This window comes from Lactobacillus sp. UMNPBX17 (assembly GCF_002553735.1).
GTDB lineage: Bacteria > Bacillota > Bacilli > Lactobacillales > Lactobacillaceae > Lactobacillus > Lactobacillus gallinarum.
The window spans coordinates 1-52727 of record NZ_PCYT01000005.1 but is presented as its reverse complement, the minus strand read 5'-3'; the positions used below and the strand labels follow the sequence as shown (position 1 = coordinate 52727).

Annotated in this window: 42 protein-coding genes, 8 tRNA genes and 2 pseudogenes; 8 read left to right on the top strand and 44 right to left on the bottom strand. The window is 37.8% G+C overall.

All coding sequences use genetic code 11. The features are described from left to right. Positions 1-187: 187 nt before the first annotated feature. Positions 188-1810, bottom strand: coding sequence for an ABC-F family ATP-binding cassette domain-containing protein (locus CP368_RS01930; RefSeq protein ID WP_098036890.1), 1623 nt, complete (start codon positions 1808-1810; stop codon positions 188-190). Positions 1811-1915: 105 nt separating this feature from the next. Further along, positions 1916-2998 (bottom strand): M42 family metallopeptidase, encoded by a 1083-nt coding sequence (locus tag CP368_RS01925; RefSeq protein WP_098036889.1) that lies wholly within the window; start codon positions 2996-2998, stop codon positions 1916-1918. Between the two features lie 91 nt (positions 2999-3089). On the opposite strand from CP368_RS01925, the gene CP368_RS01920 reads away from it, so the two are divergent. Then, a complete protein-coding gene (locus tag CP368_RS01920) occupies positions 3090-4289 on the top strand; it encodes an MFS transporter (RefSeq protein WP_087235680.1) in 1200 nt (399 codons plus the stop codon). A 32-nt stretch (positions 4290-4321) separates the two neighbouring features. Here the strand turns inward: CP368_RS01920 and CP368_RS01915 are convergent, their stop codons facing one another. Further along, a complete protein-coding gene (locus CP368_RS01915) occupies positions 4322-5791 on the bottom strand; it encodes an MFS transporter (protein ID WP_098045703.1) in 1470 nt (489 codons plus the stop codon). Between the two features lie 128 nt (positions 5792-5919). On the opposite strand from CP368_RS01915, the gene CP368_RS01910 reads away from it, so the two are divergent. From CP368_RS01910 to CP368_RS01900, 3 genes are all read left to right on the top strand, one after another. After that, entirely contained in the window at positions 5920-6711 is a 792-nt protein-coding gene (locus CP368_RS01910) for a Cof-type HAD-IIB family hydrolase (RefSeq protein WP_191335480.1), read from the top strand. A gap of 198 nt (positions 6712-6909) precedes the next feature. Next, a complete protein-coding gene (gene pyrR / locus CP368_RS01905; protein ID WP_098045702.1) occupies positions 6910-7440 on the top strand; it encodes a bifunctional pyr operon transcriptional regulator/uracil phosphoribosyltransferase PyrR in 531 nt (176 codons plus the stop codon). 10 nt (positions 7441-7450) lie between these two features. After that, positions 7451-8779, top strand: a complete 1329-nt coding sequence (locus tag CP368_RS01900) for a solute carrier family 23 protein (protein ID WP_098045701.1) — start codon at positions 7451-7453, stop codon at positions 8777-8779. A 57-nt stretch (positions 8780-8836) separates the two neighbouring features. Here the strand turns inward: CP368_RS01900 and CP368_RS01895 are convergent, their stop codons facing one another. The 3 genes from CP368_RS01895 to CP368_RS01885 all read right to left on the bottom strand — a co-directional run bounded on the left by CP368_RS01895 (position 8837) and on the right by CP368_RS01885 (position 12146). After that, on the bottom strand, positions 8837-9673 hold the full coding sequence (locus CP368_RS01895) for an aldo/keto reductase (RefSeq protein ID WP_098045700.1): 837 nt from the start codon (positions 9671-9673) through the stop codon (positions 8837-8839). A 55-nt stretch (positions 9674-9728) separates the two neighbouring features. Continuing rightward, the gene (locus tag CP368_RS01890) at positions 9729-10262 is read right to left on the bottom strand and encodes a GNAT family N-acetyltransferase (RefSeq protein WP_255404982.1); all 534 of its coding nucleotides are present in this window, start codon (positions 10260-10262) and stop codon (positions 9729-9731) included. 111 nt (positions 10263-10373) lie between these two features. Beyond that, entirely contained in the window at positions 10374-12146 is a 1773-nt protein-coding gene (locus CP368_RS01885) for an oleate hydratase (RefSeq protein WP_098045699.1), read from the bottom strand. Between the two features lie 109 nt (positions 12147-12255). Here CP368_RS01885 and CP368_RS01880 point away from each other — a divergent pair, with 109 nt between their 5' ends. Further along, positions 12256-12768: a TetR/AcrR family transcriptional regulator gene (locus CP368_RS01880; RefSeq protein WP_025005418.1), complete on the top strand. Its 513-nt coding sequence runs from the start codon at positions 12256-12258 to the stop codon at positions 12766-12768. A 7-nt stretch (positions 12769-12775) separates the two neighbouring features. On the opposite strand, the gene CP368_RS01875 is transcribed toward CP368_RS01880, so the two are convergent. The 7 genes from CP368_RS01875 to rlmD form a co-directional block, all read right to left on the bottom strand. Further along, positions 12776-14242, bottom strand: a complete 1467-nt coding sequence (locus tag CP368_RS01875; protein WP_087235687.1) for an MFS transporter — start codon at positions 14240-14242, stop codon at positions 12776-12778. Positions 14243-14304: 62 nt separating this feature from the next. Then, positions 14305-14377, bottom strand: a tRNA-Val gene (locus CP368_RS01870). A gap of 4 nt (positions 14378-14381) precedes the next feature. After that, positions 14382-14457: transfer RNA gene (locus CP368_RS01865), tRNA-His, on the bottom strand. A gap of 7 nt (positions 14458-14464) precedes the next feature. Further along, positions 14465-14538 (bottom strand) — tRNA-Asp (locus CP368_RS01860). Positions 14539-14544: 6 nt separating this feature from the next. Then, positions 14545-14631: transfer RNA gene (locus CP368_RS01855), tRNA-Ser, on the bottom strand. 110 nt (positions 14632-14741) lie between these two features. Further along, positions 14742-15242: a GNAT family N-acetyltransferase gene (locus CP368_RS01850; protein WP_025005416.1), complete on the bottom strand. Its 501-nt coding sequence runs from the start codon at positions 15240-15242 to the stop codon at positions 14742-14744. A gap of 3 nt (positions 15243-15245) precedes the next feature. Beyond that, positions 15246-16592, bottom strand: a complete 1347-nt coding sequence (gene rlmD / locus CP368_RS01845) for a 23S rRNA (uracil(1939)-C(5))-methyltransferase RlmD (RefSeq protein ID WP_087235689.1) — start codon at positions 16590-16592, stop codon at positions 15246-15248. 366 nt (positions 16593-16958) lie between these two features. Between rlmD and nhaC the strand changes: the two genes are divergently transcribed. Beyond that, positions 16959-18335 (top strand): Na+/H+ antiporter NhaC, encoded by a 1377-nt coding sequence (gene nhaC, locus CP368_RS01840; protein WP_098045698.1) that lies wholly within the window; start codon positions 16959-16961, stop codon positions 18333-18335. A 35-nt stretch (positions 18336-18370) separates the two neighbouring features. Here nhaC and CP368_RS01835 read toward each other — a convergent pair whose 3' ends face one another. Further along, the gene (locus CP368_RS01835) at positions 18371-18712 is read right to left on the bottom strand and encodes a hypothetical protein (protein WP_087175894.1); all 342 of its coding nucleotides are present in this window, start codon (positions 18710-18712) and stop codon (positions 18371-18373) included. Positions 18713-18893: 181 nt separating this feature from the next. On the opposite strand from CP368_RS01835, the gene CP368_RS01830 reads away from it, so the two are divergent. Then, positions 18894-19598 carry a Bax inhibitor-1/YccA family protein gene (locus CP368_RS01830; protein ID WP_025005413.1) on the top strand — a complete coding sequence of 235 codons (705 nt, stop codon included), beginning with the start codon at positions 18894-18896 and terminating at the stop codon, positions 19596-19598. A 40-nt stretch (positions 19599-19638) separates the two neighbouring features. On the opposite strand, the pseudogene CP368_RS01825 reads toward CP368_RS01830, so the two are convergent. From CP368_RS01825 to CP368_RS01735, 19 genes and pseudogenes are all read right to left on the bottom strand, one after another. After that, positions 19639-20240 (bottom strand): annotated as a pseudogene (locus CP368_RS01825) (TMEM175 family protein). A gap of 145 nt (positions 20241-20385) precedes the next feature. Next, positions 20386-21306 (bottom strand): diacylglycerol kinase family lipid kinase, encoded by a 921-nt coding sequence (locus CP368_RS01820; protein WP_098036668.1) that lies wholly within the window; start codon positions 21304-21306, stop codon positions 20386-20388. Positions 21307-21331: 25 nt separating this feature from the next. Next, complete coding sequence (gene gatB, locus CP368_RS01815; RefSeq protein ID WP_098045697.1) at positions 21332-22762, bottom strand: Asp-tRNA(Asn)/Glu-tRNA(Gln) amidotransferase subunit GatB; 1431 nt, start codon at positions 22760-22762, stop codon at positions 21332-21334. A gap of 4 nt (positions 22763-22766) precedes the next feature. Further along, positions 22767-24206: an Asp-tRNA(Asn)/Glu-tRNA(Gln) amidotransferase subunit GatA gene (gene gatA, locus CP368_RS01810; RefSeq protein WP_098045696.1), complete on the bottom strand. Its 1440-nt coding sequence runs from the start codon at positions 24204-24206 to the stop codon at positions 22767-22769. Beyond that, entirely contained in the window at positions 24206-24514 is a 309-nt protein-coding gene (gene gatC / locus CP368_RS01805) for an Asp-tRNA(Asn)/Glu-tRNA(Gln) amidotransferase subunit GatC (protein WP_025005411.1), read from the bottom strand. The genes gatA and gatC overlap by 1 nt, the downstream gene beginning before the upstream one ends. Positions 24515-24525: 11 nt before the next feature. Continuing rightward, positions 24526-25674, bottom strand: coding sequence for a CamS family sex pheromone protein (locus tag CP368_RS01800; RefSeq protein ID WP_098043719.1), 1149 nt, complete (start codon positions 25672-25674; stop codon positions 24526-24528). Between the two features lie 12 nt (positions 25675-25686). Next, the gene (ligA, locus tag CP368_RS01795) at positions 25687-27693 is read right to left on the bottom strand and encodes an NAD-dependent DNA ligase LigA (RefSeq protein ID WP_098043718.1); all 2007 of its coding nucleotides are present in this window, start codon (positions 27691-27693) and stop codon (positions 25687-25689) included. Between the two features lie 40 nt (positions 27694-27733). Beyond that, positions 27734-29980, bottom strand: coding sequence for a DNA helicase PcrA (pcrA, locus tag CP368_RS01790; protein WP_098043717.1), 2247 nt, complete (start codon positions 29978-29980; stop codon positions 27734-27736). 86 nt (positions 29981-30066) lie between these two features. Beyond that, on the bottom strand, positions 30067-30714 hold the full coding sequence (locus CP368_RS01785; RefSeq protein WP_025005407.1) for a glycoside hydrolase family 73 protein: 648 nt from the start codon (positions 30712-30714) through the stop codon (positions 30067-30069). An 84-nt stretch (positions 30715-30798) separates the two neighbouring features. Next, a tRNA-Leu gene (locus CP368_RS01780) sits at positions 30799-30886 on the bottom strand. A gap of 65 nt (positions 30887-30951) precedes the next feature. Beyond that, positions 30952-31422, bottom strand: a complete 471-nt coding sequence (locus CP368_RS01775; protein WP_087235693.1) for a SprT family protein — start codon at positions 31420-31422, stop codon at positions 30952-30954. Further along, on the bottom strand, positions 31410-32108 hold the full coding sequence (locus CP368_RS01770) for a glycosyltransferase family 32 protein (protein WP_025005405.1): 699 nt from the start codon (positions 32106-32108) through the stop codon (positions 31410-31412). Before CP368_RS01770 ends, CP368_RS01775 begins: the two co-directional genes overlap by 13 nt. 2 nt (positions 32109-32110) lie before the next feature. Continuing rightward, on the bottom strand, positions 32111-33541 hold the full coding sequence (locus CP368_RS01765; protein WP_087363290.1) for an oligosaccharide flippase family protein: 1431 nt from the start codon (positions 33539-33541) through the stop codon (positions 32111-32113). A 4-nt stretch (positions 33542-33545) separates the two neighbouring features. Beyond that, entirely contained in the window at positions 33546-34700 is a 1155-nt protein-coding gene (locus CP368_RS01760; protein ID WP_098045695.1) for a CDP-glycerol glycerophosphotransferase family protein, read from the bottom strand. An 86-nt stretch (positions 34701-34786) separates the two neighbouring features. After that, entirely contained in the window at positions 34787-37456 is a 2670-nt protein-coding gene (locus tag CP368_RS01755; protein WP_098045694.1) for a calcium-translocating P-type ATPase, PMCA-type, read from the bottom strand. 189 nt (positions 37457-37645) lie between these two features. Beyond that, complete coding sequence (gene nadE, locus CP368_RS01750) at positions 37646-38476, bottom strand: ammonia-dependent NAD(+) synthetase (protein ID WP_087175884.1); 831 nt, start codon at positions 38474-38476, stop codon at positions 37646-37648. After that, complete coding sequence (locus CP368_RS01745) at positions 38473-39951, bottom strand: nicotinate phosphoribosyltransferase (protein ID WP_025005400.1); 1479 nt, start codon at positions 39949-39951, stop codon at positions 38473-38475. The genes nadE and CP368_RS01745 overlap by 4 nt, the downstream gene beginning before the upstream one ends. Positions 39952-40035: 84 nt before the next feature. Then, positions 40036-41136: a glycosyltransferase family 4 protein gene (locus CP368_RS01740; protein WP_025005399.1), complete on the bottom strand. Its 1101-nt coding sequence runs from the start codon at positions 41134-41136 to the stop codon at positions 40036-40038. 7 nt (positions 41137-41143) lie between these two features. After that, complete coding sequence (locus CP368_RS01735) at positions 41144-41872, bottom strand: WecB/TagA/CpsF family glycosyltransferase (protein ID WP_025005398.1); 729 nt, start codon at positions 41870-41872, stop codon at positions 41144-41146. 129 nt (positions 41873-42001) lie between these two features. Between CP368_RS01735 and tagD the strand changes: the two genes are divergently transcribed. Then, a complete protein-coding gene (gene tagD, locus CP368_RS01730) occupies positions 42002-42388 on the top strand; it encodes a glycerol-3-phosphate cytidylyltransferase (protein ID WP_025005397.1) in 387 nt (128 codons plus the stop codon). Between the two features lie 64 nt (positions 42389-42452). Here tagD and CP368_RS01725 read toward each other — a convergent pair whose 3' ends face one another. The 11 genes and pseudogenes from CP368_RS01725 to CP368_RS01675 form a co-directional block, all read right to left on the bottom strand. Beyond that, positions 42453-43154, bottom strand: a complete 702-nt coding sequence (locus CP368_RS01725; protein WP_087175881.1) for a GntR family transcriptional regulator — start codon at positions 43152-43154, stop codon at positions 42453-42455. A gap of 88 nt (positions 43155-43242) precedes the next feature. Beyond that, a complete protein-coding gene (locus CP368_RS01720; protein ID WP_025006042.1) occupies positions 43243-44358 on the bottom strand; it encodes a hypothetical protein in 1116 nt (371 codons plus the stop codon). Between the two features lie 117 nt (positions 44359-44475). Next, positions 44476-46062, bottom strand: a complete 1587-nt coding sequence (locus tag CP368_RS01715) for a peptide ABC transporter substrate-binding protein (protein WP_098045704.1) — start codon at positions 46060-46062, stop codon at positions 44476-44478. A 188-nt stretch (positions 46063-46250) separates the two neighbouring features. Next, positions 46251-46322: transfer RNA gene (locus CP368_RS01710), tRNA-Gln, on the bottom strand. A 34-nt stretch (positions 46323-46356) separates the two neighbouring features. Further along, positions 46357-46438, bottom strand: a tRNA-Tyr gene (locus tag CP368_RS01705). A 73-nt stretch (positions 46439-46511) separates the two neighbouring features. Next, positions 46512-47036, bottom strand: a complete 525-nt coding sequence (locus CP368_RS01700) for a hypothetical protein (protein ID WP_233185785.1) — start codon at positions 47034-47036, stop codon at positions 46512-46514. A gap of 125 nt (positions 47037-47161) precedes the next feature. Beyond that, entirely contained in the window at positions 47162-48685 is a 1524-nt protein-coding gene (locus CP368_RS01695) for an SLAP domain-containing protein (RefSeq protein ID WP_098045693.1), read from the bottom strand. Between the two features lie 282 nt (positions 48686-48967). Continuing rightward, entirely contained in the window at positions 48968-50008 is a 1041-nt protein-coding gene (locus tag CP368_RS01690; protein ID WP_098045692.1) for a PTS transporter subunit IIC, read from the bottom strand. 246 nt (positions 50009-50254) lie between these two features. Further along, positions 50255-50326, bottom strand: a tRNA-Gln gene (locus CP368_RS01685). A 203-nt stretch (positions 50327-50529) separates the two neighbouring features. Continuing rightward, positions 50530-51911: pseudogene (gtfA, locus tag CP368_RS01680) on the bottom strand (sucrose phosphorylase); the annotation flags it as partial. Between the two features lie 180 nt (positions 51912-52091). After that, on the bottom strand, positions 52092-52727 hold a 636-nt coding region (locus tag CP368_RS01675; RefSeq protein ID WP_143468296.1), incomplete at its 5' end, for an RNA-guided endonuclease TnpB family protein.

The following is a 52727-nucleotide window of genomic DNA, read 5'->3' as shown; positions in this document are numbered from 1 at the left end:
ATATACAGAATTTAATTTTCAAAAGTGTTCAATTTGAAATTGCAATTTTCGAATATAATATTTTTCTTATATTAATATAATAAATAAAGAACAACTCTTATAAAGCTAACTTTTTTAATTTTATTTTACTTTTCTACTTGTATTTTTAACACAAAAAAGGATTCTTTTCATCTGAATCCTCTTAATTTTAATATATTTTTTTAACTTGTTCCTGAATACTGTCTTTATCCAAGAATTCATCATAAGTAGTATCTTGTCTGCTGACGATTCCTTTAGGGCCAACTTCGATGATATGATTGGCAATTGTTTGAATAAATTCGTGATCGTGAGAAGTAAATAATATTGAACCAGGATATGCTACCAAAGCGTCGTTCAAAGCAGTAATTGATTCCAAATCAAGGTGATTAGTTGGATCATCCATAATTAATACGTTAGCCGGCTCAAGCATCATTCTAGACAATTGACAGCGAACTTTTTCACCACCAGATAATACTTTAATTTTCTTCTCAATTTCTTCCCCACTGAAAAGCATTCTTCCTAAGAAACCACGAAGGAATGTATTATCATCTTGTTCCTTAGTCGCATATTGTCTTAACCAATCTAAGATAGTTAAATCATCGTTATTAAAGTTTGCATTTAAATCACGAGACATGTAGTTAAAGGCTGTAGTCTGACCCCAGGTAACAGTGCCTGTATCTGGCTTAATTTTGCCAGCAATAATATCAAGCAAAGCGGTTGTTGCTAAAGCGTTACGTGATAAAAATGCAACCTTGTCACCGGGACGAACTATAAATGAAACATTATCTAAGATCTTTTCACCATCAACTGAGTATGAAACGTTTTCTACCTTAACCAAATCATTTCCAAGATCACGATGCATTTCAAATTTAACAAATGGATACTTTCTTGATGATGGTTTAATATCATCCAAAGTAATTTTATCAAGTTGCTTCTTACGAGAAGTGGCTTGACGTGACTTAGACGCATTAGCTGAGAAGCGGGCAATAAATTCTTGCAGCTGCTTAATCTTTTCTTCTTTTTTGGCATTCTGATTAGCTGCTAATTCATTAGCCAACTTACTTGATTCATACCAGAAATCATAGTTACCAACATAAAGTTGAATCTTGCCACGATCAACATCACACATTTCAGTACATACCTGATTTAAAAAGTGACGGTCGTGTGAAACTACGATCACAATATTTGGATAATCAGCCAAAAAGTTTTCTAGCCATTCCACTGTGTGAACATCAAGACCGTTAGTTGGTTCGTCAAGTAAAAGAATATCTGGATTACCAAATAAAGCTTGAGCTAAAAGCACCTTAACCTTTTCTGATTCAGGCAATTCCTTCATTAACATCTGGTGTTCACTTTCAGGAATATCTAATGACTGTAACAATTTAGAAACATCAGCTTCAGCATTCCAGCCATCAAGCTCTGCAAACTTACTTTCAAGTTCTGCCGCCTTAACACCATCTTCATCACCAAAATCAGGCTTAGCATAAAGCGCATCTTTTTCCTTCATTACTTGATAAAGTTCTTTGTGCCCTTGAATAACCGTATCCATAACGGTGAAATCTTCAAAAGCAAAGTGATCCTGGTTAAGACTAGACATTCTTTCATTCGGATCAATGCTGATTGAGCCTGTCGTTGGTTCAAGCTTACCTTCTAGCAATTTAAGAAAAGTAGATTTACCAGCGCCATTTGCACCAATCACACCGTAACAATTACCTGGGGTAAATTTTAAGTTAACATCTTCATAAAGTGTACGGCCGCCAAATTTAAGACTTAAGTCGGATACTGTAATCAATCGTTATACCTCACTATTATTAATTTAAAAAAGTTAAAATTATGTATCAGTATATCAAAAAAAGCAGATCCAAATGAAGTACGAATCTGCTTTTTTTACTTTTAATTAAAATTTCTTGAAGCTATCCAATTTTTCCTGGGTAATATCACGAATAATTGCAGTAGCTAAATCAACGGATGCCTTAAAGTCTTTGTAACTGCTGAAGCAATATGGGGAGTGCTCGTAACGCACTGGAATACCGATGACAATTGTTGGAGCACCATTTTCGTAGTAAATTGCGGCACCGTCTTGGCCACCACCAGTTCTAACTGAACGAGTGTATGGAATGTTGATCTTGTCAGCCAAGTCGCAAGCATACTGTTGAAACTTAGGATTTGGCAAGAATGTAGTATCCATATCACGAAGCATTGGTCCACGCTTTAAACCGGTTTGTGAAAGCCAATCAGGAGTGAAGGTGTCATCTGCTGGACAGCTTTCAAGTACAATACATAGATCTGGCTTAACTTTTCTAGCAGTTACGTAAGCTCCGCGAAGACCTACTTCTTCTTGGCTAGACAAAGCGGCAACAACATCAAAGTTAGTTTCTTCACCCTTCAAGTTGTCCAAAACGTCAATCATCGCACCGGCACCAAAACGGTCGTCGAAGTCTTTACCAAAGAACAACCCAGATTTTTCGTGGTATTCGCATTTTACATCAACAAAGATTGGACAACCTGTGTCGATTTTGTAGTCCTTAATTGTTTCTTCACGGCTGCTTGAACCAACATCAATTGACATATCGGCAACGTCAGGCACGTTGTTTCTTTCAGCAGCAGTCATAAAGTGTGGTGGCTTAGTTGCGACAACACCAGGGATGTATTCGCCATCGCGGTTTCTAACCTTAACCTTCAAAGCAGGGATATTGTATTTTACCCAGCCGCCGAGTGGAACAAACTTGATTAAACCATTTGGACGAACGGCCTGGGTGATAAAACCAACTGCATCTGAGTGGGCATCAAGTTGAATTACAGGACGGTTGCCCTTGTTTTCCTTCTTTGATGCATAAACATTGAGCATCCCGTCAGTCTCAATATTGGCTGTCTTTTCTGCATAGCTAGTAAAAAGTTTAACGAATTCTTCTTCAAAACCAGATGTAGCGTTAGCATCTGAGAATTTTTTAAGCATTTCGATTTCTTGTGCTTTTTCCATAATTTTCTCCTTCTGTAAGTCCTTACATCAAATTTTATCATAGTTCTTTATCTTTATTTTTTGCTAAACTAAAATTAGGAGGGTTTACATCGTGAAAGAAAAACCTATTTGGAAGAAAAATCTATTCGTCTTATCGATCGCGGTCTTCATTGCAGGAATCGCATTTTCAGAAATTATGCCTTTCTTATCGTTATACATTAACACGTTAGGCAACTTCTCTCACCAACAACTTAACTTCTGGTCTGGGATCGTTTATTCTGGTACGTTCATCGTTTCAGCGGTTGTTTCTCCTTGGTGGGGCAAATTAGCTGATAAAAAAGGACGTAAACCAATGATTTTGCGGGCCGGAATCGGGATGTCCGTCGTTATCGCCTGCATGGGGTTAGTTCAAAATGTTTGGCAATTGCTTTTGCTTAGAATGCTGCAAGGTGTATTTGCCGGCTTTATTTCTAACTCTAATGCCTTAGTTGCCACCGAAACGCCGAAGACAAATTCTGGACAAGCTCTAGGAACGATTGCTTCAGCGACCACTGCCGGTACCTTGCTGGGACCACTTGTTGGTGGTGCTTTAACATCAATTTTTTCATACCGCATTACCTTTATGATCACTGGTGGCTTGCTCTTATTATGCTCAATCTTAGTTCTATTCTTCGTTCATGAAGACGACTTTAAGCCAGTTACCGCAAAAAAATTGGACAAAGCCAGCGGCGTAATTAAGTCGCTTCGTTCGCCTCATCTGATCTTTGGTTTGCTATTAACCACTTTAATTATTCAAGCAGCTAATAACTCCATTAACCCAATCGTTTCACTATATGTCCGCCAATTACTTAACGGCCATGATAACGTTGTCTTCATCTCTGGTGTTATCGCCGCCCTTCCTGGGATTGCTACTTTCCTAGTGGCCTCCCGCTTCGGTGCACTTGGTGATAAAATCGGTACTCACAAAATCATCGTGGCTGGTTTTATTGCGGCATCAATTTTCTTCTTCCTGACCGCTTTTGTACGAAACACAGTTGAATTAGGAATTTTGCGCTTCTTAGTTGGTTTTTCTGACGCTTGTTTATTCCCACAAGTACAAACGATGTTAACCAAAAACTCACCTGCCGCCGTTACTGGCCGTATCTTTTCATGGAACCAGTCGGCTATGTACATCGGCAACATCGTAGGACCATTACTTGGTTCATTCGTATCAGGGATGTTCAACTATAGCATGGTCTTCATCGTCACCACGGTGATCGTATTAATCAATCTACTTTTGTTCAGAATCAACGTCATTCGCAATTTACAGTAAAAATAAAAAGCTTGAGAAAAATCTCAAGCTTTTTATTCTGCCGCTTTTTTGGCTTCATGTCTGTTATAAATAAAGTTAACTACGTACGCACAAATCATTAAAAACAGTGCCACATACATAATTTCGATAATTCCTGAATGGAAAATTCTTCTCATGATTGGCAATAATGCAGTTGGCAAACTCTTAGCCGATTCCGCATCACTCAACTTGTTCATCATGGTCATCGTAATGCCGCGATGACCGGTGATTCCTCGAGCCAAAGCCAAGTTCATGATGACCCCATAAATGGCAGCCATCACAGTTTGAGCAAGAATTCGAATCAAGAAACTCAGTGACGTAGCCGGTGCCATATCTTTTTCACTGGCGTCAATCTGCACCTTGATCTGCAAAATAACAAAGATCGAACCTACACCTAAACCAGATAAAGCTGCAATGATCATCAAGATTTGATACGGCGTGTTCATTGGCACCAAGATCAAGCCTAAAACGGTAATGACGATCAAAGTAAAATCGATAATGAGCAAACGATAATTGCTAAAATGACGCAAGAAATATGGCGCGCTTTGTGAACCGGCAATATCCAAAATGGAGTTAGGGATCAAGGTCATCCCACCGATTAAAGCGGAGGTCCCTAAAATGGCCTGCGACCACATTGGCAAATAAGTGTTAACTGAAATATAAGCACCCCATGCTAGGGCAAACAGGATAAAGTCGCCCACCAGCGCTTTATTCATAAAAACACTCAACGGTACAACAGGACTATCTGCCTTGTTTTCCACAAAGATAAAGGCAACAAGTAAGGTAACTCCGATAATGACGAAAGCTACAACCATGATACCACTAGCTAAACCCAGCATCTGAATTCCAACTAAAAAGCAGGACAAGCCAGCGATCAAAGTGAAGGCACCCATTTTGTCAAAGTGTACTTTTTCCTTAGCCTTGTGCACATCGCGATAAAAGACAAAACTCAAAATAATGGAAATCAGTCCTAATGGGACATTGATGTAGAAGACCCAGTGCCAAGAAAGGGCATCAACAATCCAGCCACCAACAAGCGGTCCCGCAATACATGCCGCACTGAAGCTGGCCGCAATGTAGCTTAAAATAACCGTTCTTCTCTTAATATTCGGATAAATAAAACCGACAATAACATAAGGCAGCGAGCCCATACCGCCGGCACCGATACCCATTAAAATTCTGGCAATTAAGAAGAAGTAAATATTTGGCGCTATCCCTTCAAGTAGAGAACCAACAATAAAGAGGATAAGTGAAAGTTCAAAAGCAAATTTATTGCCCATTCTTTCACCTAATTTGCTCCAAATTGGTACTGAAACGGACATCCCCAGCAAGAAGCAGGCAACAATCCAGCCCATATATTGAATTCCGTGCAGATCAGAAACGATCGCAGGAATTGCCGTATTAATAATGGTAGCGTCTAGTCCTGACATGATATTAGCCAAAAGTAAGGACCAAGTTACCATCGAAATTTGCTTTTTATTCATTCAATCTCACCCTTTTACTTAGAAACTTTTTAACTAGAACATTATGCAAGTTACCTTTATAATTGTCAAAATAGTAAACGGTTTCATGATAAAATATAAATACCTACTTTTTATAGGAGAGATTTTCTATGATTAAATTAATCGCTGTCGATATGGACGGAACTTTTTTAAACTCACAAAGTAAATACAACGAAGTCAGATTCAAGGAGATTCATTCTAAACTTGATGAAAAAGGTATTCATTTTGTCGTAGCTAGTGGTAACCAATATTATCAATTAAAAGATTTTTTCACCGATTATGATGATATTGACTACGTAGCTGAAAATGGTGCACTTATCCGTAATCCAGAAAAGGTTTATACAGTACACTCTTACCCTACTGAAGCTGTTAAAGCCATCGAAAAATTTTTATTAGATCAAGTACCCAATCTTAATTTCTTAGTCTGTGGTGAACAAGCAGCTTATGGCCTAGATATCTTGCCAGAAAAATACTTTAAGATGTCTAGCCATTACTATCATCACTTAGAAAAAATTAAGAGCTTTAGTGACATTCACGATAAAATCCTAAAATTTGCAGTTCAATGTCCCGATGAAAAAACCGACTATTTTGTTCAATTATTCAAGGACAACTTGAGCCAATATAGCGGCGTTACAAGCAGCGGTCACGGAGACATCGACATCATCCAACCTGACATTCACAAAGCTAACGGCTTAAAAGAATTGGGTGATATTTTAGGCATTAAGTTAAGCGAAATGTGCGCATTCGGTGACGGTGGAAACGATCTAGAGATGCTACGAGAAGTTGGCGATGGCGTCGCAATGAAGAACGTCGTTCCAGCCCTTCTTGAAGTGGCTAACCACGTGACTGACACTAACGATGAAGAAGGCGTTTTGAACTACATCGAAAAAAACATTCTTTAGAATCTGCTTGACAATATCCGCTTTTGCTAGTTTAATATAATAAAAATATAGTGATGACCTTTAAAGTTAGTCCTGTGAGGCTAAGAAGGAAATCTGCGTGAGCTAGTCTTTTTTGTGCTAGCAGAAACAGAAAGACCATCTTGGACTCAGTGTCCTTGGTGGTCTTTTTCTTTTGGTCATCCAAGAAAGGAAAAATATATGGCAAAAGAAATTGTTGATGCAATTAGTATGAAACGTGCCTTAATGCGAATGACCTACGAAATTATCGAACGCAACAAAGGTACTGAAAACTTAGTTTTAATCGGAATCAAGACTCGTGGTCTTTACTTAGCACAAAGAATTGCTAAGAACCTTAAGAATCTTGAAGATGTTGATGTTCCTGTGGGAGCAATCGATGTTTCTCAATATCGTGATGACCTGCCAGAAAGCGAAAAGGAAAAGATGATTCATGGTCAACAACTCGACTTTGATATCACCGACAAAAACGTTGTTTTAGTCGACGACGTTTTGTTCACCGGTAGAACTATTAGAGCTGCGCTTGATGCAATCATGGATCAAGGTCGTCCAGCTAAGATCAACTTGGCAGTTTTGACCGACCGTGGTCACCGTGAATTGCCAATTCGTCCTGACTTTATCGGTAAGAACATCCCTACCGCAATGGATGAGGAAGTTAAGGTATCATTGACCGAAGTCGATGATAAAGACGGCATTGATATCATGAACAAATAGGAGTATTTGAATGAGTGAAAAAGAAAAGTTTAGAAACCCGGACGCGATTTTAGACGTCTACGAAAAGCCTGAACTTGGTCAAGGTATCCTGCTCTCCTTGCAGCACATGTTTGCCATGTTCGGTTCAACTGTACTAGTGCCAATTTTGATCGGAATTAACCCAAGTATTGCCTTGCTTTCTTCCGGAATCGGTACCTTGGTCCACATGATCTTGACTCACTTCAAGATTCCAGCATACTTGGGATCAAGTTTTGCTTTCGTTGCTACTATGCAAGCTTTGATGAAAGCCGACGGCTATCCTGCAGTTGCTCAAGGTGCGATTGCTTCTGGTTTAGTTTACGTAATCGTTGCTTTAATCATTGCTAAGGTTGGTTCTGGTTGGGTTAACAAGGTTTTGCCACCAATCGTTGTAGGACCAATTATCATCGTTATTGGTTTGTCTCTTGCTACGACTGCTGCCAATGATGCGATGATGAACAACCAAAAGTATGATTTAACCTACTTTGGTGTTGCCATTTTCACATTGGTCATGACTTTGGTCTTCCAAATGTGTTTCAAAGGCTTCACGAGCTTAGTTTCAATCATGCTCGGCATCATCTGTGGTTATATCTTAGCCTGCTTCTTAGGCATTGTAGACTTCTCAGGTGTTGAAAAAGCCGCTTGGTTCTCTATTCCTTCACTTGATGTGATGGGCATTAGCTACCACTTCAAATGGTACCCAGCAGCCATTTTAGCCATGGCACCAATCGCCTTCGTGACGATGACGGAACACATGGGCCACATTATGGTGCTTAACTCATTGACTAAGCGTAACTTTTTTAAAGATCCTGGTCTTCACAGAACTATGATGGGTGACGGTATTTCAACGATTATCGCCGGTTTCATCGGTGGTCCTCCTACAACTTCATACGGTGAAAACATCGGTGTGTTAGCTATGACTAAGGTGCACTCTGTTTGGGTCCTTGCCGGTGCCGCAGTTTGTGCGATCATCTTCAGTTTTGTTGGTAAGCTTGCTGCGTTAATCGAATCAATTCCAATGCCAGTAATTGGAGGAATTTCATTCTTACTCTTTGGTACAATCGCTTCTAACGGTTTGAAGATCTTAGTTGACGATAAGGTTGACTTTGGTGAAAAACGCAACATGTTAATCGCTTCAGTTATCTTGGTTATCGGTATCGGTGGTGCCTACCTCCAACTTGGCAACTTCCAATTAACTTCAGTTGCCCTTTCAACCATTATCGGTATGATCTTGAACTGGGTTCTTCCTAAGAAAGCTGCCAGTGAAAAGGCACTTGAAGAAAAGAATGAGCAAAAGCAAGATGGTAAGATTTACCAATAATTAATATTAAGCAAAAAGCAGTTAGCTATCACTAACGATAACTAACTGTTTTTATTTTTATCTAAAACTTTCAGCAATCTCTGGGTCCATCTCATCTTCTAAAACGCTATGTTCTTGATCCAGTGTCTTAATCTTTGCCATGTCTTCAGCATCAATCTCAAAGTCAAAGACATCGAAGTTTTCAGCTAATCTTGCTTTATGAACAGATTTTGGAATTACAACATAATTTCTTTGTAAGAACCATCTAATCATCACTTGAGCTGTAGTCTTACCATGCTTTTGCGCAATTTCTGCTAAAACAGGATTGGTAAAAATATGCTCAGCACCTTCCGCAAATGGGGCCCATGCTTCAGGCTGTACACCTTCTTTTTCCATATATGCCTGTGATTTCCACTCTTGATTCCAGACATTTGTTTCAATTTGATTTACCGCTGGCTTCACATTATTGAAGGTAATTAAATCAGCTAACCGTTCATTCCAAAAACTGCTAACACCGATTGCACGAATGCGGCCTTCTTTGTATAAACGTTCCATTGCCCGCCACGTGCCATAATAATCGTTATAAGGCTTATGAATTAGATACAGATCAAGATAATCTAACTGCAATTTCTTCATCGTCTCATCAAAAGCCTTGAGCGTTGCATCATAGCCGTAATCGTCGACCCAGACCTTGGAAGTGACGAAAATATCTTCTCGAGGGACATTACTGTGCTTAATTGCATCCCCCACAGCTTGTTCATTGCCGTAAATTTGCGCAGTATCGACTAGACGGTAGCCGACTTCAAGTCCATCTTCTACGACTTGCTGCGTTTGAGCTAGATCATTAATTTGATAAACGCCAAAGCCAAGGCGCGGCATTTTTACGCCACTGTTTAAAGTTACATATTTTTCCATGATGTTATTCCTTATTAAGAAAAAAGAGTAAAACCACAACGGCTTCACTCCTCCATTATTTTTCAACTTTTGCCTGATAAAAGCCGAAGCTCATCTGACGCAAGGTATCAATGAAGCTTTCCTTATCCAGCTTCTTCCCTGTCGTTAGCGCCTCAAATTCTCCATCAGGATCTTTCAACTTTTGATCCGTTCTATGGAAACCATTCCGCTCATAGAACTTAAGTCGGCTAACTCGCTGTTTATAATTCTTCGCCTTTGAAGTTACTGGCTCAATATCAATCACAATTTGCTTATCTGGAAAACGATCTTCAAGCATGGTCAAAATCTTGGAACCATAGCCTTGGCCGCGCAATTCTTCATTGATTGCCAAGTAGGTCAAATAAACCGTCTTATCGTTTTCGGCATAATAAGTAATGCCGCAGAACTGATCTCCATTGTAAATTGCGTGAAACTTAACATTACGGTGTAGTGACATCGCTAAAAGAGAAAACATTGAGAATCTTTCCCATGCAGGAAAGGCCTTCATGTATAAATCTTTTGCGTCACGGTATGCTTTTGTGCCCCATCGGGCGGGTTTCGAGTCTAAAATAATATCCTTCTTTTCTAATTAAAATCACTATTAAAACTCAATACCATAATAATAACAGAAAAACTGCCGCATGACGCGACAGTTGCTCTGTTTTTCACAATATTTTATTGTCTAAATCAACTTATACTTCTTCATCAATTCTTCAACATAAGTGCCCTTAACCTTCTTGAGCATCCCCTTAATTACCAACTTCTCAGGCATTGGTAAATCAAGGTCTTCAAGCTTCTTTTGATCGTTCAAGTAGTACATCGCATTCATCAACATTCTGACATCAAATGCAGAAGCAAATACTTCAGGTACGCCACGATCAATATCAAGCAATGTATAGACAGCTTCCATCGCAGTTCTAACTGAATATTCAGTAGTAAAGACGGTGTCTCTTGGTGTTTCTGCAAAGTTACCGATGAAGGCTAAGTTCTTTGAATGATCTGGAACTACCTTCGGTCTGTCGCCTAATGCTCTTGGCATAAAATATGAAGTAATATATGGCATGTGTGCTGGAATAGTAGTTGCAGCTGCAGCCATTTCAGGAATTCTTTCTTCAGGAACACCCATGTGGTAAAGCCATTCTTCACACAATTCAATGCCATTACAGTCAGGCATGGTCTTTTCTACATAATTACCCTTAGTGTCTGAGAACAAACCATAAAGCCAAACAATCAATTCATTTGGCTTTTGTGCCTTAAAGTGTGGTTGACGACTAATTGAGTAACCTAATAACCAGTTAGAATCCTTAATCGTAGTTGGTCCACTAGTAACAATTGAACCACTGTGTGGATCCTTCTTATTAACTGCTTCAATAAATGGCACAATATCATCATTCTTAAAGGTAATTGTAGCTGACATTCTCCAGTTAGCCTTTGGAATATCCTTGCAGAAGACCTCTGGATGACCAAAGTCTTCATCTTGAGCAGCCAAGTTCTTCCATAATTGCCAGCTAGCACCTAATTCATGCTCTGCTGGAGCTGGGTGGAAGTTATCACCATAAGTAGTGCTTTCAGTGATAGAACCGTTAGTGACAAAGACAAGATCGTTTTCAGTTAAATCAATTGTCTTTCTTTCACCTTTTTCAGTTAAAACAATTTGCTTGGCAACTTTTTTACCATCTGAACGGTTAACAAAGATGTTATCTACTACAGTGTCGTAATGGAATTGTACGCCATGTCCTTTCAAATATTTAACCATTGGCAGAATTAATGATTCATATTGGTTATACTTAGTAAAGCGAAGTGATGATAAATTCTTCAATGTGGCAACGTGTTGAACGAAACGCATCAAGTAGCGACGCATTTCCATTGCACTTGCCCATGGTTCAAAGGCAAACATAGTTGACCAGTAAAGCCAGAAGTTGGATTGGAAGAATTCTTTGGTAAAGACTTCGTTAATCTTCTTATTTTGCAAATCTTTTTCAGGTGTTAAGCAAAGGTCGATGATTTCCTTTACTGCCTTAGGTGTTAACAATAGTTGACCGTCAGTTGGTAAAGCTTCGCCGCGATTGATGATGACACGGGTTTTAGCATAGCTTGGATCTTTTCTATTCAAGCGATAGAATTCATCCAAAATTGATTCGCCTTCATGTTCGGTTGAAGGAATTGATCTGAATAAGTCCCATAAGCATTCAAAGTGTGGCTCCATTTCACGACCACCACGGATGATATAACTTTCTTTTTCTTTATTGTAAATACCATCCATTGAACCACCAGGAAGGGCTAATTCTTCAAAAATGTGAATTCTATTGCCCTTCATTTGTCCATCACGAATCAAGAATACAGCGCTGGCAAGAGCAGCTAATCCTGATCCAACAATATATGCTGATTTTTGATCAACGTCTTTTGGCTTTTCAGCCTTTACAAATGCTTCATAATTACCATTGCTATAATGCATAATTTACACTTCTTTCAAATAATCGTTACACCTGTAACTATTTACAGCTATAATAATAATGTAAGCGATATCGTTTGTCAAATTAAAACTAATCAAAGGATGATTTTTTATGAATATGAAAAGTCTGCACACGCAGCAACAGATAGAAGAAGCCTTATTTTCTTTATTACAAAAAAAGCCTTACGCCGAAATTTCCATTGCAGAAATTACGCGTAAAGCTCATGTTTCTCGTACTTCTTTTTATCGTAACTATAGTCAAAAAAATGACGTACTAACGCTATTTTTAGCTAATCAATATAAAAAATTTATTGTTGATATTAATGAACATAAATTAAAGACATTGACCAAACAGCTAATTGTTTATCTGACATTTTTTAAAGAAAATCCTAAAGTCATGAAAATCTTGTTAGACGCTGGTTTTGAAGGCAGTCTATTAAACTTTCAAACTCGCTATTTGAAAAAACTGCTTGGTGTCTACCACCCAGACTTAAATTTACCAGATTATGCAGTCGCCTACCAATCAGGCGGAATTTATATGCTCTTAATTTGGTGGGTTAAGCAGGATTATCAAACTCCACTCGAAGATTTAATTAATTATGCGGAAAAACACATTATGCTTTAATGTCTTATTATTGCAATTTCTTGCGCTTTTTGCCAAAGTTAAAGTAGAAATTCAGCACAAAGGCAATGATTAACAAAATTAACGATACCAACATAATTTCTTTGATTCCGGCATGGAAAATAGTTCTCATAGTTGGTACTAAATTCTGCGGCAATAATTTTGCACTTTTGGCGTCACTCAATTTATTCATCATGGCCATCGTAATACCTTTATGCGTATGAACTCCACTTGCTAAGTTCAAGTTCATAATTACGCCGTACACAGCTGCCATCACAGTTTGTGCCAAAATTCTAATCAAATATGACGTTGAAGTAGCTGTAGCCATATTCTTTAATCCAGCATCTAGCTGCACTTTTAACTGCATAGCAACGAAGATAAAGCCAACACCAATTCCTGAAAACGCACCAATAAACGTCAATATCTGTACTGGCGTATGAATATCAGCCAAAAACAAACCGACGGACGAAATCATCATCGCAATGATTCCAATTAAAGCCAATTTAAATGTTGTCATATGTTCTTGAATAGCCGCTACGCTTTGGGAAGCAATGATTTCTACGATTGAGTTAGGAATCAGAGTCATCCCACCTAAAAGTGCGGATAAACCGAGTAATGCTTGAGCCCACATCGGCATATAAGTATTAACAGCAATAAATGCACCCCAAGTGAAGGCAAATAAAAGAAAATCACCGTCTAAATCTTTATTTTTAAATAAGGATACCGGAATGATTGGATTAGCCGCATGATTCTCACGAATAAAGAAGAGAACAATAAACACTAGACTAACAATAATCAAGCTAATGACAATCCAGTTAGCTGTTAACCCAACTAGTTGAACGCCCATTAAGAATAAAAGCAATCCAATAACTAATAATCCGGCACCAGGAATATCGAAGACTGGTGTTTTTTCTGGTGTAACAGGCTTGTAGTAAACAAGACAGATGATTAATGCTATCAAACCGATTGGAATATTAATATAGAAAACCCAGTGCCATGAAAAGGCATCGATTAACCAACCACCAACCAATGGTCCTAAAATAGCAGCTCCATTCCAGCTTGCTGTTAAGTAGCCTAATACCTTAGTTCTGGTTTTAATATTTTTAAAAACATAACCGGCAATGATATAAGGAAGAGACCCCATACCACCAGCACCGATCCCCATGATGAATCTAGAGCATAAGAAAAAGATAATATTAGGTGCCATACCTTGTAAAGCAGAACCTAAAACAAACAAAATCAGTGAAATTTCAAAGGCCTTTTTATTAGTGATTTTCTCGCCTATCTTAGTCCAAATCGGAATTGAAATAGACATCCCTAATAAGAAAATAGCAACAATCCATCCCATAAACTGAATTCCATGCAAAGCTGCAACAATCGCTGGAATTGCGGTATTAATAATCGTCCCATCAAGTCCTGACATCACATTACCTAACATCAAGGCAATGGTGACCATCGTAATTTGTTTTTTATTCATTCAAATTTCCCCTTTAAAAAACAAAAACTCCTATTATCAACGATAATAAGAGTAAAAAAATATGGAGGATACAGGGCTCGAACCTGTGACCTCCTGCTTGTAAGGCAGATGCTCTCCCAGCTGAGCTAATCCTCCATTATGGGGCGGAATGTGGGATTCGAACCCACGCATGCTGGATCCACAAACCAGTGTGTTAACCCCTTCACCAATTCCGCCATAAAACGGTCCATGTGGGATTTGAACCCACGATCTCCTCCGTGACAGGGAGGCGAGATAAACCACTGCTCCAATGGACCAATCAGAGGAGGATGTGGGATTTGAACCCACGCGCGGCAGAACCGCCTAACGGTTTTCAAAACCGTCCCCTTAAGCCACTTGGGTAATCCTCCATAGCCGAACAGATACTATTATACTAAAGTGAGATAAAAGCGCAAGTGTTTTTTGCAAAAAAATAGATATTGATCAAATTGACCAATATCTATTTTTAATCTATCTTCTTTTAATCATGCAAATTCTTTTGATATAGCAAGTACTTATATTCTTTTCCAGCAATTTCTACAAATTTTTCAGTTGCATTATTAATCCAACCAAAATGTTCAAAAAATTGTCGTGCATTTTCGTCTCCATCAATGCACCATAGATAGATCTTGCCATACCCCATCTTTTTTAATTCGTTTTCGGCAGCATTAAGTAGAGTTTTCCCAATATTAAATCCTTGAAAATTAGGTTCAACATAAAGAGCCATTAATTCACCGCATCCGAGCATGCGCGTATCACGAGGACGACCATAACTTACGGCTGCACGAATTTGATTATCATCATCAACAAAAATCAAGTTGTGACGACCACTCTCATTTAATCGTTTAACCCAAGCATTTTCAGGAATATTATCTAAAAATACATCTGGCAATATATTTTTATATGTATCTTGCCAACACTTTTGAAAAAGTTGACTTGTTTCTTTTGCCTCATCTTCAAAAATTAGTGGTTTAATAATCATTTTTTACTTCTTTGTAAGAACAGTTACGGCTTCAACATGTGGAGTCTGTGGGAACATATCAACAGGATCAATACGCTTAAATTCATAACCCTTTTCTTGGAACAATTGCAAATCACGTACCAAAGTGGCAGGATTACATGAAATATAAACGACTTTCTTAGGTCCTGTCTTAACAGTTGCATTAATAAATTCAGGAGTTAATCCCTTTCTTGGCGGATCAACAAATACTACATCGGTTTTAAGACCACTCTTAGCCCAACGTGGCATAATTTCTTCCGCCTTACCCAAATAATACTTAGCATTAGTAATATCATTAAGCTTAGCATTATCCTTAGCATCTTTAATCGCATCCCGAACTACTTCAATGCCTCGAACTGCTTTAACATGCTTAGCAACACTTAACCCAATAGTTCCAATACCTGAGTAAGCATCAATTACAACATCATCTGGTTTTAAATCAGCCTGTTTGATTGCCAAATTGTACAAACGAGGTGTTTGCAAAGAATTAATTTGGAAGAAACTTTGAGGTGAAATTCTAAACTTCAAATCTCCAATTTGATCAGTAATTTGATCATTACCGAATACCAAGTAATCCTTTTGTCCCAAAATCACGTTTGTCTTCTTAGGATTATAATTTAAAATCAAACCAGAAACGCCTGGAATTTGGCTAACTTCTGCAGCAACATTTGGTAATTGCATGAAATCTTTGTGCAAGCAAACTAAAATTACCATCATTTCGCCAGTAGATTTGCTACGACGAACTTCTAAGTAACGCACTTCGCCCTTATTATTAATTTCATCATAAGCGGGCACTTTATATTTACGCAAAATATCTCTTACGGCTACTAAAACTCGATCAATTTCGGGATCAGTAGTAAAGAAATTAGTCAAAGGCACTAAATCATGCGAATGACGTCTAAAGAAGCCAATTTCAAGTTTGCCATTTACTTCACGCACAGGAACTTGCGCCTTATTACGGTAACCAACTTCTTCAGGACTAGCTAAAGTTTCCCCAACTTCAATATTTTCTAAATGTGCCTTTTTAAGCAGGTTAACTACTTGATTACGCTTAAAAGCAAGCTGCTTATCATATTTAATATGCGCAAGTGAAGCTAAACCAGTTTGAACGCCCCGATTTAATTCAACTTTTACTCGATCAGGGCTTTCTTTTTTAATTTTTTCAATTTTTGCAAAAGCAAAATTCTTCTTAACTTTTAAAATTTTTGCACTAACTATTTCTCCTGGAAGTGCATTCGTTACGAATACCGTCATTCCATTGTAATGAGCAACGCCCATTGCTTCGTATGAAAGATCAGTGATTTCTAAATCTATAACTTGATTCTTTTCCATAAACACTCAGCCTTTTTTAATAAACCATTTAATTCTTTTCTATTATAATACTCGATTTAAAATTACTACAAAATTATTTTATCTAAAAGTATTGACAGATTTTTTTAATCTTGCTATCATATTTTTCAACAATCAACGACAAAGTAGCTGCTTCGTTAAGCGTTCAGAGATCTGGTGGTTAGTGCGAACCAGTCAGGCGAAGTTAGACAAATTACATCGTGATTAAATATTGTTCGGATAACTTTTCAGAACCGTTACCATCTGATAGAGATTCAAACTCTTATGCTTGAAAGAGTGGGTGGTACCACGGCTATCGTCGTCCCGTTGACTATTTAGTCAACGGGATTTTTTTTTGGAGGAATAAAAATGAAAAAGCAAAAAGTCTCCTTTACGGAATCAATTATTATCCTCATAGCTTTATTGGCTATTTTAGGTATTTCAGTAATCAAGTTCGGTTTATCGCCAGAAGTACCCGTTTTATTCACGGTTCTTTTGCTCACATTCTGGGCAAGACTTCGCGGCTTTACCTGGACAGATGTCCAAGATGGTATTAAAGAAGGTATTGGCGTAGCCATCATCCCTATCTTTATTTTTATTTTAATTGGTGCCTTAATTGGTCTTTGGATTAAAGCGGGTATTATCCCTTCCATCATGGTATTGGGTTTCCATTTAATTAGTGGTAGTTTCTTTGTTCCATCTGTTTTTGTAGTCTGTGCAATCGTTGGGGTAGCCATTGGTAGTGGTTTTACTACTATCTCTACAGTTGGGATTGCCCTCTTCGGTATTGGTGCCAGCATGAATGCAAATCCAGCTTTAGTTGCCGGTGCTATCATCTCAGGTGCCGTATTTGGCGATAAAATGTCTCCATTATCAGATTCAACTAATTTGTCATCTGCAGTGGCTGAAAGTGAATTATTCGCCCACATCAAGAACATGATGTGGTCAACTATCCCATCATTTGTTGTTTCCTTAATTCTGTTCTGGATTCTTGGTAACAGCGGTCAAATGGATCTAACTAAGATTGAACGTACTTCTCACGTTTTACAAACTAACTTCTCTATTTCTTGGTGGGCAATCGTTCCAATCGTTTTGATGCTCCTTTGCGCTTGGCGTAAGGTTCCAGCTATCCCTACTCTTTTCATCAACATTGCAGCAACTGTCATCATGATTTTTGCCCAAAATCCTCACGAATCAGTGCAATCATTAAATAATTTAATCATGAATGGTTTTGTTGCCAAAACTAGTGATGCTTCTGTTAACGCCTTGCTTACTCGTGGTGGTATTTCTAGCATGATGGCTACTGTTGCCCTAATCATCTCTACTCTTTCATTAGGGGGGATGTTAATGAAATTCAGCGTAGTTCAAAGCGCAATGGAACCACTTGTTAAGCATTTGAGAAAGCCAGGTCGTTTAATTACTGTTACTATTCTTTCAGGTATCTGCATTAACTTGTTTGTTGGTGAACAATACTTATCAGTAATTTTGCCAGGTCGAGCATTTAAACCTGCTTTTGATAGAATTAAGCTTTCACCACTTGCACTTAGCCGTGTACTTGAAGATGGTGGTAGTGTTATCAACTACTTAATTCCATGGGGCGTTGCCGGTTCATTTGCTGCCGCTACCTTGGGCGTTCCAGTTTTACAATTCTTACCATTTGCATTCTTTAGTTTACTTTCACCGGTATTCTCAATCATCAGCGGATTTACTGGTATCGGTTTAAAGTGGGCTAAAGACAAAAAATAAACTTTAAAATTAAAAGAGTGCCTGAGCACTCTTTTTTAGTTATTCATATTTTCCATTCTAATTTGGGCTTTCTTATGCTCTTCACTTTCACGATATGGTTCATACACAATATCAGTGATCACAATTTCTGCACCATTCTTTTCAAAAACAAGCGCTTGATCTAGCTCGGCGTTCACCATTTTGCTTTTTTGATTATTTCGCTTAAATTTCAAATCATCTAATTCGCGATCAATAAATGTTTTTTGTGATCCCGTTAATTGCTGATATTTCTCCCACGCATTTTTAGTAAAACTTAAAACTAAACCTTTTTTCTCTGCCTGCTCTGGACGACTACTACGTTCACCGCGTACTTCATTATCTGAATATTTTTTATCCATAAAATCACTTCCTTAATTTAACTATACGGTAAAAGAACACACTACAAAACTTATTTGCTCTAGCTATAACAATCATAAGAAAACCTTAAAAACTAGCTCTATAAACGGCAATACTACACTTTTTTTCTAAATACGTTAAAATATATAAGACAACTAAATAAAAGAAAGAGTGACATACAATATGGATAACTTTTCAAATCCTGGACGTCGTGAAATTCATGACGTTGCAGAAGTTAACGGTTTTCTTTCAAAAATGTATGGCTACATGGGACTATCTGTTTTAGTTTCAGCTATTGCCGCATTTTTGACCATGACTGTCTTTAGATCAGCAGTGATGCAAATGCCACCTGCAATGATGTGGATTATTCTTTTTGTTCCAATTGGTTTATCATTGGGCATCAATTTTAAAGCTACTAGAAATCCTGTTGCTGGCTTTGTAATGTTAATGATCTTAGCCGTAATCTATGGCTTTGAATTTGCACTTCTAGCTGGCTTCTACACCCAAGCTCAAATCGGTACAGCATTTGTATCATCTGCAGCTGTATTCGGTGCAATGGCTATCTTTGGTACATTCACTAAGAAGAACTTAAACAACATGGGTTCTTACTTAGGAGCTGCCTTAATCGGTTTAATAGTTGCGATGGTCGTTAACATTTTCTTGCGCAATTCCGTTGCAAGTTTCGTCTTTTCAATCATTGGTGTAGTGATCTTCACTGGGTTAACTGCTTATGATGCACAAAAGATGAAGGCAATTTACAACAACTATGGCAGTCAAGTTTCAACCAATGGTTTAGCTGTACTTGGTGCATTGCAACTTTACTTAGATTTCGTGAACATCTTCTTGTTCTTGCTTCAAATTTTTGGCATGGGCGGAGATCGCGACTAATATCAATAAAAAGAGATGCAGAAAATCTGCATCTCTTTTTTTATCTAAACCCTCTACTATTAATGGGCATTAAGAATGAAATAAACGGAATAAGAATATATAGAAACATAGCCACTCTAGGTAAAATCAATGATAATAGAATCAAAAATATTGTCAAAACAAGAACCAGAATAATTCTATGTACCGAAGTTTTTACCATCATAATGTTCATTACCTGCGGGCTTCGCATCAATGGCTTGGCACCGAAATATTGCACAAACACTTTTAAAATTTGAGCAATGAAATACACAATTCCAAAATTTGTCACCGCAAAGGCGGAATCTCGCATCATGATCCACTTAGTCATCACAGGTAAAAGTGATAAGTAGCCAACAAACAAAAATCACAAATAGCGGTAATTTTATCAGGTTTAAAGATGAAATAAGAAAAAGCTAAATGCAAATCATACCAAAAATCCGCAATAATAAAGAAAGCTATAATGAAAATCACGATATTTCCTAAAAATTCTAAATATTGGCTTGTTTTAAAAGCGGGCTGTATTTGCAAAACAATAATCGTAATAATGATTGCAATTACTGCATCATTAAAAGTTTCAACATGTTCTCGCAATCTTTCAGGCTCTTTTTGCTGCGCCTGACGCACTTTCTCCCTTGCTTCTTTTAATTCTTCCTTCTGAACCTTCGATAATGTCGACTATCGAACACTTTATGCAGTTTAAACATTTTTCACCTAAAAATGGAGCTTAGCGCAATTAGCTAAGCTCCATTTATTTTTATAATTTTAACTTTTATTTACCAACGTAAAATTCAATGCGTTGTTGTAAATTATCAAATTCTACTGGGCAATAACCACCAATTTCACCATCAAGGTTAACTGGCAAATCTTGTCCTGCACTCTTACCGATCAGCTCGGCCTTTAAGCTACGCGTCTTGGTATAAATAATATTAGGATCATCAACGTGTTTACCATTCAAGGCTAAAGCCATCAGCTTCATCATGCTGACAGGGTCAGAGGGCTTAACCACAATTAATTGGAATAAGCCATCACTAAGTTGTGCATCTGGCATAACTTGTTCAAAGCCACCAATTGAATTGGTCATTCCAAGTAAGAACATGGAGAGCTTGCCTTCATATACGCCATCATCGTAAGTCAAGCGCATTTCATTCTCTGTCAAGCGAGGCAACATTTCTGCACCCTTGATTAAGTATGCAGCATACCCTAAAGCTGATTTAACTTCAGATGGCACACCATACGTTAATTCTGTTAAAGAACCGCTGGCAGCAATATTTACAAAATATTGAGTTTGATTGCCAAAAACTGCTTTACCGATATCCATTTTCCGTGTTTTATTTTTCAGAATAACTTTCGCTGCATCTGGAATATTATCACGTGGAATGGCTAATGCACGTGCATAATCATTAGTAGTACCAGCAGGAATAATTGCCATCTTAGGTCTATGCTCTAAAAATGCAATTCCGTTAACTACCTCATTGATCGTACCGTCTCCACCAGCAGCTACAATCAGGTCAAAACCTTCTTTTGCAGCACGCGTAGCTTCATTGCGAGCACTATTTTGTTCAGGTGTAGTTCTAAACGCACTAGCTTCATAGCCAGCTTGCTCTAACACATCTAAAATATCGGCCACGTTTTTGGGCATCTGCTCGTGACCGGATACAGGATTATAAATTAATCTTGCTTTACTAGTCATAATTACTACCTTAACGTTCTAAAAATTAGCGACTTTGCAATTCTTGGTTAAGCAACTTGTTAACCATCTTAGGGTTAGCCTTACCACGAGTTTGCTTCATGATTTGACCAACTAAGAAGCCGATTGCACGGTCCTTACCATTCTTAAAGTCTTCAACTGATTGTGGGTTATCGTCAACAACCTTCTTAACCATTGGAGCTAAGACTGAAGTATCCGACAATTGAACCATACCGTTGTCTTCAACGTACTTCTTAGGATCAGTACCGTTAGCAATAGTTTCAGCAAAGACCTTCTTAGCGATCTTAGATGAAATAGTACCATCTTTGATCAACTTGATCATTTCTGCTAAGTGTTCTGGAGTAAGCTTAATGTCATTCAAGCTTACACGGTGATCGTTCAAGTAACCATTTACTTGAGTGTTCATCCAGTTAGCAGCAAGTGTTGGATCGGCACCAGCTTCGACTGCAGCATCGAAGAAGTCTGAGCTTTCCTTAGTTTGAAGCAAAACATTTGCATCGTATGGCTTCAAACCAAACTTGTTAACATAGTCATCGTAACGATCAAATGGGCTCTTTGGAAGTTCCTTAGCAATTTGATCGATCCATTCTTGGCTAATGTGATCAGGAGCAATATCTGGTTCTGGGAAGTAACGGTAATCTGATGCGCCTTCCTTAACACGTTCCAAAACAGTCTTACCAGTTGCTTCATCGAAACGACGGGTTGAAAGTTGGATGTGACCACCAGCAAGAAGAACTTGTTCTTGACGCTTTTCTTCGTATGCAAGTGAACGACGAACGTGATCAAATGAGTTCAAGTTCTTCATTTCGATCTTGGTACCAAGTTCCTTTTGTCCAGCTGGACGAATAGAAATGTTGGTATCAACACGCATTGAACCTTCTTCCATCTTAACGTCAGAAGCACCAGTAAATTGAACAATCTTACGTAACTTTTCAAGGTAAGCGTAAGCTTCTTCTGGGTCTTCCATATCAGGTTCAGAAACAACTTCAAGAAGTGGAACACCTTGACGGTTTAAGTCAACGTATGAGAAGCCGTTAGTTCCGTGAGTGTTCTTACCGGCATCTTCTTCGATGTGCATTTCATGAATACCGATTCTCTTCTTCTTACCACGAACTTCTACTTCAATGTAACCATCACGAGCAAGTGGTTGGAAGAATTGAGTAATCTGATAAGCCTTTGGGTTATCAGGATAGAAGTAGTTCTTACGGTCAAAGTGAGTAGTTGGCAAAATGTGAGCATGAGTTGCAATGGCAACCATAATACCTAAACGGTATACGTTCTTGTTAACCATTGGCAAGGTACCAGGCATAGCCCAGTCAATAACATTCGTCTCCGTGTTTTGTTCAGCACCGTAAGTTACTGGTGAAGGAGAGAAAATCTTACTCTTTGTCTTTAATTCGAAGTGGACTTCAAGTCCGATAGTCGATTTAAAATTCATTCAATTAATCCTCCATTCCAGTTGGTGTTTTTTCATAAAACTTATTTGTGCGTTCAATAAAGTCAGCAGTCTTGAAGACATTACCTTCATCAAAACGCTTAGCCATAACTTGTAAGCCGACAGGCATACCATCAACTAAACCAGCTGGAACACTAGCTGCAGGAATACCTGCTAAGTTTGCAGAAATAGTCAAAATATCGTTGTTGTACATCTTGATTGGGTCAGAAACTTCTTCACCAATACCAAATGCAGGTTCAGTAGTAGTTGGTCCAACGATTACGTCGTTTTCAGCAAAGATCTTGTCAAAGTCGTCGCAAATCAAAGTTCTAACCTTAGCAGCTTGTCTGAAGAATCTGTCGTATGAACCAGCTGAAAGTGCGAATGAACCAAGCATGATACGACGCTTAACTTCTGCACCAAAACCTTCAGAACGTGACTTAACGTAAACGTCAAGCAAGTTCTTAGTGTCTTCTGCACGATAACCGTAACGAATACCATCGTATCTTTGCAAGTTTGATGAAGCTTCACTTGAAGCAATGATGTAGTAGTCAGGAACAACGTACTTAGTATGTGGTAATGATACTTCATTGATAATTGCGCCAGCATCCTTTAAAGCATCGATCTGCTTTTGGATAACTTCACGCATCTTACCGTCAACTGCTTCCATGTATTCCTTAGGAACAGCTACGCGAAGGCCCTTAACGTCTTGACCAATAAACTTAGTAAAGTCAGGAACTTCACGAGTTGAAACAGTTGAATCGTGTTCATCGCCACCTGCAATTACATTAAGTACTTCTGCTGAATCCTTAACGCGCTTAGTCATTACACCAATTTGATCAAGTGAAGAACCAAATGCGATAAGACCCCAACGAGATACACGGCCATAAGTTGGCTTAATACCAAAAATACCATTGAATGCAGCTGGTTGACGAATTGAACCACCAGTATCTGAACCAAGAGCTGCTACAACTTGACCACCAGCAACTGCTGCTGCAGAACCACCGGATGAACCACCAGGAACCTTATCTAAGTTCCATGGGTTATGGGTTGCACCATAGTATGAGTGTTCAGTTGAAGAACCCATAGCAAATTCATCCATGTTGGTCTTACCAACAAAGGTTGCTCCAGCCTTCTTAAGCTTAGAAACAACTGTTGCATCATACATTGGCATGTAATTGTACAACATATGACTTGCTGCAGTAGTCTTAATACCATTAGTAATAATGTTGTCCTTAATGGCAATTGGAATACCTGCTAATTTACTCTTTGAAAAATCAAGGTTTTCTGCAGGCTTTGCATCATCTACTACAGTAATCCAAGCATTTAACTTCTTATCTGTGTCTTTAATGTTTGCCACAGTATCTTGAGCCAACTTATCTGCTGACAAGTCACCGCTGGCAAGCTTTTTATTTAATGAATCAATATTTTCGTTTAAGTAATTCATTACTCGTCCTCATCCTTATTAATAATTACAGGAACCTTAATGTAGCCGTTAGCCTTTTCAGGAACATTAGCCATTAATGTTTCTCTGTTTTGTCCTTGCCAGTGTTCAGGTTTATCTTCTCTAAATACAGTATCACGATCAACAACTTGCACAGTTTCTTCAACGCCTTCAGTATCAACTTCACTAAGTTGATCTGCCATGTTGATAATTGATCCCATTTGATCTGTAAATTTATCTAATTCCTCTTCATTAAACGCAAGTCGCGAAAGAGTCGCAACGTGTTTAATGGTATCTTTTGTGATTTCCACGCAAATACCTCCTATTCGCCGCCATATACATGGACTTGATAATCACTGTCGCCGGTTTCCTTAGCAATTAATGCTTGCACATCATCAACCGATCCAATTTTAATTTCAATTGGAACATTATTAGACAGATATTTCTTTGCCGATGACAAAACTAAACGAGTAAAACTCTGAATTTGCTCATAACCATAAAATTGTGTGGTAATTGAAATATTTTCTTGAGCAAGCTTGCCATTATCATAACGCAAAGTTGCTGTTACTCCACTAATATTAGGGAAGTAATTTTGAATAGCTGCCTTAAAATCATTAAAGTGAGATGCATCATCACTATTAATTGCTTTTTCATTACCAGTTGTCGGTAAAACTTGCATTTTTTCCGACACGGATTTCCATTTAGTTATTTTACTACTATTAGCGGTCGCTGTCCCGTAAGCAAAGTAAGTTCCGCCAACTAATGAATCTTTTTCTGTCTTTGAGAACAATCCAATGGTAATTGGAATATTCTTCAAAGCCTTCTTCTTACGCAAACGAGCTACAATTTCATTAGCAATTTTTTCACCTTGAGCCTTTTGTTCAGCTCTTGAAATTTCAGTCTTAAATTCTGCACCATCACGCTTTTTTTGGTAATAGTCGACAGAATTCATTGCTAAACCTAAGCTCATTCCACCAAGTTGATACTTTGAACCTGAACCAGTTAAATAGTCTTGCTCTACAATTTCTTCCAAATAAATTGGATTACGAGTATCAGGACCATTTTTACCATTATCAGCTGGATTCAAGCCCTTTGGATTGCTCTTAGACTTTCTAATCAGCCAATCTGTTACTGTTGAAGTATCTAAGTATTGTCCTTCTTGGAACACATATTGGTTAGGTGAAAATTGATTTTTAGAAATCTGGATTAGGCCACGCTCTAATTCACGCGTATCAACTGAATTATCATTATCAGTTGCGGTTAAACCAGCAATTGGACTAATTACATAGCGACCATTTTTCATTAAAACGGTGTAGCCATTTTTACCTGTATTGGTTGTTTGATAACTTTTCTTTTTAGCTGTTGAAGTAGTAGTGGCATTATTTGCTAAACTTGAATCTTTTAATTTACCACAACCACTCAGAGTGAGCATTGCCCCAGCTAAAGCTATAATCTGCAAATATTTTTTCACAATAATTGTCCTTTATTCAATTTGTGCGATTGCCTCTTCTTCAGTCAGAAGTGGTACTCCCAGTTGCTCAGCTTTATTATACTTAGATCCAGCATCTTTTCCATAAATTACGTAATCAGTTTTACGCGATACAGATCCTGTGACCTTAGCACCTAAAGCCTGCAATTTCTTGGTAAATTCACTTCTTGTATAATGCTCTAATTTACCTGTTAAAACAACGGTTTTATCTTTAAATGGATTATCTGGTGCTGCTTCTGGTTCATCTGCACCTAAGTAGTCCATATTAAGTCCGCTTTCTCTTAATTCTTCAATTAATTTTTGTGCTTCAGGTTGAGCAAAATATGTTGTCATTGATTCTGCAATCGTCATGCCTATTGTATCGATTGAAGCAATATCTTGCACCCCTAGTGACATAATCTTTGCTAGATTTTTAAACTTTTGCGCAATTAAGCGAGCTGCCTTAGCTCCAACATGGTCAATTCCTAAACCAGTAATCAATAATTCAACAGAATTATTTTTGGAATTATTAATTGCCGTTAACAAATTATTGATGGATTTTTCTTTAAAGTGATCAAGTTGGGCAAGATCTTCATTTGTTAAATGATAAAGATCAGCTACATTATGCACTAAGTCCTTAGCAATCAATTGCTTAACAATTTTAGGACCTAAACCTGCAATATTCATGGCAGGACGAGAAGCAAAGTGAGTAATGCCTTCTTCCACTTGAGCTGGACAAGATGGATTAATGCAACGCAAGGCTACTTCATCTTCTAAGTGGACTAATTTTTGCCCGCAGGACGGACAAGTAGTAGGAATTTCATAAGGCACAGAATCTGCTGGTCTCTTTGATAAAACCACTTCAGAAATCTCAGGGATAATATCGCCGGCTTTATGAAGCTTAACGGTATCACCAATCCGAACGCCTTTTTCATTCAAATAATCTGGATTGTGCAGTGAAGCTCTTGCAACGGTTGTACCTGCCAGTTGGACAGGATTCATGACTGCCGTTGGCGTTACAACACCGGTTCGGCCAACTGTCCAAACGATATCACGCACGATCGTTTCTTGCTCTTCTGGTGGGAACTTATAAGCAATCTCCCAGCGTGGCACCTTCACGGTATTTCCTAATTGCTGTTCAAGACTTAAATCATCAACTTTTAGAACAATTCCATCAATACCATATGTTAGACTATTACGCTTAGCCGTGTATTCGTCGATAAAATTAAACACTTCATCAAGGTTAGCTAATTTGCGACCTGTTTCATTAGTATGAAAACCTAATTCATGCATGCGTTCAATCGCTTGGTGCTGACTGGTAATCTCGCGCGGTGGATTAACCCATGTATAAATAAAAGTACTTAGTTGACGTTTCTTAGTAACCTTAGGATCAAGCTGACGAAGTGAGCCAGCAGCCGCATTACGTGGATTTGCAAAAACGCTCAAGCCTTCTTCTTCACGCTCTTGGTTTAACTTGGCAAAAGCTTCTTTTCCCATATAACATTCGCCGCGAACCTCAGTAGTTAAAGGTTCTGGTAAAACTTGAGGAATATCCGCAATATAACGTGCATTAGCCGTTACATCTTCACCAACATAACCATTGCCTCGAGTCGATGCACGAACCAATTTACCATCTTGATATTCAAGTGATAAAGATAAGCCATCGATCTTTAATTCGACATTATATTCCACGGGGTGACCAACCAGCTTTTGCATTCGTTGGTCAAATTCCTTAAGTTCTTCCTTAGAAAAAACATCCCCCATTGAAAGCATAGGAATTGGATGGTTAACCTTTGTAAAATCACTATCGATTTCTCCACCTACACGCTGAGTGATTGAATCAGGCGTAACAATTTCAGGGAAAGCTTTTTCTAATTCAAGCAAACGGTTGTAATTTTGATCATAAACATTGTCTTCAACTTCAGGCGCATCTTTAGAGTAATACGCATCGGCCCATTCATCTAGCTGGGTTCTAAGAGAAGCTGCTTCTTTTTTAGCTTCATCAAGAGTAATCTTAGCCATTTTTACCTCCTGATTAAAAATCCTTTTATTTTTATCTTTATTATACCTTCTTAATAGGCGCAAAAGCTGCTAGAAGACGCTTAATTCCTTTATCTGGGAAGGCAATATCTAATTCCATATCTTCCCCTGTGCCATTGACTTTGGTTACAACACCGCGGCCCCAAGCTTTATGTTCAACTTGATCGCCAACACTCCAGCCTTTCTTTTCGGCACCTACAGCACCAGAAGCCTTTTTAGCAGTATAAACTTGGGCACGAGCTCGTTCAGCTTTACGCGCAAATGGTGCAGGTTGTGATTGAAAATTAGATTTAATAAAGCTACTTTGAAGTTGATTGCTTTCTTCTTTTTGCAAATCTTTAGGATCAATTTCATCCAAAAATCTTGAAGGTGGATTATTTTGCATACGACCGTACATCATCCGTGAATATGCATTAGTCAAATAAAGTTCCTTCTTAGCTCTAGTAATTCCTACATAAGCTAAACGGCGCTCTTCTTCAAGTTCATTATCATCCATCATTGCTCGCTGCAATGGGAACAACCCATCTTCCATGCCGACCAAGAAAACAACTGGGAATTCTAGACCTTTAGCAGCATGCAAAGTCATTAAAGCAACTTGATTATCATCTTCATCTAAATCATCCTGATCACTCAATAATGAAACTTCTGCCAAGAAGTCACTCAACGGATTTGATTCATCTTCATCGGGTTCATAATGATCATCAAAACGCTTAGTAACTGATAAGAATTCATCCAAGTTCTCTAATCTAGTTTCAGCTTCAATAGTATTTTCCGCTCTTAAAGCATCAGTATATTCAAAGTCAGACAAGATCTTTTCAGTTAAACCAGTTACGCCATGCGTTTGTGCATAAGCTATTGCATCCCTCAATTTTGTGCCAAAATCGCTTAACTTTTTAGCAGCTCTGGTATTAATTGGACTTTCTGCCACATGATCCATGGCATCCAAGGCATTATAGTGATTTTCATCCGCAAATGCCAACAACTTATCCACAGTCGCTGCACCAATACCACGCTTAGGCACATTGATAATACGATTCATGCTCATTGTATCCGCAGGATTTGCGACCAACTTCAAGTAAGCCATAATGTCCTTAATTTCTTTACGGTCGTAGAATTTGTGACCTCCCACGATTTGATAAGGAATATTTGATTTAACAAAAGCTTCTTCGACTGTACGTGATTGGGCGTTAGTTCGATAAAGAATGGCAAAATCTTTGTAAGTGCGTTTTTTAGCTTCTACTTCTTCCTTAATTTTCGAAATAATGTAGTGGGATTCATCATCACCACTTTGAGCTTGATAATAAGTAACCTTGGCACCCTCGCCTTGATCAGTCCATAAATTCTTTGCCTTACGGTTCTGATTATTTTTAATCACTGAGTTTGCGGCTGATAAGATATGACCAGTTGAACGGTAATTCTGTTCTAGCTTAACAGTTCTAACTCCATCAGTTTTGTAATCTTGCTCAAAATTCATGATGTTTTCCATGTTAGCACCACGCCAGCCATAGATTGACTGATCAGCATCCCCAACTACACAAATATTTTTATATTGTGCAGCTAATGCATGACAGAGTTCATACTGAGCTTGGTTAGTATCCTGATATTCATCTACCAAAATGTAACGGAACTTATTTTGATAATAATGAAGAGTATCTGGATCTTTTTTAAATAAAACCAAAGTCTGCATAATCAAATCGTCAAAGTCCATAATTTGATCACGGCGCAGTCTTCTTTGATATTCTTCATATACCTTAGCTGCCATTTTATCAAAAGGTGAACTAGCACTTGCAGCAAAAGCCTTAGGATCAAGCAAGTCGTTCTTTCCATTAGAAATAGCAGACAAAATTCCACGTGGATCGTACATCTTAGGATTAATGTTCAAATCCTTTTCAATATGTTTTACCAAAGTCAATTGTTCTGCAGAATCCGCAATAGAAAAGTTATGACTATAGCCAATCTTATCAGCGTCTCTACGCAAAATTCGAACACAAAGGGCGTGGAAAGTCGACATCCAAATATTTTGAGCGGCTGGCCCTAGCAATTTTTGTTCACGCTCACGCATTTCATTAGCCGCCTTATTGGTGAAGGTAATGGCTAAAATATTCCATGGTGCAACTTGATTTTCTTCAACTAAGTAGGCTATTCGTCTAGTTAAAACAGAAGTTTTACCAGAACCTGCCCCAGCAACGACCAACAGTGGTCCTTCTGTAGTTTCAACCGCTTTTTTCTGTTGCGGATTCAAACCGGCTAAGATAGATTTTTCGCTCATTATTGTCCCCTTCACAAAAAATAAATTTACTAATGCAACTCGAATATTATACCAAAAAAAGCAGCATTCATTTTGCTGCTTTACTTTTACTTATCATATTTTTCCAAATCAAATTGTTCAATCAAATTAATCAATTTATCCGCATAATCAGGATCGGTAGCGTAGCCATCAGTAACCAAAGCCTTCGCCTGAGTCTTATAGTCTTTAGAAGCTAAGACATGCTTATATTGTTGATGATTCCAAGTCGTTCCATTTTGGAATAGACGCGCATGGGCTCTAATCGATGCCTCATATGAATCATAAATTTGAAAGCGTGCCTTAACAGTGATCCACTTGCCCTTAACATATTCCTTAGTTGTCATCACCGCAGAAGTATTAGGATTAGTTCCCTTCACTCCAAATAAATTATTATATTTTTGTGATAAATCGCTTTGCCCGTAATTACTTTCAAGACAAGCTTGGGCAACAGTAATACTTGGTAATAAATCGTATGATTTATCTACTTCACGGGCAATCGGCCCAATCTTTTTAATAAATGCTTTCTTTTGCCGTAATAATTTTGCGGCTTCTTGTTCACGCTGCAGTTGTGCTTGTCTAATTTGTTCAGATTGAATTGCATATCTTCTGTAGTAATGAAAACCTACATATGCCACTAACAAAATAAACAAAATGATAAACACACGTACAACGGTCTTTACGCTTTTAGGTATCCTTGACTTACGCTTTTTTGCCATAATACTTATTTCCTTTAATTCATTAAGTAAAGTATAACCTATTTTTGTGTAAAAAAAAGAAGTCGCTCACTGCGACTTCTTAATTGGTGCGGGCGAGAAGACTCGAACTTCCACGATCTAAAGCGATCACAAGATCCTTAGTCTTGCGCGTCTGCCATTCCGCCACGCCCGCGGCACATCAACTATAATAGACTAAATCTAAGAGATGTGCAAGGGAAAATTGAAAATAATTTAAATTTATTTATTAGAAACTTTAAAATTTTGCTCTAAACGCAGCTGCCTCTTGCATTTACCGCATCTATACCTTCTAGTATTAATTCGGCGCATACGCGGATAATGCAAGCCGCAATTTTCACAGACATAAATATAATTAAATTTTTTACGCCGACGCAAGCCTATATCGGGTGCATAGCGACTGCCACCTACTTTTTGGAGCAAAATTTTAAAATCACGATCGCGATGATGATAACCACGATGCAATAAATGCAAGTGATAGTGACACAATTCATGCTTAATAATGCCTACCAAATATTCATGATATTGTGGCGCTAAAAAATGCGCATTAATTTCAATATGATGATCATCAAGGTGGTAACGTCCACCTGTTGTCGTCATTCGGCGATTGATTTTTATCTGATGCAAAAATGGTCTATTAAAACATTGCAGAGAAATTTGCTCTATTAAATTTTGTAATTCTACCGAATCCATTTAGCATATCGCCCAGCCTGTTTTGGAGTATTGATATGACGTTTTAAATCCGTTACGATCTTATGCTTAAAAGAATGCTTGCCGTTCATCCAAGTCCCTGTAAAAAGATGGATAGACTTGGAATCTTTGGAAGGATTGCACAATACGCCGTCTGGATAAACATGAATGCCCTCTTTAAGCATTTGTTCTTTATTACCAATTTTTAGACCATATTTATCTATCAAGATGTCAGTAACCGAAATGCTGTTGACTCCTGCCATTTGATTATGAGAATCGAATTCAAAACTGCGATCTTGATAATAATCTAAAATATCTTGCATGAAGGGATGCTTTTTCTCTGCACCAAAAATTGCGGCTGAGAGATAATCTTTGTTCTCAAAGCCAATAAAAGCCTGATCTTTTAACAAAGGAGTTAGATCATCAATTACGCGCACATCGGTATCCAAATAAATACCACCCTGCTCATAAATTGCCCGTGCACGAATATAGTCAGAAACAAAGGCCCATTTTTTAGCCTGATAGGCCTGCTCAATATATTTATTTTCATGCATGTCAAAATTATCTTCATTCCATTCAATGAATTGATAAGCAGGCAGATTTTTCTTCCAGGTCGCAATACATTCTTTAATTATTTTTGACTTAGGATTATGACCTACCCAAACATAATGAATTATTTTTGGTATCATTTTTAACCTCGTTTAAAGAAATTCTTGAGCAGTTTAACAATATCTTCGTTAAAGTCCAACTTAAACAGGAACATCAAGCCCAAATAAATTACGAGCATGATAATTGATTTAACTGCCATATTGAAAAATGCAGATGAAATAAAGTTAGGCATCAGCATCCCTGCAGCTAAGGTAATCAAAGCAATTGCAATATATTTAGGCACATCATGAAAGACATATGTAAATTGATAGCCATCGCGTACTACCCACAGTCTAAGTATCAACACAACAAATTCAGTAATTAAAATGGCGATCATTGCTCCCATCGCACCATATGGACGGTCTAGCACGTAACTTAAAACAATTTCTAAAATCGCTCCAATTACGACCGGAAAAGCATAATCACGGTCCCGACTATTAGCCAGAGCAAACTGATTAGCAAAAACCCCACCGGTTGGAATCATGATAATGGTTAAGGTAAACCAAAACATCAACGGTGTCATTGGAATATATTGATTTCCGAAAAAGAATGGCACGAATTGTTTAGTATTAGCCATAATGATTACTGCAAATAATGTCCCCAACATTACCGTGGCTTCTAGGGACTTCTTCATCACTACCTTTTGTGCTTCTTTTCCTTCACTGGCCATCTTCGGCATGATAACAAGCGAAATACTAGTGATTACGCCTAAGATCATGTTTGAGATTCTTTGCGAATTATCATAAAAAGAAACCTGGGTTGAACTTGAAAAAAGCCCCAAAATTGGTTTATCTAACGATGTATAAATTTGGGTCGCAATCTGCGGAATCATTAGCGTACCAATCGCAATTGCCGTCTTTTTGAACTTATAAAAATGAGCGACTGGCTTGCCTACATAACGGTGAATGTCAAACCAAAAGACAAAGGACCCAAGCATAGTCGAAACCGACATGATTAACAAATACTTCCACAAGTCTGCTGGTGATTTTACCCATAATAAGATCAATACAACGCTGACTAGTTTTACACAAGTATTTTTCAAAACAACTCGGCCGAAGTCGGCTAACCCTTGGAAGAACCATGAGATATCCACTTGTGCAGAAATCAAATATGGCACCATTAATAATAGATAAAACCAATATTGAATATGGAATACTGTAGTAATAAAAACAGTAAAAGCAATAGTAATAATCCCAGCAATCCCCTGGAAATACCATAATCCCCAAAATGCTTTAGTTAAATCTTCAGGTGTACCATACGTCCGTGTTTTTGAAATCGTCCGCATCCCCACATAAGAAACTGACAAAATACAAAAGATCATCAAAAATTGGACTGTGTTATTAACACTACTGTAGATTCCATAAGTTTTTGGCCCTAATACCCTTGAAAGATAGGGTACTGTAATCAGCGGTACTAAAACGATAAAGATCTGATAAACCGCATTATATAAGATATTTAAAAATGTTTTACGCAATACCTTAACCTCGATATTCTTGAGTCATATATTCAAAGACATTTTGACAGTATGAATCACCCTTAGCCTCACTGGTTAAATGCAGCCAGTAAAGACGCCGATTGACAATTTGTTGATTATCAAGATGATCCAAATTATTGATTAATTCCGCTTCTGAATTAACGCAAATACCCGGTGTAATTTCATCATACGGACTAAGCAGAAGTCCACGCGTCTTTTTATATTGCTGTAAGAAGTTAGTGACAAAGACAATCGGTTTATTAAGATGCAGATAATCGAAATAAATCGATGAAAAATCGGTCATCAAGAAATCGGTATCGCCCAAGAGTTCATACAAATCATAATTGTGGTCAAATAAGTAATCATTGTTTAAAAAGGCAATGTTGGAATAATTACTCTTGAAGTTAGCGAATAAGCGCATTTCGTAGGGATGCAATTTCACAATTAAGTATTGATGTCGCTTAGCTAATTCGGCGTTTAATTTTTCCCCATCGAAGTCTTCAAATGCAAAAAAGTTACCTTCTTTGATTTTATCCATAATCGTCTTATCTTCTAACTCATACCTAAACGTAGGCATGTAAATCCCGATCTGTGCTTCTGAATCAGTAGTGTTAAACAAATCTTTTAATAATTGCTTTTTGCTAATAACAGGCTTATCTAGTAGATCTAGACGAGGAAAGCCTAACTTATGGTACTTTTCAGTTTCGATCGCCATACAGGCGCTCATGAGTGTCTCATACAAATCTGAACTTGAAGCGACGATATCTGCATTCTTATGCCACAATTTTTCATTACGCTTATTATCACGATAGCGAGTATTGTTTGCCATGATCCCCATCCGCTTAAGTGGAACACCGTGCCAAAGCTGAACGTTAATTTGATGCTTGCGTACTTTAAATGGTTGGTGCGTTGTAATGACGTAACGCGCCGCACCGATCTTTTGCCAGGCTTCCCATTTCAAGTGAGATGATGGCCATGGTTCAATCAAGCTGACGTTATATTCGGGATGATTAAGCAATAGCCATTTATAAAAGGCATAGCCATTTGAACCTGACCGACCTGAGCCATTTAAGATAACGATATTATTATTTTCCATCGTCGTAAAATGCGCTCTAAATTTCATCAATGCTAAATATAGGCGGAATAAAAAACTTTTCATCTGATAACTTCCTCAAAATAATCTGATTTAAGCATACAAAAAAAGCCTGAGTTTACTCAAGCTTTTTTCGTTTATTTTGCTAAACTTTATCTTTTGCCGGCTCTTCTTTCAAAGAATTTAATGATTTCCACGATCAAAATCATGCAAAGTCCAGCTATTAATACGACTGCCCATTGTGCACCATTAAGTTCAGTGACATCAAAGAATCTAGTCATAAACGGCAACTCAACGGCTGACATCACTAAAGCAGAGATGATGATCGCACCATTGAACCATTTGTTAGAAAAGGTATGTCTTCTAAAAATAGATTGATGTAAGTACTTTGAATTAATTGCATGGAACAATTGAATCAAGCCTAAAGTCAAGAAAGCCATGGTTAAAGCATCCCCATGCTGCAAAGCTGGATTATCAATATGTAGACCAACATGCAGACCAAACTGGTAAGCACCTAACACTAGGATTCCTTCCAAAATACCTTGATAAATAATTGAGCTAGCTACACCGCCGCTAAAGAAGTTAGACTTTTTACCACGAGGCTTACGCTTCATGATGCCATCTTCAACTGGCTCCACACCTAAGGCGATGGCTGGCAAGGTATCAGTTACCAAGTTAATCCAAAGAAGCTGCACTGGAGCTAAGATATCCCAGCCTAGCATCGTCATCATAAAGACGGTTAACACTTCACCGACGTTACAACTCATTAAGTAAAGAATCGCCTTTTGAATATTGCTAAAGACTTTGCGTCCTTGCTTAACTGCTTCAACAATTGTCGCAAAGTTATCATCGGCTAAGACCATATCGGCAGCACCTTTAGACACTTCAGTACCGGTAATTCCCATACCGATCCCGATATCAGCTTGCTTTAAACTTGGAGCGTCGTTAACACCGTCACCAGTCATGGCAACGATCTTATCATTTGCCTGCCATGCCTTCACAATTCTTACTTTATGCTCTGGCGACACACGAGCATAAACGTTATAGTCACCAACATGCTTAGTAAAGTAATCATCGCTTAATTGATCAAGCTGTGCACCAGTCAAAACACGTTCGTCATGTCCTGGCTCTAAGATCCCCAATCTTTCCGCAATCGCTTGAGCCGTTACTTGGTGGTCACCAGTAATCATAACGGTTCTAATACCAGCGCTGTGAGCTTCGGCTACGGCAGCTTTTGCTTCAGGCCGTTCTGGATCAATCATGCCAACAAGTCCTGCAAAAATTAAATCCTGTTCCACGTTATCAGTACTTGGATCATCGTAAGTCTGATCAACTATCTTGTAAGCTAGGCCCAAGACACGCAAGGCTTTTTTAGCCATATCTTTGTTAGTTTGTAAAATATCTTGTTTTTGCTCTGCAGTAATTGGTGAAATTTCACCATTAATTTTGACCGAAGTTACGCGCTTAAGTAATTCATCAGGAGCACCCTTAACGGCAACAAAGAACTTATCGCCATACTTATTAACGGTACTCATTAACTTACGTTCTGAATCAAATGGTACTTCTTGCACTCTCTTGTGTTCTTCAAGCAAGTCATGAACATTAATGTTTTGATCAAAAGCATATTGAATCAAAGCCGTTTCGGTAGGATCACCTAGCAAGTCCCCACCATTTTCAATCTTTGTGTCATTGGCCAAGACCATTGATAATAAGGCCGGATTGTCCTCCTCGATTTCATCATTATCATCATGCAAACTGCCGCGATAAAAAATCTTTTCGACGGTCATCCGGTTTTGGGTCAAAGTACCAGTCTTATCTGAACAAATAATGTCAGTAGCACCTAAAGTTTCAACAGCTGGCAATTTTCTGACGATAGCCTTGTGTTTGGCCATTGTTTGCGTACCTAAAGCCAAAATAATCGTAACAATTGCTGGAAGTCCTTCTGGAATAGCAGCTACGGCAAGTGAAACAGCAACTAAGAACATATCAATCAGCAAAGCATTCATTGGCTCCGTGCCTTGCTTGGTAAACATCCCGACAACAAACACAATCACACAAATAGCCAAAATCATGATCGTCAAGATCTTGCCTAAATGGTTCAAGTTTCCCTTCAAAGGAGTGTCGGTTTCATCGGCATTGTTAAGCATCGTGGCGATCTTACCAACTTCGGTATTCATCCCTGTTCCAACGACAATCCCTTCACCGCGACCATAAGTAACATTGGTACTAGAATAAGCCATGTTAATTCGATCAGCCAAGGCAATGTCATCACCTTGAAGAGTTTCATCGCTTTTATCAACAGGAACCGATTCACCGGTTAAAGCAGCTTCTTCAATTTTTAAGCTATGTGCTCTAATTAACCGCAGATCAGCTGGAACAACATCTCCAGCTTCAAGCAAGACAATATCGCCTGGTACAAGTTCTGTACTTGGAATTTGTACAATAGCATTATCTCGCCGCACATGCGCACTCGGCGTTGCCATCTGCTTTAATGCGTCGATCGCAGCTTCAGAACGTGCCTCTTGAATTACCCCTAAAACAGCGTTCAGAATAACCACGATCATGATAATTGCGGCGTCTGTCCATTCATGGGCAACTACCCCACTAAGAATTGCAGCAATGATCAAAACAATGATCATAAAATCTTTAAATTGATCAACAAAGCGCATGAACATGCTCTTCTTCTTTTTAGAAGCAAGAGAATTCGGACCATACTTTGTTAATCTCTTTTTGGCTTCTTCACTAGACAAGCCAGTGTCGATGGCGGTATTCAAATTATCAACGACATCGGGAATTGTCTCTGTGTAATATTTTCGAGCCATTTTATTTCATCCTTTCTCATAATAAAAAAGAGACTTACATGCTTGTAGCACATAAGTCTCACAAATTAAGGTAAATCCAGAAGTGATTACTTCGGCTGTTGGATTTACCGCAAGCAAATTGCCGTTACTCCCTTATGATCAAGTTCATTATAAGAAGGTTTTGAATCTTTAACAAGTTTTAGTGAATGATTATTTCTTGTAAAAATCATCAAAAACAGTAACTGGCAAATGACGCTTGTGTTCACTCTTCTTCCATAACTTTTCGATTTGATCAGCTGCTTTATCGCTAACTTCCTTGCCTTCAAGGTAGTCATCGATTTCCTTGTAAGTTACACCCAAAGCAACTTCATCTGGCAAATCTGGCTTTTCTTCTTCAAGGTCAGCTGTAGGAGCCTTTTCATAAAGATGAGCAGGGCAACCTAACTCCTTCAAAAGCATCTTGCCTTGGCGCTTGTCTAAGCGGAACAGTGGAGTTAAGTCAGCGGCACCATCACCAAATTTAGTGTAAAAACCACTAAAGTTTTCAGCAGCATGATCAGTACCAACTACGGCACCCTTGTTAGCACCGGCAATGGCATATTGCACAACCATTCTTTGACGAGCCTTGATATTACCCTTGTTAAAGTCAGTAATCTTTTGGCCACTAGCTTCAACTACTTTCACCATAGCATCTACTGGTTCCTTGATGTTAACAATTAAATCTTGATCAGGCTTTTGAAAAGCTACAGCATCTGCAGCATCACTAGCATCAGCTTGAACGCCGTATGGCAAACGTACAGCGATAAATTGGTAAGAATCATCACCAGTTTCTTCACGCATTTCTTCAATTGCCATTTGGCAAAGCTTACCAGTTAAAGTAGAATCTTGACCACCAGAAATGCCCAACACATATGACTTCAAAAATGGATTAGCCTTTAAATAATCCTTTAAAAAATCAATTGAACGTCTGATTTCTTTTTTAGGATCAATTTCAGGTAAAACATGTTCATAGGCAATAATTTCTTTTTGTAACTCTCTCATCGACCAATGCTTCTTTCTCTAATCTTACGACGAATATCTTGAATAAGATCCATCTTACTCTCATACAAGTTTTGTGATAAATCAACTGGATATTCTTGTGGGTTCAAGCTGCGCTTGTATTCATCCCATAAGCCATCCAAATTATCAGCAACAAACTTTTTAATTTCATCAAGGCTAGGTTGATTGTAAACGAGCTTACCTTCCTTAAAGATGTCGTGTAAAAGCGGAATAGCAGTGTAATCAGTAACCACCTTGTTGATGTAAGTATATTGAGGGTGGAACATGAACAATGCGTCAAACTTACGTGGGTCTTCGTCATAGCGAGATACCCAATCACCTTCATTTTTCTTAGCAGTGTTAGCACTGATACGCCATACTTGCTTCTTGCCTGGAGTAGATACCTTGATTGCGTTAGAAGAAATCTTCAAGGTGTCACGCATTGCGTGCATTTCGTCTTCCATGGCAACTAACTTGTAAACTGCACCAAGGGCTGGTTGGTCATAAGCGGTAATGAACTTAGTACCGATACCCCAAACATCGATCTTGGCACCTTGCATCTTCAAGTTAGTGATGGTGTTTTCGTCCAAATCGTTTGAGGCAAAAATCTTAGCATTAGGATAACCGGCATCGTCCAATTCCTTACGAACTTGCTTAGAAATGTAGGCCATGTCGCCGGAGTCGATACGAACACCTAAGAAGTTGATCTTGTCGCCCATTTCGTTAGCAACCTTGATTGCGTTAGGCACACCACTTCTAACAGTGTCGTAAGTATCTACCAAGAAGACACAATCCTTGTGGGTTTCAGCGTATGCCTTGAAGGCTTCGTATTCACTGCCGAATGCTTCAACTAAAGCGTGAGCATGAGTACCGGTGATTGGAATACCGAATAATTTACCGGCACGAACGTTACTGGTTGAGTCAAAACCACCGATGTAAGCGGCACGTGCACCCCAGATAGCTGCGTCAGTTTCTTGGGCACGACGTGAACCGAATTCCATCAAACTATCATCTTTAACTGCCAATCTAATTCTTGCAGCCTTGGTAGCAAGCAAAGTTTGGAAGTTGATGATGTTCAAAATAGCAGTTTCAACTAATTGACATTGAGCAAGAGGACCTTCAACTTGTAAAATTGGTTCATTTGCAAATACCAATTCCCCTTCCTTCATTGAACGGATGGTGAGCTTGAGCTTTAAATTACGCAAGTAATCAATAAAGTCATCATCATAGCCTTCCTGCTCTTTCAGATATTGCAGGTCGCTTTCTTTAAACTTTAAATTCTTTAAATAATCAATAATGTGTTCCAAACCAGCATAAACAGCATAACCGTTGCCGAATGGCTCAGTTCTATAAAAAGCTTCAAAAACAGCATTGCGATCGGCAATCCCTTTCTTGAAGTAGGTATACATCATATTAATTTCGTATAAATCAGTATGCAAAGCGAGTGAATCGTCTTTGTCTAATTCTGGGTAAAACATTGTTTCCCTTTCTGTAATTAAAATTTCATTTTTCATTATTATACAGCCAATACTATCACATTGCTATTTTTGAACTTGATTTTCTTAGACGTTTTTTGACAATGTGTCGTAAACTTTTTGAATTGTCTCTAATTGATTTCTTACAGAAAAGTGTTCTTCCGCATAACGTTTCTCATTATTGGCAATTTGACGCAATTCTTTGTTTGACTTATCTACCGCTTCGCCAATTGCCTTTGCAATCGAATCAATATCACCGGTTTTAGCAATAAAGCCGTATTCTGGCCCAGGAATCATCTTGTGAATATCCCCAACATCTGTGGACAAAATTGGGATTAAATTATCTGTGGCTTCTAAAAGCACAAGTGGAAAACTCTCTGAATATGAAGTAAGAACTGCCAAATCAATTCGCTTATATAAGCCGCTAAGCTGATGATGAGTCATAAAACCGTGAAAGGTTACTTGCGGTGCCATGTCTAATTGTCTGGTCAAAGCCTTTAAAGCCTCAAGCTGACTACCATCTCCTGCAATATGCAAACGAATATGTTGGTCGTCCAGTTTTTTAACAGCTTTTAAAAGCAATTCTTGACCCTTAACCTTTTCAGTACGGGCAACATTAATAATATTGAAATAAGTATGCTCATATTTAGCGGGAATCTCACTATCGCTGTGGAAAAAGATACCATTATAAATTACATGTACCTTACTTTTATCCACTTGTACTTTATTAATGAGCAGCTGTGCAAAACGATTAGTGACTGCAAAAACACAATCAGCTTTTCTTAGCGCACGCAAATTAAGCTTGGTGAAAATTTTTCCTAAAATGCCACGCTCCTCAAAATCCAAGTAGGGATCTGAATGCACAGTAATGCACCAAGTTGCTTTGATTTTTTTATAAATTAGAGAAAGAAAAAGGTTGGCTCTAGCCCCATGCGTATGCACAATGTCATAATGCCCATTGTTAATAAATTGGGTTAACTTACGTAAACTAGCCAAATCATAACGACTATTAGCACCAAGCACATGGGTAGTAATCCCCTTTGCACGAGCTGCCTGAGCTACAGGACCTTCAGCTAAAGTCAATAATTCAAAATCTTTACCTTCATTTTTGGCTTCAGTTAATAAATTAACAATATGTGATAAACCGCCACCATTTTCAAGACCAGCATTTACATGCAAAACCTTCATCAATTAATTATTTTCCTCTCTTCGATTGCTTAACGCGTACAACAAATTTAGGCAATACCATCATTCGCTTAAAACGAGATGGATTAGTAATCAAACGATAGAACCATTCTAGATGCGTCTTTTGAAAAATTTCCGGTGCTCTTTTGACCATGCCAGAGAAAACGTCAAAACTGCCACCTACACCCATCATTAAGGCTGGAGTTTCATTTCTACGTAAAATAGCTAGCAGTTTTTCTTGCTTAGGAAAACCTAGCGCTGCGAAGACCATATCTGGTTGTGTTTTTTGAATTCTACGAGCCACTAAATCTAAGTCTCCCTTAAAGTAGCCATCTTCTGCGCCGACTAAGTTAATATTAGGGTATTCTTTAGCTACCTTAGCTTGCACAGCATGAATTACTGCCGGCTTAGCACCAATCAGGTAGACGCGACTGCCGCGGTCGTTAGCCACACTCATTAACCAAGTGAACAAGTCATAACCCGTCACTCTTTCAGGTAGTGGCTGCTTAATCATCTTAGCCGCCTTAACAATACCTATACCATCCGCAGTGATATAATCTGTATCATTTTTTAAAATTTTCATGAATTCTGGGTTTTCGTTAGCTGCCATTACGATTTCAGGATTAGCAGTTACTACAAAAGTAGATAAGTGATCATTCAGTCGACTAATAAATTCATTTTGAAATTGATTAAAAGTTTTATTATCAAAATTAACGCCTAAAATATTAACTTTATCCATTTCCACACACCTCACGCGTCTTTTCATCTAGTATCTATTTTACCATTGGAATAAGCAAGTACGCGTATGATATTCAAGTTTTATCTTTTCTTCAAACATGATAAGATTGTCTTGTTAAAAGGAGAAAAAATGAAAAAGGTAATTACTTATGGCACGTTTGACCTGCTTCACTATGGTCATGTTCGTCTGCTTAAAAGAGCTAAAGAATTAGGCGATTATTTAATTGTAGGACTTTCTACTGATGAATTTAATGAATTCAAAAAGCACAAGGAAGCTTACAATACTTATCCCGAACGCAAATATATTTTGGAAGCTATTCGCTACGTTGATGAGGTTATCCCTGAAAAAGATTGGGACCAAAAAATCGACGATATTAAAAAGTACAATGTCGATACTTTTGTAATGGGCAGCGATTGGGAAGGCAAGTTTGACTTCTTAAAGCCTTATTGTAAGGTTGTTTACTTGCCAAGAACACCAGGGATTTCAACCACTAAAATCAAAGAAGATCTAAAATAAAAAAAGCTCCAGTTCCACTCAAGTTTTTGAGTGAAATTGGAGTTTTTATTTTGTCCTTTTAATTCTACTTAGAAAAAGTAAATTCAAATCGTTCAGCCACGTAACGAGCACGTGTATATTCAAATGGTTGACCACTTGAAAGTTCAGTTACCTGTCGTCTAGTAATTAAAGCTTCGCCCTTCTTGGCCTTCAATAAACGCGCATCTTGTTCATTAGCAATAGCCGCAGAAATGTGTTCCGTTACTTTGCCAATTTCAAAACCGCTACGCTTTTCCAAGGTTTCATACAAATGGCTAGAAATATCTTCTTTAGAAAAGTCTTTAACCAAATAATATGGCACCGTAACTACTTCATAACAAATCGGAATATCATCTGCATAACGAATTCTTTCCATGCGCAATACATTTTCATCCTGCTTAAGAGCTAAGCGTTCTTTTTCAGATAAAGATGGATTCCCTACTTGATAGGAAATTAATTTACTTGAAGGTACTTGGCCATTAGCTTTGGTAATTTCAGTAAACGACATGATACCAGACATTTTTTCTTGCACTTTTTGACTGGCAACATAAGTCCCGCTACCTAGTCGGCGTTCAAGAATTCCTTCTTCTTCCAATGTTTTAATTGCTTGGCGCAAAGTCATCCGTGAAACGCCAAAGCGCACTGATAGCTGACGTTCTGCTGGAATTCGGTCCCCTACTTTATAAACGTGGTTTTCAATATCGCGTTTAATCTGGTTGTGGATCTTGATGTACATTGGTTCTTCCATAACTACACCCCCAAAGTTTAATACCAATTATTATTATATGCTAAATTGGTCTAGATTGCATTTCATACACTAAGTTAATTTTTCCTGATTATTTTTTCTTAGCGGTCCAGTGCATCCCTAAAATATAAACGTTTGGACGCTTATTATATTCCACATTCAATGTATCAGTTTGCGCAGCTAAGACGTTGGTCTTTAATTTAGCTTCGTCCTGCACTGCCAAATCCGCCTGGTTAGGATGAAGAATTAAATCATGACCATTCAATTGAGCATGTCCACTTAAGGCTAAAAAATATTCATAATTCATATTTCCGATAAAGGTTACCCGCGTAGCCTCACAACTGCTCTTATCTTGAAAATCAGCATGCTCCATCACAATGGAATTATTCATTGTCACCTTAGCCTCATCAACTACGATCATGCGATCAATAGTTGAATTTTGGATAATAGTATGCGTCTTTTTATCGATATAAATCCCACCGTTAAATTTGCTATTAACGATGTTGCTCCAACAATCATCACTTAGATAAAGGCATGAATCATCCTTAGCAGTAAGAGTACTATTAAGCATATTCATCCAAGTTTGGCCGTGCAATAACACATAATCGACCTCAGAGTTATTGAGATCCAATTCCGCATTTGTTTTCAAAAAGGTATTGATACTGCCGCGAATATTAGAATTATTAATAATTGCCGTTCCGTGCCCTTCAAGAGCTAGAGCACAATAATTTTCAGATGGATAATCAATTTGTGAATCATTCATCTCTAAACGAAAATCTGCATTTTCGTACATAGAAACAGATCCACCAGTTATCTTAGTTGAATAAAGTTCAAGAGTCACTTTACCATTAATGGCAATAGCTGCCGTATCTGTACCATACCCCTTAACACAACAGTTTCTTAAAGTAACATAACCGTTAGTTTCTATTGGTACAAAAATACTATTATTATCTGTTGTCGTATTCACGCAGAGATTTTCTAATGTGACATAACGACTATCTTCCGAAACGCTGATGTTACCATAAATAGTTGTATCCTCAGCTAAACTACCAGTTCCTTTAATTGTAATATCGGTTAATTCTCGACCTCTAGGCAAATAATAATATCCGGGTCCCAACATCAATACATCATCGGCACGCAAATCATTTAATGCATCATGCCAACTAGTAGCGCTGCTAGAGCCGCCAACTCTAATTATTCTAGCCATAAATAATCCTTTCTAGTCAAAAGTCAGCCTCTATTTTACCTGTTTTTTCTTTTAAGGCGCAATTTTATATTTTACACCAAAAGAGCAAACGCTTTGAAGCATTTGCTCAATTACATCTTATTTAATTTTTACATTCCAATAATATGCGACATTACCGTAAGGTGACAATTGGAAACCAGTCACTTTCTTATTAAGTAGGTATGATACACCAGCTTGATAAAGCGGTGCCGCAAAAGCATCCTTTTTGATCAATTGATTTTCGGCATTGATCAAAGCTTGTAATCTCTTCTTTGGGTTAGTAGCATAAGTGGTTTTAGCCATATCAATTTGATGCCAGAAATTATCATTATGATAATCTGGTTGCAGGTTAAATAAACCACCCACCGTCAAGAAATCAAGCGGATCTTCATAACTAGGCTGCCAAGTACCAAAGACAAAATCATAATTATGATCAGTGGTATTAGCTAACCGTGATTTAAGTGGAATCGATTTAACTGTTAAATTAAGACCTGGAAGATTCTTCATCAAATTACTTTGAATGAATTCACCAACACGCTTAGAATCATCAACGTCAGAGGTTAATAATTCTAGGTTAATCTTTTCCTTGCCCAATTCTTTTTTGCCTAAGTTCCATTCCTTACGAGCATTCTTAGGATTATAAGTTACTAAATCACCTGCATCTTGGCGGTAATCTTTACCAGTTGACTGATCAGTAATAAAGTCAGACGCTACAATACCATTAGCTGCTTTACCTTGATGCAAAATAGTTTTAACCAATTGCTGCTTATCGATCGCTTGACTAATAGCTCGACGAATATGAACATTGCCGGTTACTTTCTTTTTAATATTGAATGAAAGGTAACCATTTGTTGGCGTTATACGCGTATGAAAATTAGGATTCTTTTCATATTGCTTAACAAAATCCGAAGTTAAAGCCGCATAGTCAAGTTGACCACTTCTAAAGAGGTTCACTCCTGTCGATGGTGTTTGTACCACTTGAACGTTGACTTTATTTAAAACAATATCTTTCTTATTCCAATAATTAGGATTCTTTTTATATACCCACTTTAAGTTGGAGCCAGTCCAACCGGTAACTGTAAATGGTCCATTATAAACTAAATTCTTACTGCTAGTTCCATACTTAGAGCCTAACTTTTTAACGAGTTTAGTATTTTGTGGATAAAATTGTGCACCCTCTAAAATTTCTGGTAAATATGGTATAGAATAAGCCAAAGTAATCTGTAATTTATATTTACCTAACGCCTTAATTCCTAAAGAGTTAACTGGTGCCTTACCTTGTGTAATTTTAGTACCATTTTTAATAATCGCATAGCTATCACTATCTAATGAAGAATTTTTTGGATCTACAGTCCTGCGCCAAGCAGTTACATAATCCGTTGCAGTTACTGGATCTCCATTAGACCATTTTGCATTCTTACGCAAATCAAACGTATAGACGCGTTGATCTTTAGAATGCTTAACACTAGTAGCTCCAGCTAAAATAGCTTTATTATTTTTATCAAATCGGTACAAACCTTCCATTGAATTCTGTAATACTTCTGAGCTAGTAGTATCACCATACTTACTTGAATCTAAAGTAGAAATTTCATTTGAGACGTAAGTATTCATTGTTTGAGTCTTAGCTTGAGATAATCCACTGTTAGAGGAACATGCAGCTAACACCAATCCCATTTCTATGACCATTAATCCGGAAAAAAATCGCTTAAATTTTTTAATTGTCATCTCCCCCTTTACTTACTTTTTGTATAATGCTAACATTTTATAAGTATACATTATGTTAGAAATATTTCAAACAGTTTTAACTAAAAACGCAAAAAAGAAAAAGCACCATATGATGCTTTTTCTTTGGGTTGGGTGTTCTTTTAGAACTATTGGGTTAGCTGGATTCGAACCAGCGCATGATGGTACCAAAAACCATTGCCTTACCACTTGGCTATAACCCAATACCAGCTGAACTTTTTACTTGTCGTTCAACAATGGAGGAGGGTGGATTCGAACCGCCGAACTCAGAGAGAGCGGTTTTACAGACCGCCGCGTTTAGCCACTTCGCTACTCCTCCGTTAGCTGACTTAATTATAATAACTAATATCCAGGTAAAATGCAAGGGTATTTTCAATTTTTTTGCAAATAAATTAATCCTTTTGACGTAAAACCACATATTGCCGCAACTTAGGATATTCCAATAATAAATATGTATCATAAGTCCAACTAGAACTAACGTTGAGTACCCAAATGAACCAAGAACTCTTATTGGTGAACATGACAATACTAGAAATATCTCGTAAGATTTCAATAATCAGTTTTTCTGATAATTCTGTTTTATCCATTTCTGCACCGTAGAACAATTCGACCAGAATACCAAGAATGAAGATAATAATCCAACCAACTAAGTAATGCCCACCTCTTTTAATTTTAACTTTAGGTAATCCTAGCTTATCTTTTTCATTACTAATCTTAACTTTAACATTGCGTGTTTGAAACAGTCCTATTGCAATACCAAACAAAATCAAGAACAACGTAACAAGCATAGTTAGAGGTGTAAAATTTTGACCTATGCCTAAAATCATCATAATCGCAGAATATAGCGGAATGATGATCAATGATAATCTGGTCGCTGTTTCATACTCAAGCGTAGTTTTCAAAAAAGAATAAATCAAGATAATTAAAAATATCCATAAGCTAATAACTTTGCCTCTTATTACTTAATACATTTCTTTAATTGTACAGCAAAAAAGCCGATGCATTTTTACACCGACTTTTTCGTTTATTTAAATTCTACTTTTTAATAGAAGTTTACAGCCTTGATGTAACGCTTGTTGTTGTTTCTGCAACCTTCAATTCTGTAGTACTTCTTGCCATTCTTGAATCTGTATGAAGCACCATAAGTAGTTACAGTTTGACCCTTGTACATCTTACCAGTACCCGGGGTACGACGGTATGATGACCAGTAAATGTAGGCATTGTGACGCAACTTACGTTGAGTACCAGTAATGTTAGTTACACGAACGTATTCGTCCTTGTTAGCTACCTTGTAGTAAGTCTTACCCTTGATAGTTACAATGTTTGGAACGATGTCAATGTTGGTGTAAGTATCGTAAATGTGGCCTAAGTAGTTACCGTTCTTGTCGTAAGCTCTTGAAGCTACCATAACAACGTGAGATTCACCTTTTTCAGTAGCAGCTGGTTTTACAAGTGCTGAAGTCTTTACCCAAACATTGCTTGAGTTAGCATCATTCTTTGACTTAGTTGAAACTCTTGAATATGATACGCCTGCAGCAGTACGTGCTTGATCACCAACATAAACTTGTTCACCATCTTTAAAAGTGGTTGAACCTGGCAATGCGTTATCACCATAAATGTTATAAGTTGGAATAGTAGTTTGTCCTGCTTCTGCATGCAAAGTTTGAAGTGAACTTGGAGCTACTAATACAGTGTATGTAACATTTGTCTTCTTACCAGTTAAACCAGTAGCAGTTAAAGTTACATTGTAGTAACGTCCTGCTTCTGAAGCGTTAACTTGACTTGAAGTTGTAATTGAAGCATATGTGTTATTGTATTTGTTTTGAACAGCACTAATTGCAACGATATTGCCTTCACTATCAGTAAAGTTAGTTGGGTTAAAGTTTGAGTTAACTGCAACTTGGAATACACGACCATTTAAACCAGCAGTTTGGTTTTGACCATTCAAAGTCCAACTAAATACTGGTGCATCAGTTGCTTCCGTAGATGATGAACCTGAATTTGATACAACTACTGGAATTTGAATAGTAGCAGTTTGAGTACCTGAAGTACCATTTAAAGTTAAATTAAATGTACTTACATTTGAAGGAATAACAATAACTGTCTTCTTAACCTCGGTAGCCTTCTTACCTTTAGCAGCTTTTTGCTTTTCAGTTACTTCTTTAGTAGTAATTTGATTTTGTAATAAAGCATTCTTAACATCAGTGTCACTCAATTTAAGAGGGGTACTCTTAGAGTTAGTTTCATGGAAGCTAATTCCAAGATCATTTAACTTCTTTGTAACACTTGATAATTCTTCACCATTTGAAATACCAACAGTAGTACGAACTACATTAGCACTTGGATTGGCAGTAGTTGCTTCATCAATTACTTGATTATTAAAAGTAAAGTATGGACGATCAGTTGGAGCTTGTGTACTAGTAGTACCAGCATTGTTAGTAGTATTAGTAGTGGTAGTACCTAATGTAATGCTTGCAGCATTAACAGGCACAGTTGAAGCTACAACTGGAGCAACAGCCAACAAAGTAGCGGCAGCCACGCCTAACATTTTTCTATTCTTTTTCATAAATGTGGTCTCCTTTTTTGTATAAACATACATATAAGTAAGCAGTAATATCTCTTGTTTACTTGTGAATATATTATACCATCGCGCCTTATCGATTCAAAAGAATCGACTTTTAGATGAGTACACAATATGAAGAAATCTGCCTTCATATTGCACATAGTAGGGTAACTCACCACTATTAAGCTGTAGTTACCGCACTGTTACAAATTAAAATCAAAGCTTTACAATTTTGTGAACTTTTCCACAAAGTGTTGACTTTTACCCACAATCAGTCTACGCATTTTACTTATCTTCAATAACAAGATCCTCTTCACGAACGAATTGCAACTTTTGAATGAAGATATATCTCATGACAAATCCTAACAAGATTGGCATCCCCGCAAATAACAACAAAATGAAGCCAATTGCCAGTGGTCCGCCAGCCATCTCTTGGTATGCTGCAATCGGTCCGATTAAACCTGCTGAACCAAAACCAGCAGAATTAGCCGTACCACTAATTTTAAAAATTGCACCAACTAATCCAGCAATTCCAGCGGATGCAATTACTGGTAAAAATAATCTTGGATTCTTCAACATATTAGCCATCTGAATCTTTGGCGTACCAATGAAGTGAGCAATTGTCGTACCAAGAACATTCACCTTGCTACTCATAATAGCCAAAGTGAACGCACATGCAGTGATACCCAAGTTAGCACTACCAGAGGCGATTCCCTCAACTCCAATCGCCATAGCAATTCCTACTGAAGAAATTGGTGACACAATCAAGGCCGCAAACGCAATACCCATGAGCATCCCCATCACGAGTGGTTGGAAGTTAGTCAAAGTACCGATCGTCTGACCTACCGCACCAGTAATCATCTTTGTGTAAGGCAACATGAATTGACCTACGCTACCCGCGATCACTGCCACAATCAATGGCAACAAAAGCACAGTATAACTACCCAATTTTGGCGTCAAAAACTTCCCTAAGAATGCCGCAAAGAAAATAGTCAGCGCAATGTTAATTACATCCCCAGAACCAGCCAAAATAATCTGACCATTTTTCACTTGAAATGCACCACTGGCAATCATCGCAGCCGCTGTAATTGAACCTGACTGAATTAAGTTGAACTTGAGCAAATATGACACGCACAATCCCGCAAAGACGGCTAACAAGCTACTCATCAATGTTGTCATTGTTAAAATATTTTGTGCTCTAGGCCAAGTATGCACGACGCTCTTCATTAGTTCATTAACTAATGCACCTGGTACCAACGCGATCACTACACCAGTACTCACACCATTCAATATGTTCAAAAGGTTTTCTTTAAAATCTTTTCGCATATAAACTTCCCTCAATTCATTTTAATGAAAAAAGCCCCAGGGACTTACGTCTCTGGAGCTTCACTTGTACTTGAAAAACTAGTCGAGAACGCAGACTCTCTCTGCAATAATATTAAATTCTCATCCTAGTTTTTCTCCTGATAAATATTATACTGTACTTTTTATTTTTAATATAGTTAAGATTATTTTAAGGTTGGCTTTTGTTTTTAAACAAAAAAGATCAGACTCACTGCCTGATCTTGCTTATTGGGTTAGCTGGATTCGAACCAGCGCATGATGGTACCAAAAACCATTGCCTTACCACTTGGCTATAACCCAATCTTCAAACCTTTTTACTTGATTGGTTCTATTTGAATGACCTCTCAATCACTCAACAGATATTAGTATAGGAGAATCAGGCAAAAAGGTCAAGAGAAAATTTAAATTTTTTCAGTAAAAAATTTCTTTCCGGATTTAAAATTGAAGTGCAACACTAAGTGTTAAACAAAAATGCCATTAAGAGCAGACAATGGCTTTTTTGCCTAAAATACAAATACTTGATCATTATATTTAACTTGATAAGTCAAATTTTTAAGATCTACATGTGCACTAGCTACTTCTGTCTTATCCTTATTTATTTGAGTAATCACAATTTCATGTTCACTAGGCGTTTCTACCTCAACTGATCCATTCAAATCAAATGCAGGCACGGAGTTGCGGAATTCTAATAACTTAATTAATGATTTAACCACTGGTCTTTGAACTTGTTTTTCGATTTCATCTAATTCGTAATAGTGACGATTAATGTCTCGACCTTCTTTAGTCTTTTCCAGCAATTTAATATCATTTTCACCAGCAAGCAAACCAACATAATAAATTTGAGGAATACCTGGTGCAAAGATCTGCAATAACCGAGCAAGGAAGTACTTTTTATCATCATTACCTAATGCAGAATAATAAGTAGTATTAATCTGATAGATATCCAAATTATGATATTCAGCACTTGAATACTTCTTCTTAACATTTGCGCCAATTTGATAGAGCTTTTTGGTTGTATAATCAATCTGTTCATCGGTCAAGACATCCTTAGCATCAACTACCCCTAACCCATCATGAGTATCTAGCGTAGTAAATTGCTTCATTGGACACTTCTTTAACCAGTTAGCTAATTGTGTACTATTACCGCTATAAAGTGAATATAGCAAGACCATTGGCAAAGCAAAGTCATAGATGAAGTAGCCATGCTTAGCCACCTTAAATGGCATAGTGTAATGCTCATGAATTTCTGGCAAAATCGTTGCTGGAGTGTCTTTCAAATAATCATTTACCTCTTCAAGCAATGACCAAATTTCAGGCTCCACAAAGAAATCATTGGTATCTAGTTTTTTAATGGCATAAGCAAAAGCGTCCAGACGAATCAGACTAGCACCATGCTTAGCCAAATTTTGCAAATTATTCTTAATAAATTCTTGAGTGTCTTAGTTCTTACATCCAAATCCATTTGATCGGGGCCAAAAGTATTCCACATCTTTTCATGACTGCCATCTTTGAATTCAATATCTTGATATGGAGCTTTAGCTTTACGTTTATAAATTAAATCAATATCCTTTTGTATTGGTCGCCCAGCAGGCCAGAACTTATCCCAGCTTAAGAACAAATCACTATACTTGCTCTGATCATGCTTAGCCTCAAAATCTTGGAAATAAGCTGAATGCTTGGATAAATGATTGATCATAAAATCAAACATCAAATAATATTGCTGACCTAATTTTTCAACGTCTTCCCAAGAGCCAAATTTAGGATCAACCACATCATATCGTGTTGGTGAAAAGCCACGATCGCCGTTTGATGGGAAAATTGGCAATAAGTGAATGCCACCAATCGCCTTTTTAAAATAATGGTCCATTACGTAAGATAAATCTTGTCAACTACCCTAGACTGAAGTCTAGGGCTTAGTGGCTCGTTAGCTTACGCTAACCAGAACACCAACTTGCTTAGATACGGACTTGACTTACCAGCAATAGTCTTTTGACTATTACCGATAGAGGTCGTCTATTTACCAAAGCCTTTTAAGTCCGTGAGTTGCTAGCGGACTGCAGCCTTTCTAGGCTGCTTTTTTTATTTTAGGATTCTGCCACTTGCCTAATCCTTTTTCTAAGATGTTCACGGCCGCATTCCAATCACGAATATGATGCGTTCGACAGATTGGACAAGTCCATTCCCGATCCTTAAGGGTTAATTTCTTATAACCGTTTTGCCCCATAATACTGCCACATTGATGGCATCTTTGGGTGGTGTACTTAGGATCAATTGTTAGAAATTCTTTGCCATATAGATCTGCCTTATAAGCCAGCATGTTCAGGAAACTACGCCAGCCAACATCAGAAATGGCTTGAGACAAGGCATGATTCTTTAACAGATTTCTGCTTCTTAGTTCCTCGGCAACTACTAAATCGTGGTTTTTGATTAGTGCAGTTGAGAGTACTTGCAAGAAGTCATTACGCTGTCTTCTGATCTTGTCGTGCAGTTTAGCTACAACTAAACGCTGCTTTTGATAGTTTTTTGCTAGCCGCAAATTGCGTCCTTCTTTTTTAGCCCTGCGCTGTCTGCGAGACAAGACACGTTGGGCATGGGCAAGCTTCTTTTTGGTTTTGCAATAAAATCGTGGATTAGCAACCATTGCTCCGTTAGATGCTGTTAAGAAATTATCAAGGTTAAGGTCAATGCCAATTTGACTTTG

Coding starts and splice junctions, on each gene's coding strand:
- CP368_RS01925 (WP_098036889.1), bottom strand. CDS start 2,998: ATGGAAAAAGCACAAGAAATCGAAATGCTTAAAAAATTCTCAGATGCT.
- CP368_RS01915 (WP_098045703.1), bottom strand. CDS start 5,791: ATGAATAAAAAGCAAATTTCGATGGTAACTTGGTCCTTACTTTTGGCT.
- CP368_RS01910 (WP_191335480.1), top strand. CDS start 5,920: ATGATTAAATTAATCGCTGTCGATATGGACGGAACTTTTTTAAACTCA.
- pyrR (WP_098045702.1), top strand. CDS start 6,910: ATGGCAAAAGAAATTGTTGATGCAATTAGTATGAAACGTGCCTTAATG.
- CP368_RS01900 (WP_098045701.1), top strand. CDS start 7,451: ATGAGTGAAAAAGAAAAGTTTAGAAACCCGGACGCGATTTTAGACGTC.
- CP368_RS01895 (WP_098045700.1), bottom strand. CDS start 9,673: ATGGAAAAATATGTAACTTTAAACAGTGGCGTAAAAATGCCGCGCCTT.
- CP368_RS01885 (WP_098045699.1), bottom strand. CDS start 12,146: ATGCATTATAGCAATGGTAATTATGAAGCATTTGTAAAGGCTGAAAAG.
- CP368_RS01880 (WP_025005418.1), top strand. CDS start 12,256: ATGAATATGAAAAGTCTGCACACGCAGCAACAGATAGAAGAAGCCTTA.
- CP368_RS01875 (WP_087235687.1), bottom strand. CDS start 14,242: ATGAATAAAAAACAAATTACGATGGTCACCATTGCCTTGATGTTAGGT.
- CP368_RS01850 (WP_025005416.1), bottom strand. CDS start 15,242: ATGATTATTAAACCACTAATTTTTGAAGATGAGGCAAAAGAAACAAGT.
- rlmD (WP_087235689.1), bottom strand. CDS start 16,592: ATGGAAAAGAATCAAGTTATAGATTTAGAAATCACTGATCTTTCATAC.
- nhaC (WP_098045698.1), top strand. CDS start 16,959: ATGAAAAAGCAAAAAGTCTCCTTTACGGAATCAATTATTATCCTCATA.
- CP368_RS01835 (WP_087175894.1), bottom strand. CDS start 18,712: ATGGATAAAAAATATTCAGATAATGAAGTACGCGGTGAACGTAGTAGT.
- CP368_RS01830 (WP_025005413.1), top strand. CDS start 18,894: ATGGATAACTTTTCAAATCCTGGACGTCGTGAAATTCATGACGTTGCA.
- CP368_RS01820 (WP_098036668.1), bottom strand. CDS start 21,306: ATGACTAGTAAAGCAAGATTAATTTATAATCCTGTATCCGGTCACGAG.
- gatB (WP_098045697.1), bottom strand. CDS start 22,762: ATGAATTTTAAATCGACTATCGGACTTGAAGTCCACTTCGAATTAAAG.
- gatA (WP_098045696.1), bottom strand. CDS start 24,206: ATGAATTACTTAAACGAAAATATTGATTCATTAAATAAAAAGCTTGCC.
- ligA (WP_098043718.1), bottom strand. CDS start 27,693: ATGGCTAAGATTACTCTTGATGAAGCTAAAAAAGAAGCAGCTTCTCTT.
- pcrA (WP_098043717.1), bottom strand. CDS start 29,980: ATGAGCGAAAAATCTATCTTAGCCGGTTTGAATCCGCAACAGAAAAAA.
- CP368_RS01785 (WP_025005407.1), bottom strand. CDS start 30,714: ATGGCAAAAAAGCGTAAGTCAAGGATACCTAAAAGCGTAAAGACCGTT.
- CP368_RS01775 (WP_087235693.1), bottom strand. CDS start 31,422: ATGGATTCGGTAGAATTACAAAATTTAATAGAGCAAATTTCTCTGCAA.
- CP368_RS01770 (WP_025005405.1), bottom strand. CDS start 32,108: ATGATACCAAAAATAATTCATTATGTTTGGGTAGGTCATAATCCTAAG.
- CP368_RS01760 (WP_098045695.1), bottom strand. CDS start 34,700: ATGAAAAGTTTTTTATTCCGCCTATATTTAGCATTGATGAAATTTAGA.
- CP368_RS01755 (WP_098045694.1), bottom strand. CDS start 37,456: ATGGCTCGAAAATATTACACAGAGACAATTCCCGATGTCGTTGATAAT.
- nadE (WP_087175884.1), bottom strand. CDS start 38,476: ATGAGAGAGTTACAAAAAGAAATTATTGCCTATGAACATGTTTTACCT.
- CP368_RS01745 (WP_025005400.1), bottom strand. CDS start 39,951: ATGTTTTACCCAGAATTAGACAAAGACGATTCACTCGCTTTGCATACT.
- CP368_RS01740 (WP_025005399.1), bottom strand. CDS start 41,136: ATGAAGGTTTTGCATGTAAATGCTGGTCTTGAAAATGGTGGCGGTTTA.
- CP368_RS01735 (WP_025005398.1), bottom strand. CDS start 41,872: ATGGATAAAGTTAATATTTTAGGCGTTAATTTTGATAATAAAACTTTT.
- tagD (WP_025005397.1), top strand. CDS start 42,002: ATGAAAAAGGTAATTACTTATGGCACGTTTGACCTGCTTCACTATGGT.
- CP368_RS01725 (WP_087175881.1), bottom strand. CDS start 43,154: ATGGAAGAACCAATGTACATCAAGATCCACAACCAGATTAAACGCGAT.
- CP368_RS01720 (WP_025006042.1), bottom strand. CDS start 44,358: ATGGCTAGAATAATTAGAGTTGGCGGCTCTAGCAGCGCTACTAGTTGG.
- CP368_RS01715 (WP_098045704.1), bottom strand. CDS start 46,062: ATGGTCATAGAAATGGGATTGGTGTTAGCTGCATGTTCCTCTAACAGT.
- CP368_RS01695 (WP_098045693.1), bottom strand. CDS start 48,685: ATGAAAAAGAATAGAAAAATGTTAGGCGTGGCTGCCGCTACTTTGTTG.
- CP368_RS01690 (WP_098045692.1), bottom strand. CDS start 50,008: ATGCGAAAAGATTTTAAAGAAAACCTTTTGAACATATTGAATGGTGTG.